Annotated in this window: 48 protein-coding genes and 3 tRNA genes (1 of these 51 cut by a window edge); 20 read left to right on the forward strand and 31 right to left on the reverse strand. The window is 61.0% G+C overall.

Annotation, left to right across the window (positions count from 1 at the left end; translation table 11 throughout):
- Positions 1-518: 518 nt before the first annotated feature.
- Entirely contained in the window at positions 519-1067 is a 549-nt protein-coding gene (gene syd / locus ACJ8J1_RS15865; protein ID WP_033644866.1) for a SecY-interacting protein, read from the reverse strand.
- 63 nt (positions 1068-1130) lie between these two features.
- On the opposite strand from syd, the gene queF reads away from it, so the two are divergent.
- The 3 genes from queF (at position 1131) to xni (ending at position 4346) form a co-directional block, all read left to right on the forward strand.
- Positions 1131-1976: an NADPH-dependent 7-cyano-7-deazaguanine reductase QueF gene (gene queF, locus ACJ8J1_RS15870; protein ID WP_033644864.1), complete on the forward strand. Its 846-nt coding sequence runs from the start codon at positions 1131-1133 to the stop codon at positions 1974-1976.
- Positions 1977-2168: 192 nt separating this feature from the next.
- A complete protein-coding gene (gene ppnN, locus ACJ8J1_RS15875; RefSeq protein ID WP_019455737.1) occupies positions 2169-3533 on the forward strand; it encodes a nucleotide 5'-monophosphate nucleosidase PpnN in 1365 nt (454 codons plus the stop codon).
- Positions 3534-3587: 54 nt separating this feature from the next.
- On the forward strand, positions 3588-4346 hold the full coding sequence (gene xni, locus ACJ8J1_RS15880) for a flap endonuclease Xni (RefSeq protein ID WP_033644942.1): 759 nt from the start codon (positions 3588-3590) through the stop codon (positions 4344-4346).
- Between the two features lie 39 nt (positions 4347-4385).
- Here xni and rlmM read toward each other — a convergent pair whose 3' ends face one another.
- The 4 genes from rlmM to ACJ8J1_RS15900 all read right to left on the reverse strand — a co-directional run bounded on the left by rlmM (position 4386) and on the right by ACJ8J1_RS15900 (position 7457).
- Positions 4386-5489, reverse strand: coding sequence for a 23S rRNA (cytidine(2498)-2'-O)-methyltransferase RlmM (rlmM, locus tag ACJ8J1_RS15885; protein WP_069100475.1), 1104 nt, complete (start codon positions 5487-5489; stop codon positions 4386-4388).
- On the reverse strand, positions 5482-5877 hold the full coding sequence (locus tag ACJ8J1_RS15890) for a DUF423 domain-containing protein (RefSeq protein WP_442520383.1): 396 nt from the start codon (positions 5875-5877) through the stop codon (positions 5482-5484). Before ACJ8J1_RS15890 ends, rlmM begins: the two co-directional genes overlap by 8 nt.
- Positions 5878-5928: 51 nt before the next feature.
- Positions 5929-6846, reverse strand: coding sequence for a transcriptional regulator GcvA (locus ACJ8J1_RS15895; protein WP_004931894.1), 918 nt, complete (start codon positions 6844-6846; stop codon positions 5929-5931).
- A 386-nt stretch (positions 6847-7232) separates the two neighbouring features.
- Positions 7233-7457, reverse strand: a complete 225-nt coding sequence (locus tag ACJ8J1_RS15900; RefSeq protein ID WP_025304050.1) for a YgdI/YgdR family lipoprotein — start codon at positions 7455-7457, stop codon at positions 7233-7235.
- A gap of 196 nt (positions 7458-7653) precedes the next feature.
- Here ACJ8J1_RS15900 and csdA point away from each other — a divergent pair, with 196 nt between their 5' ends.
- Both csdA and csdE read left to right on the forward strand, forming a co-directional pair.
- Positions 7654-8859 (forward strand): cysteine desulfurase CsdA, encoded by a 1206-nt coding sequence (gene csdA / locus ACJ8J1_RS15905; RefSeq protein ID WP_033644862.1) that lies wholly within the window; start codon positions 7654-7656, stop codon positions 8857-8859.
- Positions 8860-8878: 19 nt separating this feature from the next.
- A complete protein-coding gene (gene csdE / locus ACJ8J1_RS15910) occupies positions 8879-9313 on the forward strand; it encodes a cysteine desulfurase sulfur acceptor subunit CsdE (RefSeq protein WP_033644861.1) in 435 nt (144 codons plus the stop codon).
- Here csdE and tcdA read toward each other — a convergent pair.
- The gene (gene tcdA, locus ACJ8J1_RS15915) at positions 9304-10110 is read right to left on the reverse strand and encodes a tRNA cyclic N6-threonylcarbamoyladenosine(37) synthase TcdA (protein ID WP_004931886.1); all 807 of its coding nucleotides are present in this window, start codon (positions 10108-10110) and stop codon (positions 9304-9306) included. The genes csdE and tcdA overlap by 10 nt on opposite strands.
- 84 nt (positions 10111-10194) lie before the next feature.
- Positions 10195-11331 carry a murein transglycosylase A gene (gene mltA / locus ACJ8J1_RS15920; protein ID WP_033644860.1) on the reverse strand — a complete coding sequence of 379 codons (1137 nt, stop codon included), beginning with the start codon at positions 11329-11331 and terminating at the stop codon, positions 10195-10197.
- A gap of 216 nt (positions 11332-11547) precedes the next feature.
- Here mltA and ACJ8J1_RS15925 point away from each other — a divergent pair.
- The 3 genes from ACJ8J1_RS15925 to ACJ8J1_RS15935 all read left to right on the forward strand — a co-directional run bounded on the left by ACJ8J1_RS15925 (position 11548) and on the right by ACJ8J1_RS15935 (position 11901).
- Positions 11548-11624 (forward strand) — tRNA-Met (locus tag ACJ8J1_RS15925).
- Positions 11625-11682: 58 nt separating this feature from the next.
- A tRNA-Met gene (locus tag ACJ8J1_RS15930) sits at positions 11683-11759 on the forward strand.
- 65 nt (positions 11760-11824) lie between these two features.
- Positions 11825-11901: transfer RNA gene (locus ACJ8J1_RS15935), tRNA-Met, on the forward strand.
- Between the two features lie 90 nt (positions 11902-11991).
- Here the strand turns inward: ACJ8J1_RS15935 and amiC are convergent.
- Positions 11992-13245 (reverse strand): N-acetylmuramoyl-L-alanine amidase AmiC, encoded by a 1254-nt coding sequence (amiC, locus tag ACJ8J1_RS15940; RefSeq protein WP_033644859.1) that lies wholly within the window; start codon positions 13243-13245, stop codon positions 11992-11994.
- Positions 13246-13484: 239 nt separating this feature from the next.
- Here amiC and argA point away from each other — a divergent pair, with 239 nt between their 5' ends.
- Positions 13485-14810 carry an amino-acid N-acetyltransferase gene (gene argA, locus ACJ8J1_RS15945; RefSeq protein WP_033644857.1) on the forward strand — a complete coding sequence of 442 codons (1326 nt, stop codon included), beginning with the start codon at positions 13485-13487 and terminating at the stop codon, positions 14808-14810.
- Between the two features lie 38 nt (positions 14811-14848).
- On the opposite strand, the gene recD is transcribed toward argA, so the two are convergent.
- The 12 genes from recD to rppH all read right to left on the reverse strand — a co-directional run bounded on the left by recD (position 14849) and on the right by rppH (position 33491).
- Entirely contained in the window at positions 14849-16699 is a 1851-nt protein-coding gene (recD, locus tag ACJ8J1_RS15950; RefSeq protein ID WP_033644856.1) for an exodeoxyribonuclease V subunit alpha, read from the reverse strand.
- On the reverse strand, positions 16696-20247 hold the full coding sequence (recB, locus tag ACJ8J1_RS15955; protein ID WP_033644855.1) for an exodeoxyribonuclease V subunit beta: 3552 nt from the start codon (positions 20245-20247) through the stop codon (positions 16696-16698). The genes recD and recB overlap by 4 nt, the downstream gene beginning before the upstream one ends.
- Positions 20244-23132 carry a pitrilysin gene (gene ptrA / locus ACJ8J1_RS15960; RefSeq protein WP_033644854.1) on the reverse strand — a complete coding sequence of 963 codons (2889 nt, stop codon included), beginning with the start codon at positions 23130-23132 and terminating at the stop codon, positions 20244-20246. The genes recB and ptrA overlap by 4 nt, the downstream gene beginning before the upstream one ends.
- 232 nt (positions 23133-23364) lie before the next feature.
- Complete coding sequence (gene recC, locus ACJ8J1_RS15965; RefSeq protein ID WP_033644853.1) at positions 23365-26736, reverse strand: exodeoxyribonuclease V subunit gamma; 3372 nt, start codon at positions 26734-26736, stop codon at positions 23365-23367.
- A gap of 32 nt (positions 26737-26768) precedes the next feature.
- Positions 26769-27125 carry a prepilin-type N-terminal cleavage/methylation domain-containing protein gene (locus ACJ8J1_RS15970; RefSeq protein ID WP_033644852.1) on the reverse strand — a complete coding sequence of 119 codons (357 nt, stop codon included), beginning with the start codon at positions 27123-27125 and terminating at the stop codon, positions 26769-26771.
- Positions 27115-27561, reverse strand: coding sequence for a YgdB family protein (locus ACJ8J1_RS15975; protein ID WP_015378916.1), 447 nt, complete (start codon positions 27559-27561; stop codon positions 27115-27117). Before ACJ8J1_RS15975 ends, ACJ8J1_RS15970 begins: the two co-directional genes overlap by 11 nt.
- The gene (locus ACJ8J1_RS15980; protein WP_033644851.1) at positions 27558-28136 is read right to left on the reverse strand and encodes a prepilin peptidase-dependent protein; all 579 of its coding nucleotides are present in this window, start codon (positions 28134-28136) and stop codon (positions 27558-27560) included. The genes ACJ8J1_RS15975 and ACJ8J1_RS15980 overlap by 4 nt, the downstream gene beginning before the upstream one ends.
- Positions 28130-28633: a prepilin peptidase-dependent protein gene (locus ACJ8J1_RS15985; RefSeq protein WP_033644850.1), complete on the reverse strand. Its 504-nt coding sequence runs from the start codon at positions 28631-28633 to the stop codon at positions 28130-28132. The genes ACJ8J1_RS15980 and ACJ8J1_RS15985 overlap by 7 nt, the downstream gene beginning before the upstream one ends.
- A 174-nt stretch (positions 28634-28807) precedes the next feature.
- Positions 28808-29602, reverse strand: coding sequence for a thymidylate synthase (gene thyA / locus ACJ8J1_RS15990; protein ID WP_015378919.1), 795 nt, complete (start codon positions 29600-29602; stop codon positions 28808-28810).
- A gap of 7 nt (positions 29603-29609) precedes the next feature.
- Positions 29610-30482 carry a prolipoprotein diacylglyceryl transferase gene (lgt, locus tag ACJ8J1_RS15995; protein ID WP_015378920.1) on the reverse strand — a complete coding sequence of 291 codons (873 nt, stop codon included), beginning with the start codon at positions 30480-30482 and terminating at the stop codon, positions 29610-29612.
- 222 nt (positions 30483-30704) lie between these two features.
- Entirely contained in the window at positions 30705-32951 is a 2247-nt protein-coding gene (gene ptsP / locus ACJ8J1_RS16000; RefSeq protein WP_033644849.1) for a phosphoenolpyruvate--protein phosphotransferase, read from the reverse strand.
- A gap of 12 nt (positions 32952-32963) precedes the next feature.
- Positions 32964-33491, reverse strand: a complete 528-nt coding sequence (gene rppH / locus ACJ8J1_RS16005) for an RNA pyrophosphohydrolase (protein ID WP_004931849.1) — start codon at positions 33489-33491, stop codon at positions 32964-32966.
- Positions 33492-34187: 696 nt separating this feature from the next.
- Here rppH and mutH point away from each other — a divergent pair.
- The 4 genes from mutH (at position 34188) to ACJ8J1_RS16025 (ending at position 37311) form a co-directional block, all read left to right on the forward strand.
- Positions 34188-34874, forward strand: coding sequence for a DNA mismatch repair endonuclease MutH (gene mutH / locus ACJ8J1_RS16010; protein ID WP_033644848.1), 687 nt, complete (start codon positions 34188-34190; stop codon positions 34872-34874).
- Positions 34875-34974: 100 nt separating this feature from the next.
- A complete protein-coding gene (locus tag ACJ8J1_RS16015) occupies positions 34975-35691 on the forward strand; it encodes a TerC family protein (RefSeq protein WP_033644847.1) in 717 nt (238 codons plus the stop codon).
- A gap of 155 nt (positions 35692-35846) precedes the next feature.
- The gene (locus ACJ8J1_RS16020; RefSeq protein ID WP_016929923.1) at positions 35847-36065 is read left to right on the forward strand and encodes a YgdI/YgdR family lipoprotein; all 219 of its coding nucleotides are present in this window, start codon (positions 35847-35849) and stop codon (positions 36063-36065) included.
- Between the two features lie 205 nt (positions 36066-36270).
- Positions 36271-37311 (forward strand): NADP(H)-dependent aldo-keto reductase, encoded by a 1041-nt coding sequence (locus tag ACJ8J1_RS16025; protein WP_033644844.1) that lies wholly within the window; start codon positions 36271-36273, stop codon positions 37309-37311.
- Between the two features lie 33 nt (positions 37312-37344).
- Here the strand turns inward: ACJ8J1_RS16025 and lplT are convergent, their stop codons facing one another.
- The 3 genes from lplT to ACJ8J1_RS16040 all read right to left on the reverse strand — a co-directional run bounded on the left by lplT (position 37345) and on the right by ACJ8J1_RS16040 (position 43284).
- A complete protein-coding gene (lplT, locus tag ACJ8J1_RS16030) occupies positions 37345-38529 on the reverse strand; it encodes a lysophospholipid transporter LplT (RefSeq protein WP_033644843.1) in 1185 nt (394 codons plus the stop codon).
- On the reverse strand, positions 38529-40682 hold the full coding sequence (aas, locus tag ACJ8J1_RS16035; RefSeq protein WP_033644842.1) for a bifunctional acyl-ACP--phospholipid O-acyltransferase/long-chain-fatty-acid--ACP ligase: 2154 nt from the start codon (positions 40680-40682) through the stop codon (positions 38529-38531). The genes lplT and aas overlap by 1 nt, the downstream gene beginning before the upstream one ends.
- A 343-nt stretch (positions 40683-41025) precedes the next feature.
- Positions 41026-43284: a molybdopterin guanine dinucleotide-containing S/N-oxide reductase gene (locus tag ACJ8J1_RS16040; protein WP_033644841.1), complete on the reverse strand. Its 2259-nt coding sequence runs from the start codon at positions 43282-43284 to the stop codon at positions 41026-41028.
- A gap of 220 nt (positions 43285-43504) precedes the next feature.
- On the opposite strand from ACJ8J1_RS16040, the gene galR reads away from it, so the two are divergent.
- From galR to ACJ8J1_RS16055, 3 genes are all read left to right on the forward strand, one after another.
- Complete coding sequence (gene galR, locus ACJ8J1_RS16045; protein WP_033644840.1) at positions 43505-44524, forward strand: HTH-type transcriptional regulator GalR; 1020 nt, start codon at positions 43505-43507, stop codon at positions 44522-44524.
- A gap of 158 nt (positions 44525-44682) precedes the next feature.
- On the forward strand, positions 44683-45027 hold the full coding sequence (locus ACJ8J1_RS16050) for a type II toxin-antitoxin system RelE/ParE family toxin (protein ID WP_033644839.1): 345 nt from the start codon (positions 44683-44685) through the stop codon (positions 45025-45027).
- 5 nt (positions 45028-45032) lie between these two features.
- Complete coding sequence (locus tag ACJ8J1_RS16055; RefSeq protein WP_025304078.1) at positions 45033-45335, forward strand: helix-turn-helix domain-containing protein; 303 nt, start codon at positions 45033-45035, stop codon at positions 45333-45335.
- A gap of 27 nt (positions 45336-45362) precedes the next feature.
- On the opposite strand, the gene lysA is transcribed toward ACJ8J1_RS16055, so the two are convergent.
- A complete protein-coding gene (gene lysA / locus ACJ8J1_RS16060) occupies positions 45363-46625 on the reverse strand; it encodes a diaminopimelate decarboxylase (RefSeq protein ID WP_033644838.1) in 1263 nt (420 codons plus the stop codon).
- A 133-nt stretch (positions 46626-46758) separates the two neighbouring features.
- On the opposite strand from lysA, the gene ACJ8J1_RS16065 reads away from it, so the two are divergent.
- Positions 46759-47682, forward strand: coding sequence for a LysR family transcriptional regulator (locus tag ACJ8J1_RS16065; RefSeq protein ID WP_033644837.1), 924 nt, complete (start codon positions 46759-46761; stop codon positions 47680-47682).
- A gap of 27 nt (positions 47683-47709) precedes the next feature.
- On the opposite strand, the gene ACJ8J1_RS16070 is transcribed toward ACJ8J1_RS16065, so the two are convergent.
- Positions 47710-48618 (reverse strand): LysR family transcriptional regulator, encoded by a 909-nt coding sequence (locus ACJ8J1_RS16070; RefSeq protein ID WP_033644836.1) that lies wholly within the window; start codon positions 48616-48618, stop codon positions 47710-47712.
- Positions 48619-48726: 108 nt separating this feature from the next.
- Between ACJ8J1_RS16070 and ACJ8J1_RS16075 the strand changes: the two genes are divergently transcribed.
- On the forward strand, positions 48727-49611 hold the full coding sequence (locus tag ACJ8J1_RS16075; RefSeq protein WP_033644835.1) for an MBL fold metallo-hydrolase: 885 nt from the start codon (positions 48727-48729) through the stop codon (positions 49609-49611).
- Positions 49612-49679: 68 nt separating this feature from the next.
- Positions 49680-50327 carry a DsbA family protein gene (locus tag ACJ8J1_RS16080; protein ID WP_033644834.1) on the forward strand — a complete coding sequence of 216 codons (648 nt, stop codon included), beginning with the start codon at positions 49680-49682 and terminating at the stop codon, positions 50325-50327.
- A gap of 28 nt (positions 50328-50355) precedes the next feature.
- On the opposite strand, the gene ACJ8J1_RS16085 is transcribed toward ACJ8J1_RS16080, so the two are convergent.
- The gene (locus tag ACJ8J1_RS16085; RefSeq protein WP_033644832.1) at positions 50356-51063 is read right to left on the reverse strand and encodes a hypothetical protein; all 708 of its coding nucleotides are present in this window, start codon (positions 51061-51063) and stop codon (positions 50356-50358) included.
- Positions 51064-51268: 205 nt separating this feature from the next.
- On the opposite strand from ACJ8J1_RS16085, the gene ACJ8J1_RS16090 reads away from it, so the two are divergent.
- A complete protein-coding gene (locus ACJ8J1_RS16090) occupies positions 51269-52996 on the forward strand; it encodes an ABC transporter ATP-binding protein/permease (RefSeq protein ID WP_033644831.1) in 1728 nt (575 codons plus the stop codon).
- 36 nt (positions 52997-53032) lie between these two features.
- Here ACJ8J1_RS16090 and agaF read toward each other — a convergent pair whose 3' ends face one another.
- The 5 genes in view from agaF to ACJ8J1_RS16115 are tightly spaced (at most 14 nt apart) and all read right to left on the reverse strand, a layout consistent with a single transcriptional unit that may run on beyond the window.
- The gene (gene agaF, locus ACJ8J1_RS16095) at positions 53033-53467 is read right to left on the reverse strand and encodes a PTS galactosamine/N-acetylgalactosamine transporter subunit IIA (RefSeq protein ID WP_033644830.1); all 435 of its coding nucleotides are present in this window, start codon (positions 53465-53467) and stop codon (positions 53033-53035) included.
- 10 nt (positions 53468-53477) lie between these two features.
- On the reverse strand, positions 53478-54371 hold the full coding sequence (locus tag ACJ8J1_RS16100) for a PTS system mannose/fructose/sorbose family transporter subunit IID (RefSeq protein ID WP_033644827.1): 894 nt from the start codon (positions 54369-54371) through the stop codon (positions 53478-53480).
- Positions 54361-55140, reverse strand: a complete 780-nt coding sequence (gene agaW, locus ACJ8J1_RS16105) for a PTS N-acetylgalactosamine transporter subunit IIC (RefSeq protein WP_033644826.1) — start codon at positions 55138-55140, stop codon at positions 54361-54363. The genes ACJ8J1_RS16100 and agaW overlap by 11 nt, the downstream gene beginning before the upstream one ends.
- Positions 55141-55154: 14 nt before the next feature.
- Complete coding sequence (agaV, locus tag ACJ8J1_RS16110) at positions 55155-55631, reverse strand: PTS N-acetylgalactosamine transporter subunit IIB (protein WP_004931808.1); 477 nt, start codon at positions 55629-55631, stop codon at positions 55155-55157.
- 1 nt (position 55632) lies between these two features.
- A protein-coding gene (locus tag ACJ8J1_RS16115; RefSeq protein ID WP_033644825.1) for a D-tagatose-bisphosphate aldolase, class II, non-catalytic subunit crosses the window boundary here: on the reverse strand, positions 55633-56745 show its 3' portion. The gene runs 171 nt beyond the window's last position; only the last 1113 of its 1284 coding nucleotides appear in the window; its start codon lies beyond the right edge, outside the window; its stop codon occupies positions 55633-55635.

Here is a 56745-nt window from a genome sequence, read left to right on the forward strand (position 1 = left end):
TAGCCATCCCGCTACACAGCATGCTCCCTGCTCAATCCTTGAAAACTTTTCCTGCGGCCATCCTGACCAAGTGGTCCTTGCATCATCCTGCAGCATCGTCCTGACGCGGTTCCTCAGCCTTCCTGACCCGCCGACAGTCCTGCGCCGGCTCTCAATCTCCGTCCTGGAGGTGTCCTTGGTTTCAATCCTGAAACATCCTGGGCATCTCCTGACGCCATCCCTCGCTCTTGCCTGAGCGCATCCCTTTCTTCTTCCTGAAGCTGCATCATCCTGATGCTTTCCTGCTCCGCCGGGTCCGTGCCGGTAATGATAAGATCGCTCAAATTTCCCGGAATCACAAGGGTTTGAGAGGTGTCTCACACTAAATTAAGACTAAGAGTTATCCTAAAGAAATTCTAACCAATTGATCTGGATAACAATAATCTCATGGTCCAAAGAGAGGTGAAAAAAATTAAGAGCGATCTCTCACAGCCCGTGTGAGAGATCTCTTACACGACCGACGGCGAATCCGCCGCGCTTCAGTCCAGCACTGGGCGCAGCGCATCGAGGAAATTCCCCAGCGTCGCCGCCAACAAGGTGCGCTTATCGCTGCCGAACTGCTCCAGCACCACGTTGCCGCTGACGTTGCACAGCGACACCATCGTCATCTCGGATTCGGTGGTCGCCAGGAAGAGGGTCGGTGACAATTTGAGGCGCTTTTGCGTCACCAGATGGCCGATCAGATTCTCCTGCAGGCGGATGAAATCCTCTTCGCTCCATACCTGCAGCAGGCTCAGGCGATGCTCCCCAAATTGCGCGCTCATGTCACCGGCGTATTGCTGCGTGTAGAAACGGTGCGCATCCGGCTGCAAACGCAGCTCCAGCGCAGCCTCGACCTTCTCCAGCGTCGCCGCCGGTTCGAAAGGCTGCGGCAACCACAGCACGTCGTCCTCGCGATTCTCCACGATGCAGGGCGACGGCACGCCGTACAGCGCCTCGCTGGCCGGCGCGTGGCCGCGCTCTTGCTGCCACAACTCGACATAGCGTTGAGTGAATTCACGCAGAGCGTGCGATACATCATGGTCCATATTCTTTCTCGCATACGTTAAACTGACGGCCATTGTACCTATCTCTGACCGAGGTGACAGCAGATGTCCTCATATCAAGACCACCAGGCCCTGTCAGGGCTGACGCTGGGCAAACCCACCGCCTATCGCGATCGCTACGACGCCACGCTGCTGCAGGCGGTGCCGCGCAGCATGAACCGCGAGCCGCTGGGGCTGTATCCCGACAACCTGCCCTTCCACGGCGCGGACATCTGGACGCTGTACGAACTCTCCTGGCTGAACGCCAACGGGCTGCCGCAGGTGGCGGTTGGCGAGATCGGCCTCAACGCCGACAGCCTGAACCTGATCGAATCGAAAAGCTTCAAGCTGTATCTCAACAGCTTCAACCAAACGCCGTTCGCCGATTGGGAAACGGTGCGCAGCACGCTGCAACGCGATCTGTCCGCCTGCGCCCAGGGCGAGGTGAGCGTCACCCTGTTCAGCGTCGACCAACTGGAAGGCAGCCCGATCGCTCGTCTGGCCGGCGACTGCATTGACCAGCAGGATATTCGCATCGACAATTATGAGTTCAACGCCGACTACCTGCAGAACGCCGCCGGTGAAGAGGTAGTGGAAGAGCAATTGGTCAGCCACCTGCTGAAGTCCAACTGCCTGATCACCCATCAGCCGGACTGGGGCTCGGTGCAGATAAGCTACCGCGGCGGCAAGCTCGATCGCGAAGCGCTGCTGCGCTATCTGGTTTCCTTCCGCCACCACAACGAATTCCACGAGCAATGCGTCGAGCGCATCTTCAACGATCTGATGCGCTATTGCCGGCCGCAAAGCCTGACGGTTTACGCCCGCTATACCCGCCGCGGCGGACTGGATATCAACCCGTGGCGCAGCAACGTCGCGTTCGCTCCCGAGCACGGCCGCCTGGCGCGCCAATAAGTGCGAAACATTGCTCAACAACTGAGCTAACGAGCGGTTTGTGTTGGTAAAAGCGCAGGGACGGCGGTAAGGTTAAAACGAGGCTGCGGCCGGGCAGAGCGCCCGCTTCGCCGCAGCACGCCAACCATAACGAGATGCTGTTTTGCTGCGTATGGATTACTACCGCCCCACACCGGGTGCAAAGGAGTTACCTTGATTACACACATCAGCCCGCTTGGCTCTATGGATTTATTGTCGCAGCTGGAAGTAGACATGCTGAAGCGCACCGCCAGCAGCGACCTGTACCGCCTGTTTCGCAACTGTTCGCTGGCCGTGTTGAACTCCGGCAGCCAAACCGACAACAGCAAACAGCTGCTGTCGCGCTATGAAACCTTCGATATCAACGTGCTGCGCCGCGAGCGTGGCGTGAAGCTGGAGCTGGTCAATCCGCCGGAAGAGGCGTTCGTCGACGGCCGCATCATCCGTTCACTGCAGGCCAACCTGTTCGCCGTGTTGCGCGACATTCTGTTCGTGCACGGCCAAATCGCCAGCGCCGGCCGTTTCCAACACCTGAACCTGGAAAACTCGGCCCACATCACCAACCTGGTGTTCTCGATCCTGCGCAATGCGCGCACGCTGCATCTGGATGAAGATCCCAACATGGTGGTGTGCTGGGGCGGGCACTCGATCAACGAGAACGAATACCTGTACGCGCGCAAGGTCGGCAGCCAGCTGGGCCTGCGCGAGTTGAACATCTGCACCGGCTGCGGGCCGGGCGCCATGGAAGCGCCGATGAAAGGCGCGGCGGTCGGTCACGCGCAGCAGCGTTACCGCAACAGCCGCTTCATCGGCATGACCGAACCGTCAATCATCGCCGCCGAGCCGCCTAACCCGCTGGTGAACGAGCTGGTGATCATGCCGGACATCGAAAAACGTCTGGAAGCGTTCGTGCGCATCGCGCACGGCATCATCATCTTCCCGGGCGGCGTCGGCACCGCCGAAGAGCTGCTGTACCTGCTGGGTATCCTGATGAACCCGGAGAACAGCGAACAGGTGCTGCCGCTGATCCTGACCGGGCCAAAAGAGAGCGCCGATTACTTCCGCGTGCTGGACGAGTTCATCATGAACACGCTGGGCGACGCCGCGCGCCGTCACTACACCATCATCATCGACGATCCGGCGGAAGTGGCCCGGCAGATGAAAAAAGCCATGCCGCTGGTGAAGGAAAACCGCCGCAACACCGGCGACGCCTACAGTTTCAACTGGTCGATCCGCATCGCGCCGGATCTGCAGCTGCCGTTCGAGCCGACCCACGAGAACATGGCGAACCTCAATCTGTATCCGAACCAGCCGCCGGAGCAATTGGCCGCCGCGCTGCGCCGCGCCTTCTCCGGCATCGTGGCCGGCAACGTGAAGGAAAACGGCATCCACGCCATTGAGCAGTTCGGCCCGTACAAGCTGCACGGCGAACCGCAGATGATGAAGCAGATGGACAGCCTGCTGCAGGGCTTTGTCGCCCAGCACCGCATGAAACTGCCGGGCAGCGCCTATGTGCCCTGCTACGAAATCGTCGCCTGACCCTCAATCCCGGGCGGCGTAACGGCCGCCCTGTTTTTTCTGACCTTGCCGCCCATGATGATACACCTACTGATTGTCGACGCCCTGAACCTCATCCGCCGCATTCACGCCGTACAGGGCTCCCCTTGCGTCAACGCCTGCCGCCACGCGCTGCAGCAGTTGCTTCAGCACAGCCGCCCGACCCACGCGGTGGCGGTATTTGACGAGGACGACCGCAGCGAAAGCTGGCGCCACCAAATTCTGCCGGACTACAAGGCCGGGCGCTCGCCGATGCCGGAAAACCTGCAACAGGAGATGCCGCAGCTGCGTGAAGCCTTCGCCGAACTGGGCGTCGCCAGCTGGCATTCACCCGGCAACGAGGCAGACGATCTGGCGGCCACGCTGGCGGCGAAGGTCGCCGGCGGCGGCCACCAGGTGACCATCGTCTCCACCGACAAAGGCTATTGCCAGCTGCTGGCGCCGAACGTACAGATCCGCGATTACTTCCAGAAACGCTGGTTGGATATGCCTTTCGTGCAGCAGGAATTCGGCGTGCAGCCGCAGCAACTGCCGGACTACTGGGGGTTAGCGGGGATCGGCAGCAGCAAGATCCCCGGCGTGGCCGGCATCGGGCCGAAAACCGCCGTGCTGCTGTTGCAGCAGTCGGGCAGTCTGGACGGGATCTATCAGCACCTGGAGCAGGTGCCGGAGAAATGGCGCGGCAAGCTGGAGCAGCACCGCGAGCTGGCCTACGTCAGCAAACAAGTCGCCACGCTGCGCACCGATCTGTCGCTGGACGGCAACCTGCAGCAGCTGCGACTGCCGATACAATAAGGGCGCTGCAAGCAGCGCCCTTCATCAGGTTTAACGCGATTAATCGCGCTCGTCGCGGCGGCCCGGCACCGCCGACCACATGCGGCGCACGTGTACGGTGATCTCTTCGCGGTCGTGATACAGCTGTTTGGCGTGCACTTCAGCGCTGATGCCGGCGGCGCTCAGCGCTTCGCGGATGCTCATCAGGTTTTGCGACACTTCCTCGTAGCGTTTTTTCATCGGCAGTTTGAGGTTAAAGATCGCTTCGCGGCACCAGCCTTTCACCAGCCACTGAATCATCAGGCTGGTCACCTTCGCCGGTTTTTCCACCATGTCGCACACCAACCAATAGATCTTGCTGCTGTTCGGCTCGAACTTGAAGCCGTCGGCGCGGTGATGCGTTACCTGGCCGGTTTCCATCAGGCTCGGCGCCATCGGGCCATTATCCACCGAATGCACCATCATGCTGCGCTTCACCAGCTGATAGGTCCAGCCGCCCGGGCAGGCCCCCAGATCGACCGCATGCATGCCGCTGGCCAGGCGCTCGTCCCACTCGTCGGCGGGGATGAACACATGGAACGCTTCTTCCAGTTTCAGCGTCGAACGGCTCGGCGCATCGGCCGGGAAGCGCAGACGCGGAATACCCATGTAGAACGGCGAGTTGTTGTTGCTGTAGGAGTAACCGACATAGCAGCAGCCCGGCGCGATGAAGAACACGTGCACCACCGGGCGAGTCGGGTTCTCCCGCGCCATCAGCACCTTCTGCTCACGCATCGCGGCGCGCAGCGGCACCGTCAGCTTGCGGCAGAATTTCATCAGCTCTTTGCTTTCGTTGGTGTCCGGCACTTCCACCCGCAGCTCGCCGCCGCGATCAACCACGCCGATCAGCATGCCGACGATCGGCGATACCCGATCTTCCGGCGGCAGATCGCGCAGCAGCTCACCCACTACGATCATTTGGCGGGCGAAAATCAGTTCGCGGAACGGAATCTCCCGCGCCAGGCGGTCGGCATCGTCCGGCTGATAGCATTCGAACAACACGTAACCGCTGTGCTCTTTTACCCGCGCAAAGCCGTAAATCTCCAGCTGGGCGGCTTTATCGGTGATCTCCGCCGCACACTCTTTTTCGAAGCCGGGGCGGCAGTACAACGCAATCTTATTCATGGCGCTCGGCCTTTTTCCTCAGACGCAAAGCGCCAATCAACATCAATATCCAGCCGATCAAGAAGCACACGCCGCCAACCGGCGTGATATATACCCAGACCTTCAGGTGCGACAGCGCCAGACAATAGAGGCTGCCGCTGAACAACACGGTGCCGAACGCCAACAGCGCTCCGCTCCAGTAAAACCACAGGCTCACGCGGCGCTGCATCGCGACCGCCAGCGCCAGGATGGCCAGGGTGTGGAACCCCTGATACTCCATGCCGGTGCGGATCCAGGCCATTTCGTTGGCGCCCAGCGTGCCGCTTAACACATGCGCGCCGAATGCGCCCAGCGCGACAAACACAAAGCCGCTGATAGCGGCGAAAACCAGCATGGAACGGCTGCTCATCGTGATCTATCCCATTAAAAATCACCGGCCGCGGCAAGGCGGCGGCCGGCCTTATTGTTCGTAGCGGAAGCGGAACTTCTCTTGTTCGCTGGCGGCACGCGCCAGGATCCACTGCCGGAAGGCGGCTATTTTACCCAGTTCTGCCTGGCTGTCATGACATACCAGATAAAAAGCATTTTTACTGACCAACACATCGTTGAACGGGCACACCAGACGACCGGCTTCAATCTCGGTTTGCGCCATCACGTTGTTCACCAGCGCCACGCCCTGACCGTGCACCGCCGCCTGCACCACCATGGCGCTGTGGCTGAAGATTGGCCCCTGCTGCACGTTGATGTGCTGCAACCCCAGCTGGCGCGTATAGGCCAGCCAGTCGCGACGTGAAACGTCATGCAACAGCGTATGATAAGCCAGATCGTCTGCGGTTTTCAGCGGATGATCGCCGGTCAGCAGGCTCGGCGAACAAACCGGCAGCAAATATTCTGCATACAGGCGCTCGGCGCGCAGCCCCGGCCAATTGCCGCGGCCATAGAAAATCGCCACGTCGACGTCGTCCGCCAGCTTGTCCTCTTCACGGTCCACCGCCTGGATGCGCACGTCGATGCCCGGATAAGCTGAGTTAAAGCCGGACAAACGCGGCACCAGCCACTGAATGGCGAAGCTCGGCGGCAAACTGACGGTCAATGCCCCCTTGGCGCTGCGCGCCTGCAGCTTGCGCGTCGCCTCGTTGATCGAAGAGAAGATCTCCTTGATATCAAGGTAGTAACTTTGCCCCTCTTCGGTCAGCAGCAGCGAGCGATTGCGCCGGCGAAACAGCTTCAGCCCGAGGAAGTCCTCCAGCGACTTGATCTGGTGGCTCACCGCGGCCTGAGTCACGAACAGCTCTTCCGCCGCCTTGGTGAAACTCAGGTGGCGAGCGGCCGCATCGAACACGCGCAGCGCATTGAGGGGAGGTAAGCGTTTAGACATTAAATTAGCTACTTTTGTGTAACATTAATCCGAATGATTCGGCGCCGAAAATCGGGCGGCTTTGTGTGGCAAGCCATGGACAAACGCTAACGGCGCATTGCCATTAGTTTTTTTAATCCGAGCCATTATAATTTGTCCGTTGAGGATGCGCCAGCAAATACCTATAGTGGCGGCACTTCCCGGGCCGGAACGAAAAGGGAGTGGGTGTCGAGGACGCCGATGAACTTTTGGCTTGTGGTTGTGATGTTGTGTTTGCAAATTGTCCGGCGATTCCGGACATGGTAGCTAGGCTACTGTTTTTTCACTTCCTGTACATTTACCCTGTCTGTCCATAGTGATTTTATGCAGCACCGCAAAACTTGCGGTGCTTTTTTTTTGCCTGACGGTTACTGGTTGCTTTCAACCATCTCTTTCACATCGGCGCGGTTGATCTGCTGTTCGACGCCGTTGGCGTCTTTATAGCTGATCATGCCGGTATCGTTATCCACTTTAGGCTTGCCGTCAGCGACAATGGTGCGTCCGTCATTGGTATGCATCACGTAGTTGCTGGAACAGGCGGCCAGGGTGAACGTAAGCATCAGGGCAGAGAGAACTGCGGCTGTTTTCTTCATTGAGGACTCCTTTTTAGTTTTAAATGCTGATAAATACCTTTTATGCGTATAGATGCGATTAATAAGCGCACGTTTAATAGCATAACAAACTTTCCCAATTTTGCCAGGCGATAAGTCCTAATCGGCGCGAACGCTTGTCTCCGGCGGCAAAATAGGACAGGATCACCCATCGACTCAAGCCAGTGACAATCAGGGTATGACGCCTTTTAACCCCAGCCTTTTTCGCCAACAGTTTCCCGCGCTCGCGCAGGACGGCATCTATCTGGACAGCGCCGCCACCGCGTTGAAACCGCAGGCGGTGATCGACGCCACGCAGCAGTTTTATCGCGACGACGCCGCCACCGTGCACCGCAGCCAGCATCGGGCGGCGCAGGATCTGACCGCCCGTTTCGAGCAGGCGCGCGGCCAGGTCGCACAACTGATCCATGCGCCGTCGGCCGACGACATCGTCTGGACGCGCGGCACCACCGAGGCGATCAACCTGGTGGCGCAGAGTTATCTGCGTCCGCGTCTGCAGCCTGGGGATGAAATTCTGGTGAGCGAAGCGGAACACCACGCCAACCTGATCCCCTGGCTGATGATGGCGGATCAAACCGGCGCCCGGGTAGTGAAACTGCCGATCGGCGCCGACCGGCTGCCGGACCTGGCGCAGCTGCCCGCCCTGCTCAACGATAGAACCCGCCTGTTGGCGCTGGGGCAAATGTCCAACGTCACCGGCGGCTGCCCGGATCTGGCACCGGCGATCGCGCTGGCCCATGCCGCCGGCGCGCGCGTGATGATCGACGGCGCACAGGGCGTGGTTCACGACCCAGCCGACGTACAGCGGCTCGATATCGATTTCTACGCCTTCTCCGGCCACAAACTGTATGGCCCGACCGGCATCGGCGCGCTGTACGGCAAATCCGAGCTGCTGGCGCAGATGGCGCCGTGGCAAGGAGGGGGAAAGATGTTGACCCAGGCGTCGTTCGACGGTTTTATCCCGCAAAAACCGCCGCACTGCTTCGAAGCCGGCACGCCAAACATCGCCGGCGTGCTGGGGTTGGCCGCCGCGCTCACCTGGCTTCGCGAACAGGACATGGCGGCGGCGGAGCGCTACAGTCGCGAGCTGGCGGATCGGGCAGAACAGCGGTTGGCGCAGCTGCCGGGCTTTCGCAGCTTCCGCAGTTCCGGTTCCAGCCTGCTGGCGTTCGATATCGCCGGCGTACACCACAGCGACATCGTCACGCTGCTGGCGGAGCAAGGCATTGCGCTGCGCGCCGGCCAGCACTGCGCGCAGCCGCTGATGGCGGCGTTAGGCGTCAGCGGTACGTTGCGCGCGTCGTTCGCCCCCTACAATACTCAACAGGACGTCGATACGCTGGTCAGCGCGTTGACCCACGCCCTCGACCTGCTGGCCGACTGACTTGATTCCCGGAGACGCTATGCTCGCCCCCCATCCTTTTGGCCGAGAGATCACCGCCGAAGCGTTAATCGCCACCTTCAGCGAGCTGAAACAGTGGGAAGACCGCTACCGACAACTGATTATGCTCGCAAAACGGCTGCCGTCGCTGCCGGAGGCCTTGCGCAGTGAAGAAATGGCGTTAAGCGGGTGTGAAAACCGCGTCTGGTTGGGGCACCAGTTGCTGGAAGACGGCACGCTGCACTTTTATGGCGACAGCGAAGGCCGCATCGTGCGTGGCCTGTTGGCGGTGCTGCTGACCGAAGTGGAAGGGAAAACGCCGCAGCAGATCGCCGAATTGGATCCGCTGGCGCTGTTCGACCGCCTGGCGCTGCGCGCTCAGCTGAGCGCCACTCGCGCCAGCGGGCTGGCGGCGTTAGCCGCCGCCGTGCAGGCGATCGCCGCCCGTTACGCCTGACGCGCCGCCTTCGCCACCATCTTTTTCAGCGCGTGCGACACGGCGACGAAGCCGAAGGTGGCGGTGACCATGGTCGCCGCGCCGAAACCTGCGCTGCAATCCATTCTTTTCGGCCCTTCCGCCGTGCTGCGCGAAGCGCATACCGAACCGTCCGGCTGCGGATAAACCAGCGGCTCGCTGGAAAAGACGCAGTCGATGCCCAGCTTGCCCTTGCCGTTTTTCACCACGTTAAAATCGTGCTTCAGCCGCTCGCGCAGCTTGGCGGCCAGCGGATCCTGAATGGTTTTCGCCAGATCGGCCACTTCGATTTTGGTCGGATCTATCTGCCCGCCGGCGCCGCCGGTGGTCACCACCGGGATCTTGAAGCGGCGGCAGTATGAGAGCAGCGCCGCTTTCGGCCGTACGCTGTCGATTGCGTCGATGACGTAACTGAAGTTATGGTCCAGCAGCTCGGCGACGTTGTCCGGGGTAATGAAATCGTCAATGCAGGTCACCCGGCATTCCGGGTTGATCGCCAGGATACGCTCCGCCATTACCTCGGTTTTCGATTGCCCGACGTGCTGACGCAGCGCGTGGATCTGACGGTTGGTATTGGTGACGCAAACATCATCCATGTCGATCAGAGTGATGGCGCCGATGCCGGTGCGCGCCAGCGCCTCAGCCGCCCAGGAACCCACGCCGCCGATGCCGATCACGCAGACGTGCGCCTGCGCGAACACCGCCAGCGCCTGCTGGCCGTATAACCGCGCCGTGCCGCCGAAACGCTGCAGATAGGCTTCCGAATAAGCTGTGCTCATAACGCTTTAATTACCTTCGTAATGCAAATGATAAGGGCCGGAAAATCCGGCCCTTGCGGGTCAATCTTTTCACGCCGTGCGCGTTTAGCGGGTGACCAGCAACGAACCGCCGCCGTTTGACTGATTGGCGCTGAACAGCTGGCCGCCGCCGTTGTTCTTCAGCACCCAGACGCGGCCATAGTGGTTGTAGTAGCCCGCCGAGTGGCCGGCTTCCGGCCCGATGCCCTGATACATGTCAAAATGCTGGCCCTTGATGGCGCCGCCCACGTCGAGCGCGACCATCAGACGCATCTCGTATTTTCCCGTGAATTTACCCTTGTTGTCCAGCAGCGGCACTTCGGCCAGCAGCGTGGTGCCTGCCGGGATCAGTGAACGGTCGGAGGCCACCGACGCTTTGGCGATCAGCGGCACCGCGCTGGCGCCTTTCACCGGCGCAAAAGCTTCCGGGCGGAAGAACACGAACGACGGGTTCTGCTCCAGCAGCTCGCGCACCTCTGCGGCGCTGTGGGTATCCGCCCACTGACGGATCGCCTGCATCGACATGTCCGCCTTGGCCACTTCACCGCGATCGATCAGCACTTTGCCGATGCTGCGGTAGGCGTGGCCGTTCTTGCCGCCGTAGCCGAAGAACACCAGCGGCTGACCGTTGCCGTAGTCGACGTAGCCGCTGCCCTGGACTTCCATCATGAAGTTGTCCATCAGCGAGTTGGTGTAAGCGATGATATAGCGATCGTCGAGCGCGCCAGAATAAATGCCCGCGCGATCCGGCAAGCGGCCCCTACCCTTCGGCGGCATGCGGTACAGCGGATAACGGAACTCGCCCTGTTGGGTATAGCGCGCCTGCACCACCGGCGTGTAGTAGCCGGTAAACTGCACGTTGCCGTAATTGTCGACGCCTTCCATCTGGTAAGCGCTGAGGCCGTACTGGCTCAGCATGCGCGTGTCGGCGCCGGACGCCATCCAGTTTTGCACCGCCTGATAGGTGCTGTTGTTGCGGTTAAACAGCGAAGGCGACGCGTACTTGATCTCCATCAGCTGATCCGAATAATCCTTGGCGTTGACCGGCGAACCTTTGGCGTTGGGCTGATTGACCAGCTCCAGCGATTGATCCAGACGGCCGTCCTTATATTGCTGACCCCGATCGGTCGGCTTGGACGAACAGCCCGCCAATACCGCCACCATCAACCCGCCCAGCAGGTATTTGCCCCAACGTCCTTTCATCGCGCACACTCTCAAACTGATATGATCTACCGGCTGAACGATAACAAACGCTCATTGATAAAGGAATCGCTGCAAATAAAAAAAGCCGCACGGAGGATGGTGATGAAAAAGAAGGCAAATTGCGGGCAAATTCAGCAGAAAAACGGGTTTAGGCCAATAAAATGCAAAAAGGGTTTGCAACAAAACGCATGGAGAGTATAGTGCGCATCCATCGGACGCGGGGTGGAGCAGCCTGGTAGCTCGTCGGGCTCATAACCCGAAGGTCGTCGGTTCAAATCCGGCCCCCGCAACCAACCGATGCCGCAGTGGCGGTATTTTGCGTTTGGGTTCGATAACAAAGTATTACACGGACGCGGGGTGGAGCAGCCTGGTAGCTCGTCGGGCTCATAACCCGAAGGTCGTCGGTTCAAATCCGGCCCCCGCAACCAACCGAATGCCGTACCAGCGGCATAACATGAACGGTGGTTTCGTCGTAATACCGCATCAAGACGGACGCGGGGTGGAGCAGCCTGGTAGCTCGTCGGGCTCATAACCCGAAGGTCGTCGGTTCAAATCCGGCCCCCGCAACCAACTCTTGATGACAACAGATAAGCACCCTGACGGGTGTTTTTTTGTATCTGCAATCCGCAAAAACAGCCGGACTTGCGCCCGGCCCTGCCGCTATCGGCTCGCTAACGCGCCGCCGTTGGCGAAATAAGCCTTGATGCCCGCCAGAATCGACTCCGCCACCTGCTGCTGGAAATGGCTGGTGCGCAGCTTGCGCTCCTCTTCGATATTGCTGATAAACGCCGTTTCCACCAGGATCGACGGGATATCCGGCGCCTTCAACACCGCAAAACCGGCCTGATCGACGCGATTCTTGTGCAACCGGTTGATTTTACCCATCCGGTTCAGCACTTCCTTGCCGAACTTCAGGCTATCGTTGATGGTTGCGGTCTGGATCAAATCGAACATGGTGTGGTCGAGATAGCGGTCGCCGCTCTTGCTGACGCCACCGATTTGGTCCGAGGCGTTCTGCGTCTGCGCCAGGAACTTGGCCGCCGAGCTGGTGGCGCCTTTGGTGGACAACGCGAACACCGATGACCCGCGCGCGGCGCGGCTGGTGAAGGCGTCGGCGTGAATCGAAACGAACAGATCGGCGCGCTGCTTGCGCGCCTTGGCGACGCGTACCTTGAGCGGGATAAACACGTCTTCATTGCGCGTCATGAACACCTTCATGTTCGGCTCGCGCTTGATCATGGCGCTCAGCTTGCGGGCAATCTGCAGCACGATGTCTTTCTCGCGCGTCTTATACTTGCCGATCGCACCGGGATCTTCGCCCCCGTGGCCAGGATCCAGCATGATGACGATCGGCCGATCGCGCCCCGCCTTGCCGGCCTGCGGCGCTTCGGGCGGCAGCGTGCGCTCCAGATCGCCTTTGTTGTAATCTTCCAGTAACGCCAGTAGCGGATCATACTCCTCGCCGCCGCTGCCGCCTTTGGTCGGGTAGAGATCCATCACCAGACGGTTGCGATACTCCGGCACCGGCGCCAGCGAGAACATGTGCGGGCTGACGCTTTGCTTGAGCTCCAGCACCAGCCGCACGGTATTCTGATCGAACTGGCCGACGCGCGCCTGCTTGAGATAAGGATCGTCGGCGCGCACCTGCCCGGCGATGCCCTTCAGCACGCTGTTGAGATGCACGCCTTCGATATCCACCACCACGCGATCGGGATTGGTCAGGGCGAACTGCTTGTATTTCAGTTCGACGTTGGATTCCAGCGTGACGCGGGTATAAGTGGAGGACGGCCAGACGCGCACGGCAATCACGTGCGATGACGCGGCGAAGCCCGTGCGACTCACACTCAGCAACCAGCTGGCGGCAACGCCCTGTAATAAACGACGGCGGCCCAGATTGTGATTAGCGTTTGGCATGCGGCTCCGGCAGTAATAACTGTTTACAACAGATGAAAAAAACACCAATGACTTGGGAATGCCGAAAACTTTAACCAATCATTCCAGCCCTGTCATCAGAAAATCTTTTTATGGTTTTTCAATTTATTAACGATTTAGCGCCCTTAGCTCGCTCTTCATGACGATTTCCCACTTGCCATTGGCGCAATAAAAGAATAAAAATACAAAAATATCGTATAAATATGCAAAGAGGTTTGCCCGTGAAGGAACGTAGTACAGAGCTGGTGCAAGGATTCCGTCACTCCGTCCCCTATATCAACGCCCACCGCGGCAAGACGTTTGTCATCATGCTCGGTGGGGAAGCCATCGAACACGAGAATTTTTCCAACATCGTCAATGATATCGGGCTGCTGCATAGCCTGGGCATTCGCCTGGTGGTGGTTTACGGCGCACGGCCGCAGATCGACGCCAATCTGGCGCAGCACAACTATGAACCGCTCTACCACAAGCATACGCGCGTGACCGACGCCCATACGCTTGAGTTGGTCAAGCAGGCGGCCGGTTTATTGCAGCTGGACATCACCGCCCGGCTGTCGATGAGCCTCAACAACACGCCGCTGCAGGGCGCGCACATTAACGTGGTCAGCGGCAACTTCATCATCGCGCAGCCGCTGGGCGTCGATGACGGCATCGACTACTGCCACAGCGGCCGCATTCGCCGCATCGATGAAGAAGCGATCCATCGTCAGCTCGACAGCAACGCCATCGTGCTGATCGGCCCGGTCGCCGTCTCGGTAACCGGCGAGAGCTTCAACCTGACTTCGGAGGAAGTCGCGACTCAGCTGGCGATCAAACTGAAAGCGGAAAAAATGATCGGTTTCTGCTCCTCGCAGGGCGTGACCGACGCGGAAGGCAACATCCTTTCCGAGCTGTTCCCCAACGACGCGCAAAAGCGTCTTGAAGAGCTGGAGGAAGGCGGTGATTACCATTCCGGCACCGTGCGCTTCCTGCGCGGCGCGGTGAAAGGCTGCCGCAGCGGCGTGCGCCGCAGCCACCTGATCAGCTATCAGGAGGACGGCGCGCTGGTGCAAGAACTGTTCTCACGCGACGGCATCGGCACCCAAATCGTGATGGAGAGCGCCGAACAGGTGCGCCGGGCGACGATCAACGACATCGGCGGTATTCTGGAGCTCATCCGGCCGCTCGAACAGCAGGGTATTCTGGTGCGCCGTTCGCGTGAACAGCTGGAGATGGAGATCGACAAGTTCACCATTATCGAACGCGATAACCTGACCATCGCCTGCGCGGCGCTGTACCCGTTCCCGGAGGAAAAAATCGGCGAGATGGCCTGCGTGGCGGTGCATCCCGATTACCGCAGCTCTTCGCGCGGCGAGATGCTGCTGCAGCGGGTGGAAAATCAGGCGCGGCAGATGGGATTGAAGAAGCTGTTCGTGCTGACCACACGCAGCATCCACTGGTTCCAGGAGCGTGGCTTCACCCCGGCGGAGGTCGACGTGCTGCCGATGCAGAAACAAGCGTTGTACAACTACCAACGCCGCTCCAAAATTCTGCTGGCGGATCTGTAATCCCTGTGGGCGCGGCCGCTACCGCGCCCCTTCATCGCTTATTCCGTCGTCTGCAGCCGTTCAGCCAATCCGCTGCGACGCTGGGTCGGCGTGCGAATGGCCCGCAGCAGCACCGCGTCCGTGGCGTACAGCGAGAGCTGCTGACGCGCACGGGTGATCGCGGTATAGACCAGTTCACGCGTCAGCACCGGCAGGAAATGGTTCGGCAACACCAGAACCGTATGCTCAAACTCCGATCCCTGGGACTTGTGCACCGTCATGGCGTAAGCGGTTTCATGCGCCGGCAAACGGCTCGGCTGCACCGACTTGATGCTGCCGTCCGGCAGTTGGAAATGCACGCGCAGCTCGCCGCGCTCATCCGGCAGAGTAATGCCGATATCCCCATTGAATAACCCCAGCGCGCTGTCGTTGCGGCCGATCATCACCGGCCGCCCCCGATACCAGCGGCCGAGCACACCCGGTTTGCGGTCGATCAGGCCGGCGCGCTGCAGCCCGAGTTCAATACGTTCATTCAGGCCGGCGACGCCGAACGGCCCTTCACGCAGCGCGCACAGCACCTGGAAGCGGCTAAAGGCGGCCAGCACCGCCGCCGCATCCGCGCCTTCGGCAGTCAGCCGCAGATAGTCGCGATAGCCCGCCACGCACGCGTCCAGCAGCGCCTGATACTCTTCGCTCGTCGCCAGCGCATAGCCCGCGACATCGCCGAAACGGCCGTTTAATGCCGCCAGCGCGCGATCCCCCGCACCGGCGTTGACCGCCAACGCCAGTTGACCGATGCCGGAACGGGCGTCGAAGCGATAGCTCTTACGCAACAGGCACAGGCTGTCGCGCACCGCCGCTTGCGCGTCGGCCCGCTGTCCTTCGATCGAACAACCGGTCAGGCGGCTCAGCTCTGCGGCGCGCGCCTCGCTGTATCCCTGCTCGGCAAAACGGCAAATATCCCCCAACACCGCGCCGGCCTCCACCGAGGCCAGCTGATCGCGGTCGCCGAGGAAAATCACCCGGGCCCGATCGGGCAACGCCGCAATCAGGCGCGCCATCATCGGCAGATCGACCATCGAGGCCTCATCCACCACCAACACATCCAAATGCAGACGGTTACCGCGGTGATAGCGCATGCGCTGACTGTTGGGTTGCGCCCCCAACAGACGGTGTAACGTCGCCGCCTCCGTGGGGAACAACGCCTGCTGCGCCGGGGTCAACGCCAGCTGACGGCTGGCGCTGCCAAGCGACTCCGTCAGGCGCGCCGCCGCCTTGCCGGTTGGCGCCGCCAGCTGAATCCGCAAGCGCGCGCTTTCATCCAGCTGCACCAACGCCGCCAGCAGTTTAGCGACGGTGGTGGTTTTACCGGTGCCCGGTCCGCCGGAAATCACCGCGATGCGCCGCGTGGCAGCCACCGCAGCAGCGATCTTCTGCCAGTCGGGTTCATCGCTCGCCGCGCCGAACAAGCGGTCGAGAATGGCGCGCAACGCCTCCTCCGGCACCGTCAGCGATTCACCTTCACCGCCGATAAACGCCGCCACTTCACCTTCGTTTTGCCACATGCGTTGCAGATATAAGCGCTGCCCACGCAGCACCAGCGGCGTAGCGCCGCTGCCGTCCCCAACCGCCGCGCTGCTCGCCAGGCGCTGCTGCCAACGTGCGCTATCCGGTCGCCCGGCCGCCTCCCACAGCGCCAGCGCCAGCGCCGGTTGGCGCCCTTCAAACAGCGTGTCCGCCTGCAGCTGCTCCAGCATCAGGCAAACATGCCCCGCCCCCGCCTCAGCGCTCAGACAGGCGGCGGCCAGTAAAATATCAGGCTCGTCTTCGCTCGCCACCACGCGGGCGAACTGCACGTCCAGCGGGCGCAGCGCGCCAAGCGCCACCGCCTGCTCCAGCAGTGCGATCATGATTTTTCCTCCGTCGCCGCAGCTTCGCCGCTGAACAAGCTATCCATTCCCGCCACCAGCTCAAACGCGGGGAGACAGGTGTAAATGCCGTTGCCCGGGTGCGCCGCATCCACGCCGCGCAGGAACAGATAAATCACTCCGCCGAAATGGCGCCGGTAATCATAATCCGGCAACCGATGGCGCAAATAACGATGCAACGCCAGCGTATACAGCTGGTATTGCAGATCATAACGATGCTCCGCCATCGCCTGCTCCATCGCCGGCCGGGTATAGGCGCTGCTATCCTCCCCCAGCCAGTTGGACTTGTAGTCCAGCAGGTAGTATTTGCCTTGCCAGCAGAACACCAGGTCGATAAAGCCTTTCAGCATGCCCTGCACCTGATGGAAATCCAGCGCCGGGCAGCGGGCGGAAAGCGGATCGTAACGCTTCACCAGAGCATCGAGCTCCTTCGCCTGCAACAGCCGGTTAATCGGTAAATAGAACTGCAGCTCTGCCTGCTTATGCTGCGGCGTCAGCGCCGCCAACGTCACGCCGCTGTCATCGAGCGGCGTATTGAGCAGCACCTGCATCCACGCCAGCAGTATCGGTTGCCAGTGTTCGGCGAACCCTTGCTGCTGCAGCTGTTCCAGCAGCCACTGTTCGTCGAGCGGCTGGGTGAAGTCCAGCGTTTCAAACAGGCTGTGCAGGAAGGTGCCGGGCGTTGCGCCGCGCGGGAAGGTATGCGGTGTAAGCGCTGGCTCACTTTCTTCCCCGCGCTCACCGGCCGCGTCGACATCCAGACGCGGCAGCAGATCCTGCATCAGGCTCGCGCCGTGCTGTTGCAAACCGGTATAGCTGGTCACCCGCCAAAAATCCTGGATCCGCCGGGTAAAGCTTTTCGCCGCCAACGCTTCGGCCAGCGACGCCTGGGGTTGCCAGGGTTCTGCATCCGGCGGTTCAACCAGCGACAGCGCGATACCGCCACCCACCAATTGCTGCAGCCGCTCCTGCAGATACACGGCGTCGCCGGGCTGCCCGCCCTGCACCAGATAGCCCAATGCGCTGCGGTGCAGGTCGGTATCGCCCTGTTTCTTGCGCGTGCCCTGGAACAGCGGCGCAATGCCGATACTGCAGTGGTACACCGAGCGGGTCAGCGCCACATACAGCAGACGCAGATCCTCCGCCAACCGCTCCTCCTCCGCCCAGGCCTGGCTCTCTTCATTGGCGTCGAGGTCCAGCAACGCCTGGAAACTGTGGCGATCGTGATACAGCGCCTGCTGCTGCTGGCGGAAGTTGCCGACGAACGGCAGCCACACCAGATCGAACTCCAGCCCCTTGGACTTGTGGATCGTGATCACCTGCACCAGATGCCGGTCGCTCTCCAGCCGCAGTTGCTGATTGTCGGACTGGCGATTAGGCTGAGCGATCTGCTGCGCCAGCCAGCGCACCAGCGCATGCTCGCTGTCGAGCTGCGCCGCCGCTTCTTGCAACAGCTCCCCCAGATGCAGCACGTCGGTCAAGCGACGCTCGCCGCCGGCGCTGGCCAGCAGGTTCTCCGCCAATTGGCGCGTTTTCATCACCTCGCTCAGCATCGGCAACACGCCGCGGCGCAGCCAGAGCGTGCGGTAATTGTCGAATTCATTAACCAGCGCGTCCCAGGCGCGCTCATCGCGGCTCAGGCCGTCCAGCGTCGGCGCGTCCAGCCCCATCAGCCCGGTGGCCATGGCGCTGCGCAGCGTGCGCTCCTGCTCCGGCGCCAACACCGCCTGCAGCAACCACAGCAGGTCTTTGGCCTCCGGGGTGTCAAACACGCTGTCGCGGTTGGACAGGTAGACCGACGGAATAGACAGCGCGCTGAGCGCATCGCGCACCAACGCCGCCTCGTTGCGGCTGCGCACCAGCACCGTGATATCAGAGGCTTGCACCGGCCGTGACGCCTTGCCGCTCTGCAGCCGCGCCAGGCCCTGCTGCCCGGCGCTGAGCCAGTCGCGAATTTGCGTGGCGCACAGGCGCGCCATTAGCTGTTGGTAATCACTTACACCCGCGCCTTCCCCCTGCTGCAGCCAGAATTGCATCGCCGGCTGCGGCTTGCCGTGCAATTCAAACGCCAGCCCTTGGTTCTTTTCCGCCGCGTTAACCTCAATAAAGGGGATTTGGCCGAACAGGAAAGGTTTTTCTACCTGAGAAAACAGGTGATTGACGCTGGCGACCATCGACGGCGACGAGCGCCAGTTGGTCTCCAGCGTATAGTGGGCGCTCACCTCTGAACGCGCGCGCATGTAGGTAAAGATGTCGGCGCCGCGAAAGGCGTAAATCGCCTGCTTGGGATCGCCGATCAGCAGCAGGCCGCAATCAGGCCGGCCGACGTAAAGTTTTTGGAAAATACGGTATTGCTGCGGATCGGTATCCTGGAATTCATCGATCATCGCCACCGGATAGCGCTGGCGGATCGCCTGCGCCAACTGTTCGCCGCCGCCGCTTTGCAGGGCGCTGTCCAAACGGCTGAGCAGGTCGTCAAACCCCAGCTCGGCGCGCTGGCGCTTTTCCTGCTGAATGGAGGTGCGGATCTCGCTGAGCGCGCGCGCCATGATCAGGTCGCGCAACGTCAAGGGTTCATCGAACAGTTCGTCTATCGCCGTGAACAGCGCATGACGCGGCGGCTCGCCCTTCTTGGTCTTCTCCAGCAGCACCGACTGGCGAAACTTGTCCAGCTCCTTCGGCAGTTGGTAATCCTGGGTCTCCTGCCCGCTCCATTCGCCGACCTTGTTCAACCAGTTCGGCAGGTGTTTGCTGCTGTAGCTGCGCTTATCGACGCCGGACTGGGCGATTAACGCCTCAAGATCGCCCGCCGCCGCCCGCCATTGCGCCTTGATGGCGTCGATGCGCGCGACGATCTGCTCGTGGCGCATCAGAACGGTTTCTTCGTCCTTCGGTGGTCGCCGCAGCGCCGGCGCTTCACCGTGCAGATAACCGGAAAGGTCGGCCAGCAACGCTTCCGGGCCGCTCCACTCCTGGCTGATCGCACGCGCCACGCCCAGCGGCAACGGATAGCAATGACGGCGCCAGAAATCGGCGCAGGCCTGCCGCCGCAGCGGCAGTTCGTCCTGCACCAGCGTTTGTTCAAACAGCATGCCGGACTCGAAGGCGTTGTGGGTCAACATCCGTTGGCAAAAACCGTGGATAGTGTAAATCGCCGCTTCGTCCATCTGCCGCTCCGCCGCCAGCAGCTGCGCAGCGGCGTCAGACAAATCGTCAATTTCTTCCATCAGCGCCGAAAACAGCGGGTTAGCGCTGATGCCGCGCACGCAGGCGATGCGCAGCCCGTGGATATTGTCACGGATACGCCCGCGCAGCTCCTCGGTGGCGGCCTCGGTAAAGGTCACCACCAGGATTTCTTCGACCGTCAACGGGCGGGGAAACGCCGCTTCCCCCCCCAATCCCAGCAGCAAGCGCAGATACAGCGCGCCGATGGTAAAAGTTTTACCGGTGCCCGCCGACGCCTCGATCAGGCGTTCGCCAAACAGCGGCAGCGTCAGCGGTTCTAGCCTCTGCGGGGCGACTTCCGTCATGGCGTAGCCACTTTACGCGGCAGGATCTGCTGCAATGCCGACGCGTTCGGATAGGTGACCCAATCCTTAGGCGCCGCGTAATCCGCTTTGTCCTGCCCGCTGCCGCTGACCTGCGACAACACCGCCAGCCCCTGCGGCTGGATCACTGCCTGGTGGAAATAATCCGCCAGTTTGGTCGGCGTCAGCTGTTGCACCTGCGCGATCAGCTTCTGGCGGGTATCAAAGGCGAAGTTGCCGCGATCGAAATCATTGGCGAACCGGCTGGCCTCCTCGCTGAGGGTTTGCGGCCGCTGTTTGAGTTCGTTGATCAGCGCCTGTTTGTACTGCTCAAAATCGGCCTCGCTCATTTCACGCAGGCGTTTCTCGGTTTTCGGATAGAAATCCTGATAGCGCTGGTACAGGTAGGCCGGCTGTTTGCTGTTGCTCTGCAACAGGAAGCCTACGCCCCACTGGCGGCCCACCGACATCGGGAAGGCAAAGACCGCATACCCCAATTGTTCCTGAGTGCGCAGCTGGCTGTAGAACCACGGCTGAATAATCTGCCCCAACAGCGAGCTGTAGGCCATGCCGGTCACTTCGTCGTAACCGGTCGGTACGTAGACCGCCGCCAGCGCCGAGTCGGTGCTGCTGCCTACCTGTTGCAGGTTGGCCAGCTGATTCTTGTCCACCACCACGTCTTCGCCGTGCCACCACTCAATACCGGTACAGCCCAGACGGTGCTTCAGCGTCGACGCCAGCGTATCGACCTGTTGCTTGCTCATGTTGCCCACCACCAGCAGCTCCGGCGTGGCCTCGGCCAGCAGGCTGTCGCGATACGCCAGCACGTCTTTCAGCGTCAGCGTTTTCAGCACTTCGCGGCGCTCGCTGCGTTCGGAATACGGCACGCGGGAAACCATCTGCACCGGCTGAATGGCCAGTTCAAACGCCTTGCCCTTCTCGGCGGCGTCCAACTGCTCCAGGTACCAGGACTTGGCCTGCGCCAGCTGATCTTCCGTCGGCGTGAAGCTGGAATAGCCCTCGATCAGCGCCGTCAGCAACTGCGGCAAGCGCTGGGTAAAGCCGTTGGCGTTAAACATCAGGCCGTTGTTCGGCGACGTCGAGAAACTCAAACCGCCGACCGAAGCCTGATAGCTCAGCTGATCCAGCGCCAGGCCGGCCAGATAATCCGTCAGCGAGAACAGCACCTGGTTGCGCGCGGAATCCATGGTCTTGGCGTTGCGGAAAGCGACGGTGACATCGGCCTTCGGCTCATCGGCGAAGTAACGGCTCGGCATATACAGCACGCGCAGGCCGGGCTTATCCACTACCATTTCCGGCTTTTTGAATTCATGCGACGGTTTGGTCAGGGTGAAATCATCCGGAATGTACGGGTTGAGCGCCGGCAATGACAGGGAAATGCCGCTGCCCAACTGCTGCCACTGCGTAAAGCGCTGTGGCGTGATTTTGTCGACCTGGTAAGGCGCATTGACGAAATAGGCCGTCTTGTTGTGCGGCTCATCGGGGCTGACGAACCAGATGCGCGCATTTTGCGGCGTCATGGCATCCAGACGTTCAGCGATCGCCTTAGGATCATAGCGATCGGCCAGGTAAGGCGCATCCAGCGCATGCTCAACCGGCACGCGCAGCATAGTGTCCACCAGCCATTCGATGTAGTCCATGTCGCGCGTGATCGACGGATAGCGGAAGTCCAGGTTCAGAACATGCGAGATTTCGTCGAAGTAACTCTGCTTGATACCTTCGCTGCGCAGCATTTTCAGGTAGTTGAAAATGGCGGCGACGACTTGGTCGCGCTGGGCCAAGCCTTTGTCAGTCAGCGAGACGCTGATGGCGAAGACGCCGCCGTTGCGATCCACCATCGGATCGGCACCGGCATTGATGGCGTCCGCCAATCCCTGCTTCTGCAACCAGTCGGACAGGGTATTTTTACTGCGGTTGCCGATCAGGTAACCGATGTAGGTATCGGTTTTGCTGCGAAACGCGGCGCTGTTGTTATCGATGCGGAACTCAACCTTCAGCTGCTTGCGCGGCTGCGCCGGCACATAGTGAATGATGATGCCCTGCTGCTCCGGCGTGACGGCCGGTACGGTGATCGGCGGCACGCTGGCGTCATGATTCGGCACGCGGCCAAAGGTTTTTGCGGCAATGTCAGCCAGCTGCGGCAGCGGTTGATTGCCGTACAGCACCCCCATCATCAGATTGGCGGAGTAGTAGCGCTTATAGAACCCCATCAGCTCATCGTGTAACTTGCTGCCCGGCTTGTCTTTCAGCGTGTCCAGATTACCGCCGGAGAAGCGCGCGCTCGGGTGCGCCGGGTTGAGGGTTTCCGCACCGACCTGCGCCATACGCATGCCGTCGCGCGAACGCGCCATCGTCAATTCTGCATTCACCGCGTTGCGCTCGCGATCGGCATTGCCCGGATCCAGCAGCGGCTCCGCAATGGCGTCGGCCATGCGATCGACCGCCGGCTCCAGCGCGTCATTCTCCACTTCCAGATAGAAGGCGGTGCGATAAGAAGCCGTGCTGGCGTTGTGGCTGCCGCCGTGCTTTTTCAGGAATTCGGACAGGTTTTCCGGCTCGGGATAACGTTTGGAGCCCATCAGCACCATATGTTCCAGATAGTGCGCCAAGCCCAGTTGGCTGTTCGGATCTTCGAGCGACCCGACCGGCAATGCCAGCGCCGCCAGCGATTTCGGCGCCTGGACATCGGACACCAGCAGCACCGTCATGCCGTTAGCCAACTTGATCGCCTCGTACTGACGCGGATCGTGCTCACTCTTGTTGATCTTCTCCGCCAGCGGTTGCCATCCTTGTGCGGCCCAGCTCAACGGCGCCCAACACATAGCCAATAATACCAGCCCGGTGATGCGGGCCAACTGTCTGCGCATATCCAAAATAAACCCCTATTCTGACATCGCCACGCCCACTCCCTGACGCTGGCGACGTACATCAAAACCACATAACCAAATCTGTACTCGCCGGGTTCTTCGCCAATGTGGCGCCCCAAAACGCGGCGGGTATATGCCTGTACGTTATGTAAGACCGGGAATTACCCCAATGGTTGAATATAACCTTCGTTATTTTTACCACCTCCCGCCGCACAGCACCACCGGGGGATTGTTACCCCAGGTTATGACGCGCCACCGGCAGCAGATAACGCTCTGTTTCGGCCAGTATTTGCGCCAGGTAGTCATTGTCCAATTGGCGGAACACTCGCTGAACATAGGGATCTTCCCCTTCTCCGGGAATGCGCTGATCGCCCTGCCAAGCCTGCAGCAATTTGGCGCGAGCCTTTGCTTGCGCTTCTTCCTCCCAGTCGATTTGCTGCGTTTCCGGCTGATAGCACTGACTCAGCCACGCCCAGCCGCTCTTGTTCAGCAACAACAGCGGCTGACACAGACCGCGCTGATAGCCCGCCAGCAGTTCCGCCAGCTGCGCCTGCGCCTCTTCAGGCGAAAGCGCGGCAAAGCGCCAGGCGGAGTTCTTGCGACCATACATGCGGCTCTCGCCGGTGCCGCCGGCGCAGCAGTACACCAGGTGCTCCAGCCACAGTAATATGCCGTCCACCGCCGACAACGTGGCGGGCCGCCAGCGCAACAGGCCGTCATCCTGCACCTGATGCAGCCAGCCGCTGAGGCGCACGCCAGCAATATCGATGTCCAATTCCAGGCTGTGGCTCTCTGCGCGTTCCGCACGCACCTGCTCAGCCAGTTCGCTCATCTCTTCCTGCTGCTTTTGCCAATAGATCTCGCCGAAGGCGCCATAGGGCAACCCCCCGGCGGCGCGCACCCGTTGGAACAACCGTTCGGGATCGTCGCCGTCAATCAGGGTATTCAGCAGTTGGCTGTTGAACTGGTAGCGGCTGAGGTTATCCAGCGTGAAGGGCTCTTCGTCCGGCAGCTCGGTCTCTTCCAGGATAAAGCTGACGCCCAACCGCAGCTGGAAGAAGGCGCGAATAGGATGGCGGTAAAACCGCAGCAGCTCATCCAACGATATTTGCTGCAGCGTTTCGGCGGGCAGCGGCTGGTTGAAGGCCGGGTGCGCAGCCCCGCGCCCGTCGGCGGCGGGCAGCCACTCGGCGGCATAGCTTTGCGCTTCCGAGCCCGGCAAGAAATTCTCGGCGGCGAACGGCATGCGCGCATGCCACTTCAGCAAATGCTCGCCCACTCGCCGGGCGCTGTCGTCTGCGGTGCACGCCTCGTCTCCCGGCAGGCAATAGCTTTGCTCCAGATACTCCAGCAGCTCGGTAACCAGCACCGAAGGATAGCGCGGGCTGTTGTCCTGAATGGAACGGCCAATGAAGCTGATATACAGCCGTTGTTGCGCGGACAGAATCGCCTCCAGGAACAGATAGCGGTCGTCATCGCGCCGGCTGCGGTCGCCGCGCTTGACCTGCTGCGCCATCAGATCAAAACCCAATGGCGGCAACGTGCGCGGATACACGCCGTCGTTCATGCCCAGCAGGCACACCACCTTGAACGGAATCGAGCGCATCGGCATCAGCGTACAGAAGTTGATTTGCCCGGCGAGGAAGCGCTGGCTGATGCGCTCCTGATCGAGGCGCGCCGCCAAATCGTCGCGCAGAATCGTCAAGGGCACGTCATCCGGATAGCGCGCCGCCAGGCCAAAATTGATGGCCTGTTGCCACTGCTGCTCGATCAATGCCAGCACCACTTCGGTATCGCTATCCGCTTCGAAGAAGGCATCCAGCAGCTGTCGGCACAGCGGTAGCCATGCCTCGAGCGAGCGCGCTTCGCTCAAGACTTGCCGCCAATGGCTCAATTGGGCCAGCAGATCCGCCAACTGCCCCGCCAGTTCGGCGACCAACCCGCTCGACTCGTCGTAAGGCAAAATGCCCTGCCAATCGCCGGCGTTGCTGTCCATCGCGTAACCGAGCAGCATGCGCGTAATGCCGAATCGCCAGGTGTGCTGGCCCGTGGCGGGCAGATCCAGTTCTCGCACGTTATCGTCGTCCAGCCCCCAGCGCACGCCGGATTCACCGACCCAGTGACGCAACAGGCGCAGCCCCTCTTCGCCAATGGCGAAACGGGCGGCCAGGGCCGGCACTTCCAACAGCGCCAGCACCTGTTCCGACGTAAAGCGGCTTTGCGGCAGATCGAGCAGGGAGATGAACGCCTGCAAAGCCGGATGCGCCTGTCGCGCTTTACGGTCAGAAATGGCGAACGGCAGGTAGCGCTCGGCGGGAGCATTGCCGAACACGGCCTGAATATAAGGCGTATAGCTGTCGATATCCGCCACCATCACGATGATGTCGCGCGGCGTCAACGCGGGATCCTGCGCGAGCATGGTCAGCAGTTGATCGTGCAGCACCTCCACTTCCCGCTGTGGGCTGTGGCAGGCGTGCAGGCTGAGGGAACGATCTTGCGGATCGAGCCTGCGCTTGCTGAAACTGCTTTCCAGCGTTTCTGCCGTGATGCCGATCACCGCGTGATCTTCCAGCTCCAGCATATCGCGTTGAACGGCGTGCAGCATGGTATCCGCCGGGATATCGACAAAGGCGTCGACCTCTTGCGCCCCTTCCATCTGCGACAGCAAATAGAGGTGATCGCGCCCGAGCTTGCCCCAGGAGGCCAGCAGCGGGTTACTGAGCTGCTGCTGCCCTTCAGCGTCAAACAGACGCGCCGCGTCAGCCGGTTCGCGAAACAGCCCTTGCTCGCGCGCCTGATGATAGTGACGGCGCTTGCGGCTCTGCAAGCGGGCCAGGAAAGCGTAATCCTGAATGTCGCCCCAGTAATAACGACAAGGGTTGGTGAACATCAGGTGGATATCGATATGCCGCCCCAGCGCCTGCAGCGCCTCCAGATAGACCGGCGGCAACGCCGAGATGCCGCAGATAAACACCCGCGGCGGCAAACCGGGCGGACACGTTGTTGCCTGCTCCAGCGCGTGGATAAAGCGGCTGTACAGATTGGCGCGGTGCCATTCCGGCTGCCCCAATTCGCGCGTGTACTCCACCAGCCGCGCCCAGAGCGGCGCCTGCCACTGCTGAGCCTCGGGCAGACCGTCGATGCGTTCGCCGCGCTGCCAGCTCTCCAGCCACTGCGGACGATAAACCAAATACTGGTCGAAAAGGTCGGCAACCCGGCCGGCCAATTGGTGGATTTTTCGCTTGTCGCCGTCATCGGTGAGATAGTGCTGCAGTGGCGCGAACGCCGGCTGGGTCAGCATCTCCGGCAGCAGCCACATCAGCTTCCAGGTCATGGCGTCCTTGCTGAAGGCGCTCTCTTTCGGGATATCCGGCAACACGCGGGTGAACATGTCCCAAATGAAGGTCGCCGGCAGCGGAAACGCGACATTGGCGGCGATGCCGAACTGCTCCGCCAGCTGCATTTGCAGCCATTGCGCCATACCGGGGCTCTGAACCAGCACCACTTCCTGTTGAAAAGGATCGGCCAACGGATCTCTGGCTATCAGCGCGCTGGTCAGCGTTTTCAATAAATCCAGCTGATTGGAATGATAAACCGTGAACATGATGGCTCCTTTAAAACAAGATACGTACCGGCTCAAAAACGGGTGCAATACCAGCGGCTCAGCGTCGCCCACTGCCGTTGCGGAGTTTGTACTCTGACCGTCAATCGGCGGCAATCCGCATCCGCGCCGTCGAACGCCGTCTCGCGTCGCCAGCCTTCCGGCAGCGGTTCGGCATCGAGCCGACCGGTGACGGCGAACGCCTCCAACTGCTGATGCGCCATCACCCAGGCTTGCCGGTAGTGCCACTGGCGCTGGAACGACTGCAACAGCACCTGATGATACTGTAACAAGCCCAGCAGCGACACCGAGAACAACAATGCCGCCACCAACACTTCCGGCAGGCTGAAGCCGTTGCGGGATAACCGCCCTACGCAAGCGTTAACCCTCACAGTCGGCCGGCCTTTTCTCGGGGCAAAAATCCAGCCGGCCGCCCGGCTGCGCTTGCACCCTGCCGACCGATTCCGCACCGTCAAACGCCCCCCATTGATACAGCCAAAGCGGCTCACCGCCGCGCATCTCCCCAAGGCCGCGTACCGTCACGACGCCCGCTCTGGCAGACAGCCGGGCGCAGGCCGTCAGTTCCGCGCGCTGCCTGCATAACCAGGCCGCCGCACTCAGCTCGGCGCGCGGCCAACGCTGGAGCATGCCCCAACTCAGCGCGGAAGCGGCCTGATTGTAAGCCTGGAGGTAGCGCTGCTGATCGGCGGCCAGTAACAGCGCGTTATCCAATTGCCGGTGCTGGGCATTGAGCAACATCAACCCCAACGCCAGCAGCAACATTACCGCCGCCAAAGTACTGCCGCCTCGCTGGCTCCGCCGGTTCATGGCAACGCCGCCATTTCGATGCTCCCGCTCAGGCTGCGCCTGATACGCGCATCGCCGACAGAGCGCCCCGCCAGAGTCAAACGGCCCAGCGCACCGCCATGCTCCCCGCGCTCTATTGCCACATGAAACCGCTCAATGCGCACTTCGTCATGATCGAGCAGCCGCTCCCAGCCGCCGCCGTCGCATTGACTTACGCCGCGCTGCCCTTCCAAGCCGCCATTGCGCAGCCGATAACCGAAATAACCTGCATCCTCACCCGAGGTGAGCCATTGCCCGCTGCGGGTGATGTCGTAAGCGACGATAACGCAGCTGCCCGCCGCTTCTCCCGCCGCCTGGCCGATCAGCAGCGGGCGGCCGGCGCACTGCCCGGCACAGAAACCGGCGCGGCGCAGGTCTTTCTCAATACCGAACGCCAGTTGCCGCAGCGTTGACTCCAGCCGAAAATGCTGGCCGACGGCCACGTTTTGCTGGCGCAACAGCGGATAGGTTTTCGCGGCGCCGAGCGCGATCACGCTGCCGAACACCAGCGCCAACATCATCTCCGGCAAGGTAAAACCGCGTTCGACAGTCAGCATGGCGCGATCCCCCTTATCCGGAGCCCTTCGCTGCACAAACGCAGCCGCCCTCGGGCGGACAGCACCAGCCGCAGGCCGCCTGCCTCGTTGCTGAGCAGGATGTGCCCCGCCTGCGCGGTATTGCGCAAGCCGTAAAACCCGATCTCTTTGTCGGTGTAGCCGCTCAAAACGACGTCGCGGTAAGACGGTGAGAAAACGGAACCCTCGGCGGAAGCGCAATCCGGCGGCGGCACACCGCCGCCCAGGCACCAGGGCGTGCCGTTCTTGAACCACAGCAGCGTCGTGCGGTTGCGCCAGTTGGCGTCCGCCTGCAGTCGCAGTAAAAACGCCAGCAGCTGCTGTGCAGTATGTTCCAGGCGCAACGTTTGCTGATGGTGGCGCCATTGACCGACGCCCCAGCCGGTGAGCATGCCGGCGATCAGGAGCGCCGCCAACAGCTCAATCAGTGTCACGCCACGCTGGCGGTCATCGATGTTCGAGAGCGTATTTTCTTTCATGCGGCCAGTTTAAGGGCCGTAACAAGGCGGTAAAGCCGCATGCGCAAGCCTTGCGGCAAGCTGCGCAATGTTTTCCCTATAGCGACAAATGGCGACAATAAAATGCGGCGCGGCGCGCAATGCGGATAAAAAAAGGGGCGCAATCGCTGCGCCCCTGGTGTGATGCGGTTAAGGTCAGATCGCGACCGGCGCCTTGATGGCCGGGTGCGGATCGTAACCTTCGATCTCGAAGTCTTCGAAACGGTAATCGAACAGCGAAGCCGGCTTGCGTTTGATCACCAGCTTCGGCAACGGACGGGGTTCACGCGTCAGCTGCAGCTTCGTCTGTTCCATATGATTGCTGTACAGATGGGTATCGCCACCGGTCCAGACGAAGTCGCCAACGTCCAAATCGCACTGCTGCGCCATCATATGCACCAACAGCGCGTAGCTGGCGATGTTGAACGGCAGGCCGAGGAACACGTCGCAGGAACGCTGGTACAGCTGGCAAGAGAGCTTGCCGTCCGCCACGTAGAACTGGAAGAACGCGTGGCACGGCGCCAGCGCCATCTGGTCCAGCTCACCGACGTTCCAGGCGGAAACGATGATGCGGCGCGAATCCGGATCTTGTTTCAGTTGCTGGAGTACGTTGCTCAGCTGATCGATCTGACGACCGTCCGCCGCCCCCCAGGCTCGCCACTGCTTGCCGTACACCGGGCCGAGATCGCCGTTTTCATCGGCCCACTCGTCCCAAATGGTGACCTTGTTGTCACGCAGATAGGCGATGTTGGTATCGCCGTTCAGGAACCACAACAGCTCATGAATGATCGAACGCAGATGACATTTCTTGGTGGTCACCAACGGGAAGCCTTCCTGCAAATTGAAACGCATCTGGTGGCCGAAAATCGACAACGTGCCAGTGCCGGTACGGTCGGCTTTAGGAGTGCCCTCGGCGAGCACCTTGTTCATCAAATCCAGATACTGTTTCATTTGTCCCTCACGACAGTTGTTGCTGCGGGCGACGACGGTACGCCCAAATCATCATAATAACACCGGCCACCACCATCGGGATGGACAGGATCTGCCCCATGCTGATCACGCCGTCGAACAGGCCAAGCTGGGCATCCGGCTGGCGGAACGCTTCAACGATGATGCGGAATGCGCCATAACCGATCAGGAACAGGCCCGATACGGCACCCATCGGCCGCGGCTTGCGGATGAACAAGTTCAGAATGATAAACAGCACCACGCCTTCAAGCAGCAGTTCATACAGCTGGGACGGGTGACGCGGCAGCACGCCGTACTGATTCAGCAGCGGCAGCAGAGAAGGATCGGCGGCGGCGAGCGCCACGTCTTCGCTGCGCGAGCTTGGGAACAGCATCGCCCAAGGGGTGTCGGTGGTCACGCGGCCCCACAGTTCACCGTTGATGAAGTTGCCGAGGCGGCCGGCGCCCAAACCGAACGGGATCAATGGCGCGATAAAATCGGAAACCTGGAAGAAGGTGCGTTTGGTGCGGCGAGCGAACCAGAACATCACCAGAATCACCCCCATCAATCCGCCGTGGAACGACATGCCGCCATCCCAGACTTTAAACAGATATAGCGGATTATCCAGGAACAACGGCAGGTTGTAGAACAGCACATAGCCCACGCGGCCGCCGACGAATACGCCCAGGAAACCGGCGTAGAGCAGGTTTTCCACTTCGTCTTTGGTCCAGCCGCTGCCCGGCTTGTTGGCGCGGCGCACCGCCAGCCACATGGCAAAAACGAAGCCGACCAGATACATCAGGCCGTACCAATGCAAAGAAACCGGGCCAATGGAGAAAATGACCGGATCAAATTTAGGAAACGCCAGATAGCTATTGCTCATCTATCACCACAACATGTCTGTTATTTTTCCCCATGCGGGGGCGGCAGGTGCCAAACGTCGGCGCAGGTTGTCACACGCCTTTCAAACGGCAGCGTTGGCCGCTGCGGTTTGCAAGACGACGAACATGCGTCGCGCTGAGGTTGCGCATCATAACATAGGCTTAGCGCGGTCCGGGCCGGCAGCGCGGGAAAAGTTCTGTAAAAAAATCACATCGCGCGGCGATTATCTGCCGCCGCGAATCAACCCGCCCATGCCGCGTCGCTCCATAAACGCCGCCACCAAATGGCGCACTTCCGTGGTCATTTGGGTGTTCAACACTCGGTGCGCCAACACTTCGGCGTCGGCAAGATCGATATGCCGCAGCAGGTATTTGATGCGCGCCACGCTGCGTCCGTTCATGCTCAGATTGCGATAGCCCATGCCTACCAGCAACAGCGCGCCCATCGGATCGCCGGCCAGTTCACCGCACAGGCTAAGCTGCAGCCCGGCCGCTTTCCCCTGTTCGGCGATCAGCTTCAGCACCTGCAGCATCGCGGGATGCAGGCTGTCGTACAGCGAGGCTACCCGCGTGTTGTTGCGATCCACCGCCAGCAGGTACTGGGTCAAATCGTTGGTGCCTACCGAGATGAAGTCGACGCGCCCGGCCAAATGCGGGATCAGGAAAATCATCGACGGCACTTCCAGCATCACGCCGATTTTCGGTTTCGGGATCGCGTAGCCAAGCACCTCTTCCACCTCGCGCCCGGCGCGGTCAATCAAGCGCTTGGCCTCATCGACCTCTTCCAGGCTGGTGACCATCGGCAGCAAAATGCCCAGGTTGCCGGTGCCGGCATTGGCGCGCAGCATGGCGCGCACCTGTATCAAAAAAATCTCCGGCTGGTCCAGAGTGATGCGAATGCCGCGCCAGCCCAGGCAGGGATTTTCTTCGCTGATCGGCATGTAGGGCAGTTGCTTATCGGCGCCGATGTCCAGCGTGCGCAGCGTGACCGGTTTGTTGGGGTAAAGCTGCAGCATGCCTTGATACTGCGCGACCTGTTCTTCTTCAGAAGGGAAACCGCTTTGCAACATGAACGGAATTTCAGTGCGGTACAACCCCACGCCGTCCACCCGGCCGCCCAACAGCTGTTCATGTTCCGGGCTGAGGCCGGCGTTCAACATCACCTGAACGCGTTCGCCGCTTTTCAACTGCGCCGGCTGTTCGACGTCGTCTTCCGCCAGCTTGCTCAGTTCCTGTTCTTCGCTGATCAGCCGTTGGTATTCCTGCACCAGCACCGGCTCAGGATCGACCAGCAGTTCGCCGCGATACCCATCAACGATCAGCAGCCGCTGGCTGAGCAGAGAAGGCTGGATGTCGGCGCCCATCACCGTCGGCACCCCCATCGCCCGCACCAAAATCGCCGCATGCGAATTGGCGGCGCCGTCGCGCACGACCACGCCAACCAGGCGATCCTGCGGCACTTCGGCCAGCAATGTCGCGGTCAGTTCATCCGCCACCAGCACAAAACGCGCCGGCCACTGGGTGGCGCCCTGAGTGGTGTCGTCGAGGTGGAACAGCAGGCGCTGACCCAGCGCGCGCAGGTCGCTGCCGCGCTCGCGCATATAGGTGTCCTGCAGTTTGGCGAACTGTTCGGCAAAGGCTTCTATCACCTGCTTCACCGCCCATTCCGCCACCGAGCCGTTGTCAATTTCGGCGAACAATTCGCGCTTGAGGCGGGCGTCGTTTAGCAGGTGAGAATAAAGATCGAAGATCGCCGCGCTCTCTTTTTGCGAGCTGGCGGCAAAACGCTTGCTGAAGCGGCGAAATTCCGCGCCGGCCTCTTCCAACGCCAACGTCAGGCGCTCGCGCTCGCTGGCGGTGTCCAGCGTCGACGCGCGGTAAACCTGATCGAGCGAAGGCTGGCTGCTGTCCTGCCACCCTTCCGCCACCGCTACGCCGGGCGAGGCCGCCAGCGCGCGCACGCGCGTTTGGCGATACTGGCCGAAAATGGCATTAAGCTGCGACTGTGAAAGGATCCCGGCCATCTGCGTGGCCAGGGTGACCATGAACGACTCTTCGCTTTCGTCGAACTGGCGCAGCTCGCGCTGCTGCACCACCAACACCCCCAACAGCTGGCGCCGGTGAATGATCGGTACCCCGAGGAAGGATCGGAAACGATCCTCTTTGACCTGCGGAACGTACTTGAAGCTGGGATGGCTTTGGGCATCGGCCAGGTTGATGGGTTCGGCCCGGCGGCCGACCAACCCGACGACACCTTCGTCAAACGCCAATGCGATAGTGCGCCCGCGCGGCTTTTTCAGCCCGCGCGTGGCCATCAAGTAGTAACAGCGGCGATCGTTGTCCGCCAGGTAAATGGAGCACACTTCGGTGTCCATCGCCAGACAGGTTTCATTGACCAGCAGATCCAGCGCATCCGTCAGACTGGCCGCCGCGGCCACCTTCTCTACAATTTCTCGCAAGCGCGTGAGCATAGTCGGCTTAACTTAACCTCTCTTTCGGCGATAAGCGGGGGCCTGCCGCGGCGCCGCCTGCTCTTGCATCGGCATCACGGTCACGGCGAATTCTTTCATCACCCGGCGGTAGACGTCGCGTTTAAACGACACCACCTGGCGCACCGGATACCAGAAGCTCACCCAGCGCCAACCGTCGAACTCCGGTGTGCTGCTGCGCTGCATGTTGATATCAGCGTCATTGCACAGTAGCTGCAACAAAAACCATTTTTGCTTTTGGCCGATACAAACCGGCTTTGTGTCCCAACGCACCAAACGTTTCGGCAATTTATAGCGCAACCAGTTGCGGGTCGAAGCCAGGATGCGCACATCCTTTTTACTCAGCCCCACTTCTTCGAACAGCTCACGGTACATCGCCTGCTCCGCAGTTTCGCCAGGGTTAATCCCACCTTGGGGAAACTGCCAGGAGTGCTGACCGTAACGGCGGGCCCATAAGACCTGCCCCTGACGATTACAGATTACGATACCAACATTCGGGCGGTAGCCATCATCATCGATCACCGGACTACCTCGATAAGCTTAAATTCGCATAGATGTCCTGATTGTTTCACACAAGCTACAGGCGGTAAACCACTGCTTTACGGCGCTGCGGGCCGGATAACATTGGGATAACTCACAGATATAGGCAAAGTTATAAACATGCATCGGCATTTCAGACCGGTTTTATTCACTTTTTCTGTGGATAGGTGTGTGTAGAACTCGAGGGATAAGCCGGTAAAACTCTCGTCCCCGAAAATCCCTCCTCACACCGAAAAAACAATATTACTCCTAAAAACATATAATTAACCAATATCCCACAGTTATGTACAGGGCAAAAATGTGATCTATGCACGGTAAGGATCTTACCCTGGCGAAAGATCCACCAACGCCGTTTTTATCCACAGATTATCCGGGCAAGTTACGCACAAAACGGACAAATTCGTAAAAAACCGCCCGAGTCAAGGCTGTAAATTGAACCAGTGATCGGTAAAAATTTGGGTTATCCCATAAATCTGTGGATAAATAGGTGTAAGATCCTGTTTATTGTCGGTGGCTTCAGGTGAACAAGCCTCGCGGAAGCATTGTCGCCCGCGCAAGGAAAGAAAAAAAGTCATGTAAAATCATGCTACTATTATTCTTTTCCCCAGGCGACTGGGGTTACCGTTTCCCGTGTATCTTTGCAGTACGTTTTTCAACCAAATTCGACAGGCTTGATTTATGGCGTTTTTATCCCCTCTGCCGCCCCCGCCGGAAAATGAACGGCAGCTGTTCGAGCGCGCTCAGGCGCTGGCCGGCTTCAGTTTTGGCGAACTGGCCGCCCGCGCGCAGTTGCCGATCCCCAAGGATCTGAAACGCGATAAAGGCTGGGTGGGCATGCTGCTGGAGCTGTACCTCGGCGCCATGGCCGGCAGCAAACCGGAACAGGATTTTCCCGAGCTGGGCATTGAGCTGAAAACCATTCCTGTCGACGCCGCCGGCAAACCGCTGGAGACCACTTTCGTCTGCGTGGCCCCGCTCACCGGCAACAGCGGCGTCACCTGGGCCAGCAGCCACGTTCGCCACAAGCTGGCGCGCGTGTTGTGGATACCGGTAGAGGGCGAACGGCAAATCCCGCTGGCGCAGCGCCGCGTCGGTTCGCCGCTGCTGTGGAGCCCGAGCGCTGCAGAAGAAGAGATGCTGCGCCGCGATTGGGAAGAGCTGATGGATCTGATTGTGCTCGGTCACGTAGAACGCATCACCGCACGCCACGGCGAAGTGCTGCAACTGCGCCCCAAAGCGGCCAACAACAAGGCGCTCACCGAAGCCATCGGCGAACAGGGGCAACCTATCATGACGCTGCCGCGCGGTTTCTATCTGAAAAAGGGTTTTACCGGCGCGCTGCTGGCAAGACATTTCTCAATCTAGGCGATTTCGTTTAACTCTGGTTTAGCTAGCCCTGTCAGCGCCACGATAAACGCGTATAATTCACCCTTTGCATTTATTAAGTATTAAGGTGTGTCGGGCAATGTTCGAATGGATTATGGATCCCAATGCCTGGTTAGCGTTAGGTACGCTAACCATTCTTGAGATCGTACTGGGTATTGATAACATCATTTTTCTGTCGCTGGTGGTGGCGAAGCTGCCCAAAGCGCAACAGAACAAAGCTCGCCGAATGGGCTTGGCCGCCGCCATGCTGATGCGCCTGGCGCTGCTGGCCTCCATCGCCTGGGTGATCCGCTTGACGCACCCGCTGTTCACCGTGCTGGATCACGCCATTTCCGCCCGCGATCTGATCCTGCTGCTCGGTGGATTGTTCCTGATCTGGAAAGCCAGCAAAGAGATCCACGAAACCATCGAAGGCACGGAAGAAGAGCACCACACCAAGGTGCACAGCTTCTTCGGCGCGATCGTACAGATCATGCTGTTGGATATCATCTTCAGCCTGGATTCGGTGATTACCGCCGTAGGCCTTTCCGATCACCTGTTCATCATGATGGCGGCGGTGGTGATTGCCGTCGGCGTGATGATGTTCGCCGCACGGCCGATCGGCGAATTCGTCAATCGCCATCCGTCGGTGAAAATGCTGGCGCTGGCGTTCCTGATCCTGGTGGGCTTCACGCTGATGCTGGAAAGTTTCCAGGTGCACGTGCCGAAAGGCTACATCTACTTCGCCATGTTCTTCTCCATGTCGGTAGAAGCGCTCAATCTGATGCGCAGCAAGAAAAACCGTTCGCCGGAATAACCCTACGCGGAGGCCGCCATCGGCGGCTTCCGCCGTTTCGTTGCCCCCTCATTTCAGTTTTTCTTATCAGATAAAGACTTATCTGAGACGCTCTCTGCCAAGAGTTTGCTAATCTTGAAAGAACATTGTTTTCTGCATAATCGAGGATCCGCAGGATGAAAAAGTGGGTAATGGCAGTGTCTGCGCTGGTTATGGCCGCCGGTTTGGCGGGATGTTCCAGCGACTACGTCATGGCGACCAAAGACGGCAACATGATCCTGACGCAAGGCAAACCGGAGATCGACACAGACACCGGGCTCATCAGTTATAAAGATGAGAAAGGCAATCACCGCCAGATCAACGGCGATCAGGTTTCCCAGGTTATCGAACGCTAATCACCGCACGCCGGCTATCGCCCGCTCGAGCGCGGTAGCCCTCATTCGTGTCCGCACGGAATCCGCTTCCCCCATCTTCACCGCTTGGTTATAGTCAGGAAAGGCGACATCGCCGCCCGACGGACTTTGCGCCGTCTTCTGAATTGGGCTCCTGTTTCACCGGGCCGCACGGTCCGTCAGCGCTAACAAGAAAGGAAGGCCGTTAATGCAATACCACCGTATTCCCCACAGTTCTTTAGAAGTGAGCGTGCTGGGACTGGGCACCATGACCTTTGGCGAACAGAACAGCGAAGCCGACGCCCATGCGCAACTGGACTATGCATTGGCCGCAGGCGTGAACCTGATAGATACCGCCGAACTGTACCCGGTGCCGCCCCGCCCGGAAACCCAGGGCCTGACCGAAAGCTATATCGGCAGTTGGATCAAAGCGCGCGGCAATCGCGAAAAAATCGTCCTGGCCAGCAAAGTCTCGGGCCCGGTGCGCGGCACTGACAGCAGCATCCGCCCGCAGCAGGCGCTCGATCGCAAAAACATCCGCGCCGCTCTGGACGCCAGCCTCAAGCGGCTGAACACCGATTATCTCGATCTTTACCAATTGCACTGGCCGCAGCGCGCCACCAACTGCTTTGGCAAACTCAACTATCAATATACCGATGACAAAGCCACGGTCACGCTGCTGGAAACCCTGGAGGCGCTGACCGAGCAGGTGCGCGCCGGTAAAATTCGCTATATCGGGGTCTCCAACGAAACGCCCTGGGGCGTGATGCGCTATCTGCAACTGGCGGAGAAACACGAGCTGCCGCGCATCGTGTCGATTCAAAACCCGTACAGCCTGCTGAACCGCAGCTTTGAGATTGGCCTGGCCGAAATCAGCCAGCACGAAGGGGTAGAACTGCTGGCCTATTCCAGCCTGGCGTTCGGCACGCTGAGCGGTAAATACCTCAACGGCGCTAAACCGGCCGGTGCGCGCAATACGCTGTTCACCCGCTTCAACCGTTATTCAGGGCAGCAAACCCAACGGGCGATCGCCGAATACGTGGCGCTGGCCAAAAAACACGGGCTGGATCCTTCGCAGATGGCGTTGGCCTTCGTGCGTCAGCAGCCGTTCGTCGCCAGCACCCTGCTGGGCGCCACCTCGGTGGAGCAGTTGAAAATCAACCTCGACAGCCTCGACGTGATTCTGGATGAGGACGTGCTACAGGCGCTCGAAGAAATCCACACCCGGTTTACCATTCCGGCGCCTTGATAGCCTGAGGGCGCAGCCTGGCTGCGCCCCGTTTCACCGCCGCTGCGACCACCACAACGCGCTAATCGCCAGCGCAAACACCACGCCAAACCCTACGCCGACGCCCACCACCGGCACGCCCAGCTTCACGACCAAAGAATACAGGCCCAGCATCAGTAACATCGCGGCGTTTTCACCCAGGTTTTGCACTGCGATCGCATTGCCGGCGCCGACCGAATGTTTGCCCCGCTCCTGCAGCAACGCATTGAGCGGCACGACGAAGAAGCCCCCCAGCATGCCGATGAGCGCCAGCAAGACGTAGGCATTGAGCATGGTCGTTTGCAGCGCAAACACCGCGACCGCGACGCCGATCAGGATCCCGGCCGGCATACAGCGTTTCACCGTTTTAAGCGTGACGAAGCGCGCGGCGGCACCCGCGCCCACCACGATGCCGACGGCCACCATGGCGTTCAGCAGCGTTGGCGTGGCGTTATCGGCGATGCCGAGCGCCACCGGTACCCACAGCACCAGCAGAAAACGCAGCGTCACGCCGGCCCCCCAAAACAGGCTGGTGCCAATCAATGAGAAACGCGTCTGTCCATCGCGCCACAGCGTAACGCAGGCAGCAAAGAAGCTGTGCGTCATGGCCTGCGGACGCCACGAAGCGCCAGGACGCGCCGCCGCCAAACGCGGAATATACAGGTTGGCGACCACCGCTCCCGCGTAAACCAACGCGCAGGCCGCCAGCGCCGCCGCCACGTGCCAGTCCGCCAGAATACCGCCGGCCACCGAACCGGTCAGAATGGCCGCAATGGTCGAAGCCTCGATCAGGCCGTTAGCCTTGACCAGTTTCTCACCGCTGGTGATCTCGCCCAGAATGCCGTATTTGGCCGGTGAATACGCGGCGGCTCCCACACCGACCAGGCTGTAACCCAGAAACGGATTACCCCCAAAACAGATCACTAATGCCCCCGCCAATTTCAGGGCGTTGGCGAACATCATCACCCGCCCTTTGGCAAAGCTGTCGGCGATCTGGCCGACGAACGGAGCCAGAATGATATAGGTGGCGACAAAGGCCATCTGCAGGATCGGCTGGCTCCAGTCCGGATACAGCTGCTGCTTGATCAACGCCAGCGTGGCGAACAGCAACGCATTGTCGCCGAACGCCGAAAGGAACTGCGCGCTGATCACCGCGATCATGCCGCGTGACAACAAAGGGGATTCGGTCGAAGGATTCATCAGGCACTCTCCGGCTGTTCGGCCATATGACGCAGGGTGACGAAATCAGGTTTGCCGCTGCCGAGCACCGGCAGCGTTTTCAACAGGCGAATATCGCGCGGCACCGCCAGCTCCGGGCTACCCAGTTCGCGCGCCACCCGCAGCAATGCCTCGCGGGTAATGGCGGGATCGGTGGTGAACAGCACCAACGCCTCGCCTTTGCTGCTGTCGCTTTTGACCGTGGCGGCATGCAGTTTATCCGGCGACAGCCGTTGCGCCAGCAATTCGACGCTTTCCAGCGACACCATCTCGCCCGCCAGCTTGGCGAAGCGCTTCACGCGCCCGCGAATGGTGCAGTAACCCTGCTCATCCAGGCTGACGATATCGCCGGTGTCATACCAGCCCGGCTGCAGCACGCCGTTCGCATCTTCCGCCGCCGGCGGCTCCAGTTCGCCGGGGCGTTCAACCCGCAGATAGCCTTTCATGATATTCGGCCCCTTCAGCTGCAGACGGCCGCCGTTATCAATACCAGGCACCGCGATCAGACGCGCCTCCATCTGCGGCATGATACGGCCGACGGTGCCCACCTTGGTCGCCAGCGGCACGTTGATCGAGACCACCGGCGCGCACTCGGTCACGCCATAGCCTTCCAAAATGCGGATGCCGTATTTGTCCTGGTAGATCTGTTTGGTGCTGTCCGCCAGTTTCTCCGCGCCGGCCACGACATAGCGCAGGCGGGCAAAATCATACGGATGCGCGAAACGCGCATAGTTGTTAAGGAAGGTCGCCGTGCCGAACAGCACCGTGCAGTTACGGTCATATACCAGCTCCGGCACCACGCGATAGTGCAGCGGGCTGGGGTAGAGGAAAATGCGGCTGCCGGTGATCAGCGGCGTAAGCAGCCCCACCGTCAGGCCGAACGAGTGGAACAGCGGCAGCGACGACATGAAGCGGTCGCGCGGCGTGAAATCGGCGATGGTGCGGATTTGTTCTACGTTGGCCAGCAGGCTGGCGTGCGAATGCACCACGCCCTTGGGATGGCCTTCGGATCCGGACGTGAACAGGATCAGCGCCGGATCCTCCGGACGTTGCGGCAACGCCGCGCGCTGCGGCTGCAGCAAGTGACGCAGGATCCACAGCTTATCCGCCAGCGTGACCGTCTCTTTCAGATCTTCCAGATACACCCAGTTAGCCTGCGGCACCTGTTCCGGCAGGTGGGTCAGCTTGCCTTTCTCCAGAAACTGGCGCGAGGTGACGATGGTCTTGATGCCGGCGGCCGTCATCGCGCTGTTCAGGCCGTTGGCGCCTGCGGTGTAGTTGAGCATCGCCGGGATGCGATTGCGCAGCGAAGCGCCGAAGATCGCCGCCGCGGTAATGGTGGCGTTGGGCAACAGCAGCCCAACGTGCTCCCCCTCGGCGGTAAAGCGCTGCAGAATGCGGCTGACGCCCAGCGATTTCTTGACTAGCGTCTGGTAACTGTCTTCTTTGAAAGCGATGTCTTCGATACACGGCTTGCGGCGCCCATAGCGGTGCTGCGCCGCCAGCAAGGCATGGAACAGCGTTTGCGGCTCGCGCGTCTCCATCCGCGCCCGCATCATGATCTGCATCAGCCGATCGCCCGCCAGCGCCCGGCGTTCACGCGCGCGCGGCGCTTCCGGCATCGGCAGCGTGGTCGGCGGCAAGATGCGGATGCTGATTTGCGGGAACCAGCGGATCTTGAACACCCCGGCCATGCGGCCAAACGGGCTGAACTCCGGGCCATCGATCCGCACCGGCACCACGGTCGCGCCCGATTTGGCGGCGATAAACGCCGCTCCGTCGTAAATTTTCATCAGCGCGCCGGTCACGGTGATGCGCCCTTCAGGGAACACCACGATCGGCCGTCCCAGCTCGACCATGCGCACCAGTTGCTTGACGGCCATCGGTTTGGTGGGATCTAGCGAGACAAAATCGATGTAAGGCCGCAGCCAGCGCATAAACCAGCTCTCGCCGATGCTGGCATAGACCGCAAACACCGGTTTTATCGGCAGGAACAGCGCCAGCAGTACGCCGTCGAGGAAAGAGACGTGGTTCGGCGTAATCAGTAATTTTTGCCGTTCGAAGTGCTGGACGTCCCCTTCGACCCGTACCCGAAACAACAGGCGAAACAGCGCGCGCAGCAGTGAAAAGATCATGCCCTTCTCCCTTGGCCATGGAGGCGTAAATCGTTGTAGGGAAAAGAATACTATATGGCAGGCAAAAAAAAACCTACGCATCCGCGTAGGTTGGTGCAATTGAAAATGGCTTCAGCATGCAAGGCACGCTGATTTCTCACCAATCAATACCTCTGGGATCACCTACTCTAGAGAGATGGCGTGCAGGAAACTACCGGCGAATCGCAAGAGTTCTGCTCCAAATGCAACCAGCTGTAAATTTCCCACGATCTGCTGTAATAACTCAATGAAACTTAAACCTTACCGCAGCGACGAAAATAAATATAACAACGACGAGCCAGTGACCCAGACGTGACATCTTCGCTCATCGTGCGCTGACCTCGACCAGGCAGCTCATGGCGTTCGGCCCCTGCGTCAGCGGCGAGGTGCCGATATCCAGCGTCAGCACGTTCGGGTTGCCCGCCTGCTCGACCGGCCGGCGCTGCGCGTCGAAACCCGGCTCGAACCAGGCACCGGTCGCCATCAGCACCACGCCGCGCGTCACGCCATCGGTGAGCGATACCCCCGCCAGACAGCTGCCGCGCGCGTTGCTGACCAGCACTTCGGCGCCGTCCGCCACACCGCGCGGCGCCGCATCGTCCGGATGCATGTACAAGGTTTCTCGCCCGGCGGTCTTGTTGCCCTGCGCCAGCGGCGCCGGATCCATCTGGCTATGCAGGCGATCGCTCGGCTGAATGGAGATCAGGTGCAGCGGCCAGTTTTTGGCCTGCGGCGCGCCCAGCCACTCCACCGGCGGCCGCCACTGCGGATGCGGAGCGAAATCTTCGTAGCGATAGCCGGCGATCCGCTCGCTGAACAGCTCTATCTTGCCGCTGGGCGTTTGCAGCGGGTTAGCCTGCGGATCGGCGCGGAATGCGTCAAAAAATACGAACTCTTTAGCCGGCGCGGGCAGCTCGACATAGCCCCGTAGCCAGAAGGCCTCAAACTCGGGCCAGGCGACGCCGACGCGCTGCTGCGCTGTGCCGCATTGCCGGTAGATAGCTTCGATCCAGGCCCGCTCGTCGCGATTCTCGGTAAAGCGCTCACGATAGCCGAGACGCTCCGCCAGATCGGCGAAGATATCGAAATCGTTGCGTGCCTGATGCTGCGGCGCAATGGCCTGATGCATCGCCAACACGTAGCGATCGCGCGACGAGCCGCCGATATCGTTACGCTCCAGCGAACTGGTGACCGGCAGCACGATGTCTGCCATTTTGGCCGCCGCCGTCCACCAGATATCTTGAACGATCACCGTGTCCGGCTTCTGCCAGCCCTCCACCAGCCGATTCAACTGCTGATGATGATGGAACGGGTTGCCGCCGGCCCAGTGCACCAAATGGATATCCGGATAATGCCGCGTCTCGCCGCAAAATTGATAGGCCTCACCGGGGTGCAACAGCATGTCGCAGATGCGCGCCACCGGGATCGCCAGCCCGGCCGGATTTTCGCCTACCGGCATGGTCGGCGCAGGCGTATCCACGCGCGGATTGCCGACGCCGTTCATCGAACCGTGGCCGAACGAGAAACCGCCGCCCGGCAGCCCCACCTGGCCCAGCATCGCCGACAGCGCGATCATCATCCAATACGGTTGCTCCCCCCGATGCGCGCGTTGCACGGAGTAGGAACAGGTGATGAAACTGCGCACGCCGATCAGTTGCCGCGCCAGCAGCGCGATGCGCGCCGCCGGAATGCCGGTAATGGCGCTGGCCCAAACGGGGGTTTTCGCCACGCCGTCACCGGTGCCGTTCAGGTAATCCGCCAGTTGTTGATAGCCCACGCAGTGGCTGTGCAGGAAGGCTTCATCCTGCGCGTCCAGCCGCTGGATTTCGTAAGCCAGCGCCAGCATCAGCGCCACGTCGGTATTCGGCCGGATCGGGATCCATTCCGCGTTGACAAACTCGGGACAATCATCGCGCATCGGGCTGATGTTGATAACCGGCGTGCCCTTGCGCGCCAGCTTTTGCAGCCAGGGCTTGAGCGCATGTTCCGCCGCGCCGCCGGAAGAGACCTGAGCGTTTTTCAGCGCCAATCCGCCAAACGCCACAAACAGCTCGCAATGCTCCACCACGCTAGGCCAACTGGTGACGCGCCCGGTCAAGGGCGAAAAAGTGCCGATCACATACGGCAGAAAGAACTGCGCCGCGCCCCAGCTGTAGTTGCCCTGCTGATCGACGCCGCCGCCGCCGCTGAAGTAGAACCGCCGCACCAGCGAGCGGGCATGGTGCAGCCGCCCGGCCGACGACCAGCCATAAGAGCCGGTAAACAACCCGGAGGCGCCGTAACGCTCGCGCACCCGGCGATTCTCTTGCGCCACCAAATCGAGCGCCAATTCCCAGTCCACCTCGACGAAATCTTCCCTGCCGCGCAGCGTACGGTCGCTGCCCTCGCGCTTTTGCAGCCACGAGCGGCGCACCGCCGGCTTGCGGATGCGTTTGTCGGAGTAGACCATCGGGACGATGGAATCGAGCAGCGGCGAAGGATCAGGATCGTCGACGAAGGGTTCACAACGGATAAGCCGGCCGTCTTCAACCACGGCGGTATAAGCGCCCCAATGGGCGAGCTGCGGATAGCGTTTAATGGACATGGCGTTCTCGGCGCAAATCGGAATGCACAGACGTTACCTCAGCCCGCCGCCAGTGCCAACGTACAAATTGCGCTATCGTTCGGTAGCAGTCGGTTATGCGTACAGACTCGAAGAGATTCTGCAACCGCCGCCACAAGTTGCGCACGAGACCGCTTGCAGCCCCGGTTTTTTTCCGCAAAACTGGGGGATGTAAGCGATTACCCAGGATGTGTTGACTGATATGGCTACGATAAAGGATGTTGCCAGGCTGGCGGGTGTTTCCGTGGCCACGGTATCCCGCGTGATAAACAATTCCCCCAAGGCCAGCGAAGGGTCGCGCACTGCGGTGCAGGCCGCCATGGAACAGCTGCAGTATCACCCTAACGCCAACGCACGAGCGCTGGCGCAGCAATCCACCGAGACGCTGGGGCTGATCGTCTCCGACGTTTCCGATCCCTTCTTCGGCGCGATGGTCAAGGCGGTCGAGCAGGTGGCCTACGCCACCCACAATTTTCTGCTGATTGGCAACGGTTACCACGACGCCGAAAAAGAGCGTCAGGCGATTGAACAGCTGGTGCGGCACCGCTGCGAAGCGCTGGTGGTGCACGCCAAAAGGCTAAGCGATCAGGAACTTTTCGGCTGGATGCAACAGATCCCGGGCATGGTGCTCATCAATCGCACGCTGCCGGGGTTTGAAACGCGCTGCGTGGCGCTCGACGATCGCTACGGCGCCTGGCTGGCGACCCGACATCTGATCCAGCAAGGGCACCAGCGCATCGCCATCATCTGCTCCACTCACCAGATTTCCGACGCCACCGATCGTCTGCAAGGCTATCTCGACGCGCTGCAGGAACACGGCATTGCGGTGGATGAAAAGCTGATCGCCTACGGCGAACCGGACGAGATCGGCGGCGAACAGGCGATGACCGAATTGCTCGGCCGCGGCCGTTCGTTCTCCGCCATTACCTGCTACAACGATCCGATGGCCGCCGGCGCGCTGTCGGTGCTGAGCGATAACAGCGTCGACGTACCGGGAGAAATTTCGCTGATCGGTTTCGACGACGTGTTGATTTCGCGCTACCTGCGCCCACGCCTGACCACCATTCGCTACCCTATCGTGGCGATGGCCACCCAGGCGGCGGAGCTGGCGCTGGCGCTGGCCAACCGGCAACCGCTGCCGGAAATCACCAACATGTTCAGCCCAACGCTGGTGCGCCGCCACTCGGTCGCCACCCTCAACAACGCGCACGAACAGCCGTAATCATGCCGCCGCATGGGTGAGCCGTCACCCATGCGCTCAGATTGCGCAGCCCGCCGCATTTCTCGCTTTTGGATTTTTTCCGCTCCCTGCGTTCGTGCAGATTGTTGGCACAATAACCTTTACGCTATATAGCATAAACGCTATATTCGAAGCGCATCATGTGGCAAGTGGTGACCGTCGAACGATTCGACGACTGGTTTTTGGCGCTGAACAACGCCCAGCAAACAAGCATCCTGGCGGCGATCTTCAAATTACAGACGTTCGGCCCGCAGTTGGCGCGGCCGCACGCCGATACGCTGCATTTTTCCGAAGCGGCCCGGCAGTTGAAGGAGTTGCGCGTTCAACATCGCGGGCGCCCTTTCAGGGTGTTTTTCGCCTTTGACCCACAGCGGCAAGCAGTATTGCTGTGCGGTGGCGATAAAACCGGCGACAAACGCTTTTACCAGCGCATGTTGCCCATCGCTGCCATGGAATTTTCACATTATCTGGCAACCCGGAGGTAGTGCAGATGGCCAAACCGTTATCCCAACTGATCGACAAGCTCGATCCCGCCGTCGTTGCCGCAGCCAGGCAAAAAGCGGACAAGGAAATTTTCGAACTGCGGCTGGCAATGCTGAGGGAAGAGCTGGCGGTCTCTCAGGTTGAATTGGCGAAGCGGCTCGGTATCAGCCAACCCTCCGTCGCCAATTTGGAAAAGCGCGGCAGCGAAATAAAGCTGTCGTCGCTCAAACGCTATATCGAGGCGATGGGCGGCACGCTGTCGCTGGATGTGCAATTGCCCAATGGCCAGCACCGTCGCATGACGCTGTGAAGCGGGCGCAAGGCGCCCGCCCGCTTATCAGATAAGTTCCAGCGCGATCAGTTCTTCGATGGTTTGGCGGCGGCGGATCAAACGCGGCTCGCCGTTTTCGAACAGCACTTCAGGCAACAGCGGACGGCTGTTGTAGTTGGAGGACATCGATGCGCCGTAGGCGCCGGTATCGTGAAACACCAGATAATCGCCGATCTGCACCGGTGGCAGCTCGCGGGTTTCCACGCCGCCGCCCGCCTGCTGGGTGAAGACGTCGCCGGATTCGCACAGCGGCCCGGCGATCACCGTGTCGCGCAGCGGTTGTTCCGAGGTGTCGCGCCCATCGGCCGGCAACAGCGAAATATGGTGATAGCTGCCGTACATCGCCGGGCGCATCAGATCGTTAAAACCGGCATCCACCAGCACAAAGTGGCGGCTCCCCATGTCTTTTACCGCCCGCACCTCGGCCACCAATACGCCCGCCTCCGCCATCAGGAAACGTCCGGGTTCAATCTCCAACTGCACCGGGTGCCCCAGATGCGCGGCGATGCGCTCACGCGCCCGGTTCCACAAACCGAAATAGTGTTCGGTATCGATCGCCTCTTCGCCGTACTGATACGGGATAGACAGGCCGCCGCCGGCGGAAATGGCGCTGATGTCATGACCGAGATCGATCACCTGCTGCACCATCGCATCGCAGACGCGCTCCAGATGCTGGTAATCGACGCCGGAGCCGATATGCATATGCACGCCGATCAGCTTCAGGCCGTAGCGGCGGATCTTCTCCACCGCCTGCGGCAGGTCGGCATACCAGATGCCGTGCTTGCTGTTCTCGCCGCCGGTGTTGGTTTTCTGGCTGTGGCCATGGCCAAACCCCGGATTAATGCGCAGCCACACCGGATGCCCCGCGGAAGCCTGGCCGAGCTGATCCAGCATATCGATGGAACCGGCGTTGACCGGGATCTTCAATGCGCTGACGCGCGCCAGCGTCGCGTGATCCAATACGTCCGCGGTAAACACGATATCGCTCGGCTCGCCGCCCGGCTGAAAACCGGCCTGCAGCGCCCGCTCGATTTCGCCGAGCGACACCGAATCCACCTTCACGCCCTGCTCGCGCATCAGGCGCAAAATATGAATGTTCGAACAGGCTTTCTGCGCGAAACGGATAGTGTCGAAGTGGCGCAGCTGAGCGATGCGCTGGCTGATGATGTCGGCATCATAAGCCCAGACCGGGCAACCGAAGCGCTGCGGCAAGGCCAGCAGGTTAGCGGCGTTCAACGCGGTGGAGGTGTCGTGCAACGGGCGTGGCATGGCGATATTCCCAATTCGAAAGTAACGGCAGATAAGGCCATAGTGCCGCACGCTGAATCGGGTGGAAAATATCTATTTAGCCGTAGTCTATTCATTTATGATATAGCTTTCTTTACAGTCGAGCAGCCTCGTCATGCACAGCATCTCTTTGCGGCAGATAGAAATCTTTCGGGCGGTGATGACCACCGGCAACCTGACCGAGGCGGCAGCCCTGCTGCAAACCTCGCAACCCACCGTCAGCCGTGAGCTGGCGCGCTTTGAGAAGCTGATTCGGCTGCAGCTGTTCGATCGGGTTCGCGGGCGCTTGTCCCCCACGGTGCAGGGCCTACGGCTGTTCGAAGAGGTGCAACGCTCCTATTATGGCCTCGATCGCATCGTCAACGCCGCAGCCGGCATTCGCCAGTTTCAGCAGGCGCAGCTATCGATCGTGTGCCTGCCGGTATTTTCCCAATCGCTGCTGCCGGCGGTGTGCCGGCCCTTTATCGAACGTTACCCGGAAGTCAGCTTCAGCGTGATCCCGCAAGAATCGCCGCTGCTGGAAGAGTGGCTGTCGGCCCAGCGCCACGATCTGGGGCTGACGGAAACCACCCTGACGCCGGCGGGCACCGAGCGGGTAACGCTGATGACGTTGAATGAGGTCTGCGTACTGCCGGCGGGCCATCCTTTGCTGGCGAAAGGCCAACTGACGCCGCAGGATTTCGCCGGGCAAAACTTTATCAGCCTGTCGAGCACCGACAGCTATCGCCACTTGCTCGATGCGCTGTTCACCGAGCAGGGCGTCGAGCGCCGCATGGTGATGGAAACGCACAGCGCGGCGTCAGTGTGCGCCATGGTGAGAGCCGGCGTGGGGGTCTCGATCGTCAACCCGCTGACGGCACTCGACTATGCCGGCAGCGGCGTGCACGTGCGGCCATTCAGCATCGACGTGCCGTTCACCGTCAGCCTGATACGGCCGCTGCACCGCCCTTCATCGGCGCTGGTGACGGCCTTTATCGACCATCTGCATCAACAGGCGGCACTGTTCTCCGCCCGCCTGGCCGCCGCCGTCAAACGGTGAAAACGGCGTGGGAATGTTGCCGCGGCCTTAGCGCAGCGTCGCCTGCCACTGCGGATCGCTGGCGAACCATTCCACCAGAAAGTCCAGCATGGTGCGCAAGGTGGCGGGCATTTGTCGGCGTGAGGTGTAGATGCCGTAGATGCCCATCGATTGCGGCCGGTAACCCGGCAGCAGCTCCACCAGTTCGCCGCTGGCCAACAGCGGCGCCGCCGAATAGTAGGGCTGCAGGGAAATGCCCGCCCCCTGCACCGTACCGGCCATCAGCACCACCGATTCGTTGGCGCTCAGGTTGCCGCTGACCGCCACCGCCGATTTCACCCCCTGAGCGTCGAAATGCCACAGGCTTTTGCCGAAATAGGAATAAGTCAGGCAGTTGTGTAACGCCAGATCCTGCGGCTGGCGCGGCGTGCCGTGCGCCGCCAGATACGCCGGCGCGGCGCACACCACCGACGCGCAGGTGGACAGCGGCCGGGCGATCAGGTTGGGATCCAGCTCATTGGTGATGCGCAGCGCCAGATCGATGCGCTCTTCCACCAGGTTCACCGCCCGGTTGTTCATCTGCAGATCGACCGCCACCTGCGGATGACGCTTCAGATACTGGGCGACGGCCCCCACCAGCGCCGTTTGTCCGAGCGATTGCGAACAGGTGATGCGCAGCAGGCCGCGCAGTTCGTCGCTCTGCCCTTCCTCCACCAGATCGATTTCCCCCGCCAGCGCCAACATTTGTCGGCAGCGCTCCAAAGTACGCTCACCGGCGTCGGTCAGACTAAGCTTACGGGTAGTGCGGTGCAGTAAACGCGCCCCGGCCCATTGCTCCATCTGGGCCAGGTAGCGAGTGACCATCGCGCGCGACATCTCCAGCGTTTCCGCAGCGGCGATCATGCTGCCGCGATCGACGATGGTGACAAAAACCTCAGCGGCGGTAATGCGATCCATGATTAGTCCGATTTATGCAACGAATAATTGCTTATTATCCGGTTTTTCTATCGCTTTATGCAACCTAACATCATTACAACATTAACCGATACCTAAGGACCTCTGCCCATGTTTAAGAAATCACTGTTAACTCTGGCCTTCACCGGCGTCGCCACCCTGAGCACCTACGCCACCGCTGCCGATACCCTGACCATGGAAGTGTATAACCCGGGCGAGAAAAGCGTGTTCCCGGTGTCTTCCGAAATCATCAGCGGCAAACACGAAGTGGCGCTGATCGACGCACAGTTCCAGCGCAACGATGCCGAAGAGCTGGTGAAAAAGATCAAGGCGACCGGCAAGAAACTGACCACCGTCTACATCAGCCACTCAGATCCGGATTTCTATTTCGGTCTGGACGTGATTAAGGCCGCTTTCCCGGAGGCGAAAATCATCGCTTCGCCTGGCACCATCAAGGACATTAACGCCACCAAAGACGGCAAAATCGCCTACTGGGGCCCAATCCTGAAAGACAACGCGCCGAAAACCGTGATCGTGCCGCAGCCGCTGCAGGGCGACAGCTTCACCATCGACGGTCAAAAAGTGGAAGTGAAAGGCCTGAACGGCCCGACTCCCGATCGCACCTTCGTGTGGATCCCGGCGCTGAAAGCGGTCGTGGGCGGCGTGGCGGTCGCCGGTGACAATATCCATCCGTGGATCGCCGATAACCAGAGCGTAGAATCGCGCCAGCACTGGCAGCAGACGCTGAAAAACATCGAAGCGCTGAAGCCGCAGGTCGTCGTGCCGGGCCACTTCCTGCCGGGTGCCGCACAGACGCTGGCATCGGTGCACTTTACCCAAAAATACCTGACCACGCTGGAAGCCGAACTGCCGAAAGCCAAGGATTCCACCGCGCTGATTGAAGCGATGAAAAAGCACTACCCGACGCTGAAAGACGAATCGAGCCTGGAACTGAGCGCGAAAGTGCTGAAAGGCGAGATGAAGTGGCCGCAATAAGCGCCCATGCGTGATTGAACCAGCCCTGGCGCCGCGGCGGCTTGCCGCGCGCCAAGCGAGGAGTAAAAATGACCGAAACCACTCTGCATTACATTTTCGATCCGCTGTGCGGTTGGTGCTACGGCGCCGCACCGCTGGTGAAAGCGGCTCAGAGCCTCCCCGGGCTGAAGGTCGTGCCGCACGCCGGCGGCATGATGACCGGCAACAACCGCCGTCAGATCACCGACGAATGGCGCAACTACGTCATTCCGCACGACAAGCGCATCGCCGAGATGACGGGCCAGCCTTTCGGCGAAGCCTATTTCAACGGCCTGCTGCGCGACACCACGGCGGTGATGGATTCCGAGCCGCCGATCACGGCTATCCTGGCGGCGGAAAAACTGGCGGGACGCGGGCTGGACATGCTGCACCGCATTCAGCAGGCGCACTATCAGGAAGGGCGACGCATCGCCGACACGCCGGTGCTGGAAGCGTTGGCGAAAGAGCTGGGGTTGCCTTCGGCGGCGTTTATCGCCGAAATGCGCTTCAACAGCGGTGCGCCGACCGCGCAACACATCGCGGAAAGCCGGGCGCTGCTGGCCAAAGTGCAGGGCCAAGGCTTCCCGACCTTTGCGCTGCAGGATAGCGAGGGCCAGCTGCATCTGCTGCCGGCCGGCAATTATCTGGGCAATGTGGAAGCCTGGAAGAATCTGTTGGGCGCCGCCGCGCTGGCGTAACCCTTCTCGCCCCGGCCACCGGGGCGGGTCATTCGACCCGCACGAACCGCCCTTCCGCCCGCACATTGTGGCCGAACCCGCAATCCCCCCGCGTATGCATCTCCAGCGCTTGCTCGCCAAACGCCATCGTCACGTCGCAGACCTGCGCGCTTTCCGAGTCATGTTGATGGTAGACGGCCTTGCCGTGCTCAATGGGCAGCTCGGCGGTGAAGTCGCCCATGTTCGGGCCGTAATACAGCCCCATCTGCGGCATGGCGTAGCCGGAAAAATCGATCAGCCAGCGCTCGCCCTGCGGCTTCACCACCACTTCGCTCCACACCCCGCGCCCGGCGTATTGCCAGTACACGCCGCCCGGCCCCTGCGGCTGCGGCCGCTGCGCCAGGCGTTGGCGCAACAGACTCATGTTGTGCTGCGATTTGTCATCGTGCGGCGCCAGCGCCAGATAGGCCTGCGCCTTGAGCAATTCGCCGGCGTGCATCAGCGACAGCGCCACGTTGTTGTAAGCCGTGGCGACAGCCTGCTCGCTCAGACCGCAAAACTCGCTCCAGGCCGCCTGATCGCGAAAAATGTCGGCGGCTTTGGCGTAATCCTGGCGCTGATAGGCCTTTTTTCCCAGTTCGGCGTAGCTCGCCACCTTTTGGCAGTCGGCGGCGATGTCCGGCTCGTCAATGTGCGCCCAGGCCCGGGCGCTGGCGAAGACGCCGCAGGTCAGCAACAGGGGAAACCAAGCCTTCATCGTTTATCCTTTCTGCAAAAATTCGGCGCCAGTATAACCGCCCGGCGCCGGAGTGTATGCCGCAATTGCGCTCACCTGCGCGCCGCCGGCGATTCAGCCGCCTTATTTCAAACGGTTAGCGGAGTCAAAACTGCTTACAGTCGCGGTTTGTTTGTTACCGGCCCGCAGCCCATGCTGAACAAAATACCGCAATTATCGAGCCGTTATGAACGCAACCCCCTTGCAGAGACACGCCATTTGGCAGTTGATCAAACCCTTTTGGGTGTCGGAGGAACGATGGCGCGCCTGGATGATGCTGATCGCCATCGTCGTCCTGTCGCTCGGCCTGGTCTATATCAGCGTGCAGATCAACCAGTGGAACCAGGTGTTCTACGACGCGCTGCAGAACAAAAACTACCCGGTATTCAAGGCGCAGCTGTGGCGCTTTACCTATCTGGCGCTGATCTTCATCGTGCTGGCGGTCTACAAGATCTACCTGACTCAGGGGCTGCAGATGCGCTGGCGGCGCTGGATGACGGAAAGGTTCATGGGAAAATGGCTGGCGCACCAGGCGTATTACCACACCGAGCAGCAGCAGATCGTCGATAACCCCGATCAGCGTATCGCTGAAGATCTCAACGTGCTGACCCAATATACCCTGTCGCTGTCGCTCGGGCTGCTCTCCAGCCTGGTGACGCTGTTTTCCTTTATCGACATTTTATGGCATGTCAGCGGGCCGATGACCTTCGCGCTCGGGCAACACGCCATCACCTTGCCCGGCTATATGGTGTGGTTCGCGCTGCTGTATGCGGTGTTGGGATCGCTGCTGATCTGGTGGGTCGGCAAACCGCTGGTCATGCTGGGCTTCAACCAGGAACGGTATGAGGCGAACTTCCGTTTCGGCCTGATCCGCATCCGCGAAAACAACGACGCCATTGCGCTGTACCACGGCGAACCGCGCGAGGCGCAACAGTTGGGTGACCGTTTCGACACCATTCGCAGCAACTGGTGGGCGATCATGCGCATCACCCGGCGGCTCAACATCGCCACCAACTTCTACGGCCAGTTCGCCATCGTGTTTCCCCTGCTGGTGGCGGCGCCGCGCTACTTCTCCGGCGCCATCCAGATGGGCGGCCTGATGCAGATCGCCTCGGCCTTCGGCCAGGTGCAGGGCGCGCTGTCGTGGTTTATCGACGCGTTTAACGATTTGGCGACCTGGAAAGCCTGCGTTAACCGTCTGGCCGGCTTCAACGCCGCCGTCGATCAGGTTCACCATCAGCCGCGCGGCGTTCAGCTGCGGGAGGAGACCGCCCATCCGTTAACGCTGGACAACCTCAGCCTGCACTTGCCCGACGGCCAGCCGCTGCTGACCGGCGCCGAGATGACGCTGCAACGCGGCGATCGCCTGCTGATCGTCGGGCCTTCCGGCTGCGGCAAGTCGACGCTGCTGCGCGCCATCGCCGGTATCTGGCCTTACGGCGCGGGCGCCATCGGGGTAGAGGGCAACGCCAACATGCTGTTCCTGCCGCAGCGCAGCTACATTCCGATCGGCACGCTGCGCGAAGCGCTGAGCTACCCGAGCCTGGCGTCGGAATACAGCGACGCGCAGCTGATGCGGGTGCTGGAAAACTGCCGCCTGAAGCACCTGCAGCGCTGGCTGGACACCTCCGCCAACTGGAGCCATCGCCTGTCGCCGGGCGAGCAACAGCGGCTAGCCTTCGCCCGCGCCCTGTTGATTCGCCCGAGCATCCTGTTCCTCGACGAGGCCACCAGCGCGCTGGACGACGAAACCGAGCAACTGATGTACTGCCTGCTGGTGGATGAACTGCCGGACGTGACGCTGGTCAGCGTGGCGCACCGCAACAGCGTGGCGAAATACCACCAGACCTGCTGGCGCTTCAGCCGCGGCGAAGACCAACCGGCGCGTCTGGCGCTGAGCCCGTTGCCGGCCTAACTCACGGAGCCGGGCGCGCCCGCGCCCGGTTTTCGTTCAGATGCCGTCGGCCTGCGCGTCTTCGCACTTCACTCGGCGGCGTTCATGCCACAGGCTGGTCAGGCCGCGTTTACCGCACGCCAGCGCCACCTCGCGAAATTCATCCAGGCTCAGTCCGTCACGTTCCAGCATCATTTCCGCCGCCAGCTGCATGTTGACGCCGGTCAGCACTTCGCAATCACCTCGCGCATCCGCCAGTTCACAGGCGCTACGAAACGGCGAACCGCCGAGCATGTCGGTCAGGAACACCACGCCGTCCGGCTGCGCCACCGCGACCAGCGCCGAGCGTAAGGCGTCCCTGAGCTGCGCGGTGCTCATCTGTTCAGGGAAATCGACCGCCGCGCAATGTCGCTGCGGCCCCACCACCTGTTCCACCGCCTGCAGCAGCCCGGAGGCAAAGCCGCCGTGGCCGGTAATCACAATGCCTGGCATATCCCGCTCCTCATAAAATGCCGATAAATTTGCCCGCCACGCCGATCGCTACCGTGACGCCAATCAGCTTCACCGGCGAGAATCCGCGCTTCATCAGGAAGAAAATGAGCAGCGTGAAGCACAGCGGCAGCAAGTTGGGCATCAACTTGTCCAGCACGTCGGTCTGCAGCGCCACGCTGGCCTTGCCGGCATGCATCACCAGCGGCGTGGACAGGTGCACGTACGAGGCCACCAGCGCGCCGATCACCGTCATGCCGACAATGGAAGCGGCGTGAGAAATGCGCCGGGTATGGGTCTTCAGCAGCGCCAGCGCGCTGGTGCCGGCCTGATAGCCGTAGTGCGCCAGCCCAAAACGCAGGCCGAAGTGGAACAGGTTGAACAGCAGCAGGAAGACGATCGGCCCGAACAGGCTGCCCTCCAATGCCAGCGAAGCGCCTATGCCGGCGCAGATCGGCAACAGCGTCAGCCAAAACAGCGCGTCGCCGATACCGCCGAGCGGCCCCATCAGCGCCACTTTCACCGCGCGAATGGTGGAGATCTTTTCCTTGTTCTGCTCCATCGCCAGCACCAGGCCGGACAGGAAGGTGACGTCGAACGGGTGCACGTTGATAAATTCCATGTGCATCTTCATCGAGTTGGCCAGATCCTGCGGGTTGCGGTGGATCTTGCGCAGCGCGGGGATCAGCTGATACAGCCAGCCGCCCGCCTGCATGCGCTCGTAGTTGAACGACGCCTGTAGCAACAGCGAACGCCAGGCCATGCGGTTGATGTCGCCGCGCGTCAGCGCTTCGGCGGGCCGGCTGTCCAGATAGTCGTCCTGCTCCACCTGGCTGGTGGCCAGCGCCTGCGCCATACGCTGCTCGGCCTTTTGCGCCAGCAGATCGTCGGAATCGTTAAATGCCATCTTCGGCGTCCTCCTGCGGAGCGGGCCGGGCCGTCGCCTCTGCCGCGCCGCGTTGCGTGTTGAAGAAATCAATCAAAGCGATCGCCAGGGCGCCCAGCGCCACCGCCAGGATCGGCAGTTTGAGAAACGTGACCGAGATGAAACCGAGGATAAAATAGGCCACGTAGGTTTTTTTCATCATCACCTTCATCAGCAGCGAGAAACCGATCGCCGGCATCATGCCGCCCGCCACCGCTAGCCCGTCCAGCAGCCAGCCCGGCGCTTTCTGCACCATGGCGCTGGCCGCATCGGCGCCGAAGTAAATCGGCAGGAACGCCACCACGAAATAGAAGATGAACAGAATGCCGATGCCGAGATAGTTCACCCGTTCAATGCCGCGCCAGTTCAGCGCTTTCACCATGCGATCGCAGCGGTGCATCATCGGCGAGAACAACGTAAACAGCAGCGTGATGCAGCCCTGCACCGCGATCGAGAACGGCACCGCCACGCCGATCGCCACTTTAGGATCGGCTTTGGTCAGAATGGCGAATGCGGTGCCGATCACCCCGCCGATCACCACGTTAGGCGGTTGGGCTCCCGCCAACGGCACCATCCCCATCCACACAAGCTCCAGCGTGCCACCCACCAGCAACCCGGTATAGACATCGCCCAAAATCAGCCCCACCAGCGGCCCCATCACTACCGGCCGGTGGAAGTGGGTCAGACCGTCGAACAGGTCAACCCCCGCCAGCCCGGCCAACAGCGCAATCAATAACGCATCCGTCAACATGCTTTCCCCCTGGCTCAAAAGAGCAGTTTGCCGATCGCCTCACCCGCTTCATCCGGCACCCGTCGCACTTCGCACTCCACGCCCAGTTCCGCCAGCGCGCGGAACGCGGCCACGTCGCCGTCGTCCAGCGACACCGTTTTGTGCACCTGCCGCTTCCCCTCGGCGAAGTGCATATTGCCGACGTTGACGAAACGGATCGGCACCCCGCCGCGCACCAGCGTCAACACGTCCTGCGGCGTTTTGCACACCAGAAAGATCTTCTGCCGATCCGCCGCCTTGTGGATCACGTCAATGGTTTTCTGCAGCGTGAAATAACGGGTTTGCACCCCTTCCGCCACCACCATGTCCATCAGGTTCTGCTGCACCGGATCGGCGGCGGCCTCGTCGTTGGCCACCACCACCAGGTTGGCGCCGAGGGTATTGGTCCAGGTCACGCCTACCTGGCCGTGCACCAGGCGATTGTCGATGCGGGTCATTAAAATGTTCGGCATGCTAGCGGCCCTCCGGGTAACAGGCGGCGTGGTAATCGTCGAGTACCTGCGTCACTTTATGCAGCACCCATTCCTGCGGATCGGCGCTCAATTCGCCGGCGTTCAGCGCCCGCGCCTGATCCGGCAGGTACTGGCTGAGCAGCGCCAACGGCGCCGGGTTGCGGCGCAGGTTATCCAGCAAGCCGTCGACCGCCTGCTGCACCTGCGGCTGCGGCCAGTAGTAACGCACCCGATCGCTCAGGCTGTAGTGGCGATCGAGATACTGTTGGTGCGGCGTGCCGTGGTAATAGCGGCTCCACTGCTGCGGCTGCTCGCGCATCACCTGTTCCAGCGTGGCGCGCAGCTGCGACGACTGGCGTTCCCCCAGCCATTCACGCTCGATGCGATCGAGGGCGAACAGCGCTTCTCGCAGCGCAAAGGTCAGCGCCGGCCCCACCTTCAGGATGGCGAAGTGATCGCGCACCAACTGGCGATAGGCCTGCGGCGGTTGGTAATCCGTAGAGTGCGCTTCATAGATCATGCCCGGCTGCCGTTCGATGAAATGGCTCAATGCGTCGGCGCGCTGCGGCTGATAACGTTCGACGCTGTGGTGATCGAACTCGACGCCCGGCTGCACCACCAGCGCAATGGTTCGCTGCCAGGCATCGTTCAGCTCGGCTTTTTGCCAGGCGATACGGTGCATTTCCAGCGTTTGCGCCACCGCCTGCGGCGTGGTGACCTGCAGGCCCGCCAATGCCTCCTGCGCGCCGCCCGGCACCGGCACCTCGGTGCCGATCACATAGACCGGCGCTTCGCCGCCGCTCTGCGCCCAGGCGCGTTCCGCCACCGCGCACAGGCGTGCCGCACGCTCGGCGACCGCCGCATCCCCCAGGGGCGAGGGATCGCCGGCGCACGACATGGAACAATCGAGATGAATTTTGCGAAATCCGGCGCGAACGTAATCGTCGATCAACGTTTCCGCCAGCGCCATCGCTTCCTGAGCCGGGCGATCCTGCCAGGCGTTCGGCCCCAGATGGTCGCCGCCCAGCCACACGCGCTCGCGCGCCAGGCCAACCTCATCCGCCAGACGCCAAAGCGCATCGCGGAACTGGGCCGCCGTTTGGCCGGTATAGCC

The organism is Serratia sp. CY37869, assembly GCF_052168895.1.
Lineage (GTDB): Bacteria > Pseudomonadota > Gammaproteobacteria > Enterobacterales > Enterobacteriaceae > Serratia > Serratia ureilytica.

Excerpts from the sequence above, each read along its gene's own strand:
- syd (WP_033644866.1), bottom strand. The coding sequence starts at position 1,067 with ATGGACCATGATGTATCGCACGCTCTGCGTGAATTCACTCAACGCTAT.
- queF (WP_033644864.1), top strand. The coding sequence starts at position 1,131 with ATGTCCTCATATCAAGACCACCAGGCCCTGTCAGGGCTGACGCTGGGC.
- xni (WP_033644942.1), top strand. The coding sequence starts at position 3,588 with ATGATGATACACCTACTGATTGTCGACGCCCTGAACCTCATCCGCCGC.
- rlmM (WP_069100475.1), bottom strand. The coding sequence starts at position 5,489 with ATGAATAAGATTGCGTTGTACTGCCGCCCCGGCTTCGAAAAAGAGTGT.
- ACJ8J1_RS15890 (WP_442520383.1), bottom strand. The coding sequence starts at position 5,877 with ATGAGCAGCCGTTCCATGCTGGTTTTCGCCGCTATCAGCGGCTTTGTG.
- ACJ8J1_RS15895 (WP_004931894.1), bottom strand. The coding sequence starts at position 6,846 with ATGTCTAAACGCTTACCTCCCCTCAATGCGCTGCGCGTGTTCGATGCG.
- ACJ8J1_RS15900 (WP_025304050.1), bottom strand. The coding sequence starts at position 7,457 with ATGAAGAAAACAGCCGCAGTTCTCTCTGCCCTGATGCTTACGTTCACC.
- csdA (WP_033644862.1), top strand. The coding sequence starts at position 7,654 with ATGACGCCTTTTAACCCCAGCCTTTTTCGCCAACAGTTTCCCGCGCTC.
- csdE (WP_033644861.1), top strand. The coding sequence starts at position 8,879 with ATGCTCGCCCCCCATCCTTTTGGCCGAGAGATCACCGCCGAAGCGTTA.
- tcdA (WP_004931886.1), bottom strand. The coding sequence starts at position 10,110 with ATGAGCACAGCTTATTCGGAAGCCTATCTGCAGCGTTTCGGCGGCACG.
- mltA (WP_033644860.1), bottom strand. The coding sequence starts at position 11,331 with ATGAAAGGACGTTGGGGCAAATACCTGCTGGGCGGGTTGATGGTGGCG.
- amiC (WP_033644859.1), bottom strand. The coding sequence starts at position 13,245 with ATGCCAAACGCTAATCACAATCTGGGCCGCCGTCGTTTATTACAGGGC.
- recD (WP_033644856.1), bottom strand. The coding sequence starts at position 16,699 with ATGATCGCACTGCTGGAGCAGGCGGTGGCGCTTGGCGCGCTGCGCCCG.
- recB (WP_033644855.1), bottom strand. The coding sequence starts at position 20,247 with ATGACGGAAGTCGCCCCGCAGAGGCTAGAACCGCTGACGCTGCCGCTG.
- ptrA (WP_033644854.1), bottom strand. The coding sequence starts at position 23,132 with ATGCGCAGACAGTTGGCCCGCATCACCGGGCTGGTATTATTGGCTATG.
- recC (WP_033644853.1), bottom strand. The coding sequence starts at position 26,736 with ATGTTCACGGTTTATCATTCCAATCAGCTGGATTTATTGAAAACGCTG.
- ACJ8J1_RS15975 (WP_015378916.1), bottom strand. The coding sequence starts at position 27,561 with ATGAACCGGCGGAGCCAGCGAGGCGGCAGTACTTTGGCGGCGGTAATG.
- ACJ8J1_RS15980 (WP_033644851.1), bottom strand. The coding sequence starts at position 28,136 with ATGCTGACTGTCGAACGCGGTTTTACCTTGCCGGAGATGATGTTGGCG.
- ACJ8J1_RS15985 (WP_033644850.1), bottom strand. The coding sequence starts at position 28,633 with ATGAAAGAAAATACGCTCTCGAACATCGATGACCGCCAGCGTGGCGTG.
- thyA (WP_015378919.1), bottom strand. The coding sequence starts at position 29,602 with ATGAAACAGTATCTGGATTTGATGAACAAGGTGCTCGCCGAGGGCACT.
- lgt (WP_015378920.1), bottom strand. The coding sequence starts at position 30,482 with ATGAGCAATAGCTATCTGGCGTTTCCTAAATTTGATCCGGTCATTTTC.
- ptsP (WP_033644849.1), bottom strand. The coding sequence starts at position 32,951 with ATGCTCACGCGCTTGCGAGAAATTGTAGAGAAGGTGGCCGCGGCGGCC.
- mutH (WP_033644848.1), top strand. The coding sequence starts at position 34,188 with ATGGCGTTTTTATCCCCTCTGCCGCCCCCGCCGGAAAATGAACGGCAG.
- ACJ8J1_RS16015 (WP_033644847.1), top strand. The coding sequence starts at position 34,975 with ATGTTCGAATGGATTATGGATCCCAATGCCTGGTTAGCGTTAGGTACG.
- ACJ8J1_RS16020 (WP_016929923.1), top strand. The coding sequence starts at position 35,847 with ATGAAAAAGTGGGTAATGGCAGTGTCTGCGCTGGTTATGGCCGCCGGT.
- ACJ8J1_RS16025 (WP_033644844.1), top strand. The coding sequence starts at position 36,271 with ATGCAATACCACCGTATTCCCCACAGTTCTTTAGAAGTGAGCGTGCTG.
- lplT (WP_033644843.1), bottom strand. The coding sequence starts at position 38,529 with ATGAATCCTTCGACCGAATCCCCTTTGTTGTCACGCGGCATGATCGCG.
- aas (WP_033644842.1), bottom strand. The coding sequence starts at position 40,682 with ATGATCTTTTCACTGCTGCGCGCGCTGTTTCGCCTGTTGTTTCGGGTA.
- ACJ8J1_RS16040 (WP_033644841.1), bottom strand. The coding sequence starts at position 43,284 with ATGTCCATTAAACGCTATCCGCAGCTCGCCCATTGGGGCGCTTATACC.
- galR (WP_033644840.1), top strand. The coding sequence starts at position 43,505 with ATGGCTACGATAAAGGATGTTGCCAGGCTGGCGGGTGTTTCCGTGGCC.
- ACJ8J1_RS16050 (WP_033644839.1), top strand. The coding sequence starts at position 44,683 with ATGTGGCAAGTGGTGACCGTCGAACGATTCGACGACTGGTTTTTGGCG.
- ACJ8J1_RS16055 (WP_025304078.1), top strand. The coding sequence starts at position 45,033 with ATGGCCAAACCGTTATCCCAACTGATCGACAAGCTCGATCCCGCCGTC.
- lysA (WP_033644838.1), bottom strand. The coding sequence starts at position 46,625 with ATGCCACGCCCGTTGCACGACACCTCCACCGCGTTGAACGCCGCTAAC.
- ACJ8J1_RS16065 (WP_033644837.1), top strand. The coding sequence starts at position 46,759 with ATGCACAGCATCTCTTTGCGGCAGATAGAAATCTTTCGGGCGGTGATG.
- ACJ8J1_RS16070 (WP_033644836.1), bottom strand. The coding sequence starts at position 48,618 with ATGGATCGCATTACCGCCGCTGAGGTTTTTGTCACCATCGTCGATCGC.
- ACJ8J1_RS16075 (WP_033644835.1), top strand. The coding sequence starts at position 48,727 with ATGTTTAAGAAATCACTGTTAACTCTGGCCTTCACCGGCGTCGCCACC.
- ACJ8J1_RS16080 (WP_033644834.1), top strand. The coding sequence starts at position 49,680 with ATGACCGAAACCACTCTGCATTACATTTTCGATCCGCTGTGCGGTTGG.
- ACJ8J1_RS16085 (WP_033644832.1), bottom strand. The coding sequence starts at position 51,063 with ATGAAGGCTTGGTTTCCCCTGTTGCTGACCTGCGGCGTCTTCGCCAGC.
- ACJ8J1_RS16090 (WP_033644831.1), top strand. The coding sequence starts at position 51,269 with ATGAACGCAACCCCCTTGCAGAGACACGCCATTTGGCAGTTGATCAAA.
- agaF (WP_033644830.1), bottom strand. The coding sequence starts at position 53,467 with ATGCCAGGCATTGTGATTACCGGCCACGGCGGCTTTGCCTCCGGGCTG.
- ACJ8J1_RS16100 (WP_033644827.1), bottom strand. The coding sequence starts at position 54,371 with ATGGCATTTAACGATTCCGACGATCTGCTGGCGCAAAAGGCCGAGCAG.
- agaW (WP_033644826.1), bottom strand. The coding sequence starts at position 55,140 with ATGTTGACGGATGCGTTATTGATTGCGCTGTTGGCCGGGCTGGCGGGG.
- agaV (WP_004931808.1), bottom strand. The coding sequence starts at position 55,631 with ATGCCGAACATTTTAATGACCCGCATCGACAATCGCCTGGTGCACGGC.